This window comes from Bordetella tumulicola (assembly GCF_965138755.1).
Lineage (GTDB): Bacteria > Pseudomonadota > Gammaproteobacteria > Burkholderiales > Burkholderiaceae_B > Bordetella_A > Bordetella_A tumulicola.
In genome coordinates, this window is record NZ_CBCSFP010000001.1 from 907069 (window position 1) to 963308 (window position 56240).

Annotated in this window: 54 protein-coding genes and 1 pseudogene (1 of these 55 running past the window's edge); 35 read left to right on the forward strand and 20 right to left on the reverse strand. The window is 59.9% G+C overall.

Going from position 1 to position 56240, the window contains the following annotated elements; translation table 11 throughout:
* Positions 1 to 2: 2 nt before the first annotated feature.
* Positions 3 to 824, forward strand: a complete 822-nt coding sequence (locus ACNAZS_RS04185) for an NRDE family protein (RefSeq protein ID WP_415786438.1) — start codon at positions 3 to 5, stop codon at positions 822 to 824.
* Between the two features lie 47 nt (positions 825 to 871).
* Here the strand turns inward: ACNAZS_RS04185 and ACNAZS_RS04190 are convergent, their stop codons facing one another.
* The gene (locus tag ACNAZS_RS04190) at positions 872 to 1933 is read right to left on the reverse strand and encodes an ankyrin repeat domain-containing protein (protein WP_415786440.1); all 1062 of its coding nucleotides are present in this window, start codon (positions 1931 to 1933) and stop codon (positions 872 to 874) included.
* 162 nt (positions 1934 to 2095) lie between these two features.
* Positions 2096 to 2512 (reverse strand): alternative ribosome rescue aminoacyl-tRNA hydrolase ArfB, encoded by a 417-nt coding sequence (gene arfB / locus ACNAZS_RS04195; protein ID WP_415786442.1) that lies wholly within the window; start codon positions 2510 to 2512, stop codon positions 2096 to 2098.
* Positions 2513 to 2687: 175 nt separating this feature from the next.
* On the opposite strand from arfB, the gene queE reads away from it, so the two are divergent.
* Both queE and queD read left to right on the forward strand, forming a co-directional pair.
* Entirely contained in the window at positions 2688 to 3320 is a 633-nt protein-coding gene (gene queE / locus ACNAZS_RS04200) for a 7-carboxy-7-deazaguanine synthase (protein WP_415786444.1), read from the forward strand.
* Between the two features lie 31 nt (positions 3321 to 3351).
* Complete coding sequence (gene queD, locus ACNAZS_RS04205) at positions 3352 to 3795, forward strand: 6-carboxytetrahydropterin synthase QueD (RefSeq protein ID WP_415786446.1); 444 nt, start codon at positions 3352 to 3354, stop codon at positions 3793 to 3795.
* Between the two features lie 96 nt (positions 3796 to 3891).
* On the opposite strand, the gene ACNAZS_RS04210 is transcribed toward queD, so the two are convergent.
* A complete protein-coding gene (locus ACNAZS_RS04210; protein ID WP_415786448.1) occupies positions 3892 to 4977 on the reverse strand; it encodes a TRAP transporter substrate-binding protein in 1086 nt (361 codons plus the stop codon).
* Between the two features lie 13 nt (positions 4978 to 4990).
* Complete coding sequence (locus tag ACNAZS_RS04215) at positions 4991 to 5779, reverse strand: aldolase (RefSeq protein ID WP_415786450.1); 789 nt, start codon at positions 5777 to 5779, stop codon at positions 4991 to 4993.
* Between the two features lie 267 nt (positions 5780 to 6046).
* Here ACNAZS_RS04215 and ACNAZS_RS04220 point away from each other — a divergent pair, with 267 nt between their 5' ends.
* The 6 genes from ACNAZS_RS04220 (at position 6047) to ACNAZS_RS04245 (ending at position 11887) form a co-directional block, all read left to right on the forward strand.
* A complete protein-coding gene (locus ACNAZS_RS04220) occupies positions 6047 to 6643 on the forward strand; it encodes a helix-turn-helix domain-containing protein (protein ID WP_415786452.1) in 597 nt (198 codons plus the stop codon).
* A 140-nt stretch (positions 6644 to 6783) separates the two neighbouring features.
* Complete coding sequence (locus tag ACNAZS_RS04225) at positions 6784 to 7260, forward strand: MarR family winged helix-turn-helix transcriptional regulator (RefSeq protein ID WP_415786454.1); 477 nt, start codon at positions 6784 to 6786, stop codon at positions 7258 to 7260.
* Positions 7257 to 9311: an FUSC family protein gene (locus tag ACNAZS_RS04230; RefSeq protein ID WP_415786456.1), complete on the forward strand. Its 2055-nt coding sequence runs from the start codon at positions 7257 to 7259 to the stop codon at positions 9309 to 9311. Before ACNAZS_RS04225 ends, ACNAZS_RS04230 begins: the two co-directional genes overlap by 4 nt.
* Positions 9308 to 9520 (forward strand): DUF1656 domain-containing protein, encoded by a 213-nt coding sequence (locus ACNAZS_RS04235; protein ID WP_415786458.1) that lies wholly within the window; start codon positions 9308 to 9310, stop codon positions 9518 to 9520. Before ACNAZS_RS04230 ends, ACNAZS_RS04235 begins: the two co-directional genes overlap by 4 nt.
* Positions 9521 to 9524: 4 nt before the next feature.
* On the forward strand, positions 9525 to 10403 hold the full coding sequence (locus ACNAZS_RS04240) for an efflux RND transporter periplasmic adaptor subunit (protein ID WP_415786460.1): 879 nt from the start codon (positions 9525 to 9527) through the stop codon (positions 10401 to 10403).
* Positions 10403 to 11887: an efflux transporter outer membrane subunit gene (locus ACNAZS_RS04245; protein WP_415787067.1), complete on the forward strand. Its 1485-nt coding sequence runs from the start codon at positions 10403 to 10405 to the stop codon at positions 11885 to 11887. The genes ACNAZS_RS04240 and ACNAZS_RS04245 overlap by 1 nt, the downstream gene beginning before the upstream one ends.
* A gap of 35 nt (positions 11888 to 11922) precedes the next feature.
* On the opposite strand, the gene ACNAZS_RS04250 is transcribed toward ACNAZS_RS04245, so the two are convergent.
* The 3 genes from ACNAZS_RS04250 to ACNAZS_RS04260 are packed head-to-tail and all read right to left on the reverse strand — an operon-like array spanning position 11923 to position 14593.
* Positions 11923 to 12780 carry an amidohydrolase family protein gene (locus ACNAZS_RS04250; protein ID WP_415786462.1) on the reverse strand — a complete coding sequence of 286 codons (858 nt, stop codon included), beginning with the start codon at positions 12778 to 12780 and terminating at the stop codon, positions 11923 to 11925.
* A 23-nt stretch (positions 12781 to 12803) separates the two neighbouring features.
* Positions 12804 to 13628, reverse strand: a complete 825-nt coding sequence (locus ACNAZS_RS04255) for an alpha/beta fold hydrolase (RefSeq protein WP_415786464.1) — start codon at positions 13626 to 13628, stop codon at positions 12804 to 12806.
* Positions 13625 to 14593 carry a Bug family tripartite tricarboxylate transporter substrate binding protein gene (locus ACNAZS_RS04260; RefSeq protein ID WP_415786466.1) on the reverse strand — a complete coding sequence of 323 codons (969 nt, stop codon included), beginning with the start codon at positions 14591 to 14593 and terminating at the stop codon, positions 13625 to 13627. Before ACNAZS_RS04260 ends, ACNAZS_RS04255 begins: the two co-directional genes overlap by 4 nt.
* Positions 14594 to 14743: 150 nt before the next feature.
* Between ACNAZS_RS04260 and ACNAZS_RS04265 the strand changes: the two genes are divergently transcribed.
* A complete protein-coding gene (locus tag ACNAZS_RS04265) occupies positions 14744 to 15460 on the forward strand; it encodes a GntR family transcriptional regulator (protein WP_415786468.1) in 717 nt (238 codons plus the stop codon).
* Positions 15461 to 15533: 73 nt separating this feature from the next.
* Entirely contained in the window at positions 15534 to 16769 is a 1236-nt protein-coding gene (locus ACNAZS_RS04270) for a PrpF domain-containing protein (protein WP_415786470.1), read from the forward strand.
* A 15-nt stretch (positions 16770 to 16784) separates the two neighbouring features.
* On the opposite strand, the gene ypfH is transcribed toward ACNAZS_RS04270, so the two are convergent.
* Complete coding sequence (ypfH, locus tag ACNAZS_RS04275) at positions 16785 to 17489, reverse strand: esterase (protein ID WP_415786472.1); 705 nt, start codon at positions 17487 to 17489, stop codon at positions 16785 to 16787.
* Between the two features lie 100 nt (positions 17490 to 17589).
* Between ypfH and imuA the strand changes: the two genes are divergently transcribed.
* Genes imuA through ACNAZS_RS04290 form a run of 3 tightly spaced genes read left to right on the forward strand, consistent with a single transcriptional unit; the run spans position 17590 to position 22895 of the window.
* Complete coding sequence (gene imuA / locus ACNAZS_RS04280; protein WP_415786474.1) at positions 17590 to 18297, forward strand: translesion DNA synthesis-associated protein ImuA; 708 nt, start codon at positions 17590 to 17592, stop codon at positions 18295 to 18297.
* On the forward strand, positions 18227 to 19711 hold the full coding sequence (locus ACNAZS_RS04285; protein WP_415786476.1) for a Y-family DNA polymerase: 1485 nt from the start codon (positions 18227 to 18229) through the stop codon (positions 19709 to 19711). The genes imuA and ACNAZS_RS04285 overlap by 71 nt, the downstream gene beginning before the upstream one ends.
* Complete coding sequence (locus tag ACNAZS_RS04290) at positions 19704 to 22895, forward strand: error-prone DNA polymerase (RefSeq protein WP_415786478.1); 3192 nt, start codon at positions 19704 to 19706, stop codon at positions 22893 to 22895. Before ACNAZS_RS04285 ends, ACNAZS_RS04290 begins: the two co-directional genes overlap by 8 nt.
* A 49-nt stretch (positions 22896 to 22944) precedes the next feature.
* Here ACNAZS_RS04290 and ACNAZS_RS04295 read toward each other — a convergent pair whose 3' ends face one another.
* From ACNAZS_RS04295 to hmpA, 4 genes and pseudogenes are all read right to left on the reverse strand, one after another.
* Positions 22945 to 24192 (reverse strand): D-amino acid dehydrogenase, encoded by a 1248-nt coding sequence (locus ACNAZS_RS04295; protein ID WP_415786480.1) that lies wholly within the window; start codon positions 24190 to 24192, stop codon positions 22945 to 22947.
* 135 nt (positions 24193 to 24327) lie between these two features.
* A partial coding sequence (locus ACNAZS_RS04300) for an Rrf2 family transcriptional regulator (protein WP_415786482.1) occupies positions 24328 to 24562 on the reverse strand: 235 nt, incomplete at its 5' end.
* Between the two features lie 5 nt (positions 24563 to 24567).
* A pseudogene (locus tag ACNAZS_RS04305) lies at positions 24568 to 24765 on the reverse strand (RrF2 family transcriptional regulator); the annotation flags it as partial.
* A 19-nt stretch (positions 24766 to 24784) separates the two neighbouring features.
* Complete coding sequence (gene hmpA, locus ACNAZS_RS04310) at positions 24785 to 26005, reverse strand: NO-inducible flavohemoprotein (RefSeq protein ID WP_415786484.1); 1221 nt, start codon at positions 26003 to 26005, stop codon at positions 24785 to 24787.
* A 542-nt stretch (positions 26006 to 26547) separates the two neighbouring features.
* On the opposite strand from hmpA, the gene ACNAZS_RS04315 reads away from it, so the two are divergent.
* The gene (locus tag ACNAZS_RS04315) at positions 26548 to 27012 is read left to right on the forward strand and encodes a GatB/YqeY domain-containing protein (RefSeq protein WP_415786486.1); all 465 of its coding nucleotides are present in this window, start codon (positions 26548 to 26550) and stop codon (positions 27010 to 27012) included.
* On the opposite strand, the gene dinB is transcribed toward ACNAZS_RS04315, so the two are convergent.
* Positions 27002 to 28102: a DNA polymerase IV gene (dinB, locus tag ACNAZS_RS04320; RefSeq protein WP_415786488.1), complete on the reverse strand. Its 1101-nt coding sequence runs from the start codon at positions 28100 to 28102 to the stop codon at positions 27002 to 27004. The two genes, ACNAZS_RS04315 and dinB, sit on opposite strands and share 11 nt — an antisense overlap.
* A 94-nt stretch (positions 28103 to 28196) precedes the next feature.
* On the opposite strand from dinB, the gene ACNAZS_RS04325 reads away from it, so the two are divergent.
* Positions 28197 to 28610 carry a PaaI family thioesterase gene (locus ACNAZS_RS04325; RefSeq protein ID WP_415786490.1) on the forward strand — a complete coding sequence of 138 codons (414 nt, stop codon included), beginning with the start codon at positions 28197 to 28199 and terminating at the stop codon, positions 28608 to 28610.
* A 1-nt stretch (position 28611) separates the two neighbouring features.
* Here ACNAZS_RS04325 and ACNAZS_RS04330 read toward each other — a convergent pair whose 3' ends face one another.
* Entirely contained in the window at positions 28612 to 29040 is a 429-nt protein-coding gene (locus ACNAZS_RS04330; protein ID WP_415786492.1) for a BPTD_2524 family lipoprotein, read from the reverse strand.
* Between the two features lie 132 nt (positions 29041 to 29172).
* On the opposite strand from ACNAZS_RS04330, the gene ACNAZS_RS04335 reads away from it, so the two are divergent.
* The 4 genes from ACNAZS_RS04335 (at position 29173) to ACNAZS_RS04350 (ending at position 35328) form a co-directional block, all read left to right on the forward strand.
* Entirely contained in the window at positions 29173 to 31089 is a 1917-nt protein-coding gene (locus ACNAZS_RS04335; protein WP_415787069.1) for an alpha/beta hydrolase family protein, read from the forward strand.
* A 159-nt stretch (positions 31090 to 31248) separates the two neighbouring features.
* Positions 31249 to 33891 (forward strand): penicillin-binding protein 1A, encoded by a 2643-nt coding sequence (locus ACNAZS_RS04340; protein ID WP_415786494.1) that lies wholly within the window; start codon positions 31249 to 31251, stop codon positions 33889 to 33891.
* 64 nt (positions 33892 to 33955) lie between these two features.
* Positions 33956 to 35128: a PepSY-associated TM helix domain-containing protein gene (locus tag ACNAZS_RS04345; RefSeq protein WP_415786496.1), complete on the forward strand. Its 1173-nt coding sequence runs from the start codon at positions 33956 to 33958 to the stop codon at positions 35126 to 35128.
* A complete protein-coding gene (locus ACNAZS_RS04350; protein ID WP_415786498.1) occupies positions 35125 to 35328 on the forward strand; it encodes a hypothetical protein in 204 nt (67 codons plus the stop codon). Before ACNAZS_RS04345 ends, ACNAZS_RS04350 begins: the two co-directional genes overlap by 4 nt.
* 33 nt (positions 35329 to 35361) lie before the next feature.
* Here ACNAZS_RS04350 and ACNAZS_RS04355 read toward each other — a convergent pair whose 3' ends face one another.
* The 4 genes from ACNAZS_RS04355 to ACNAZS_RS04370 form a co-directional block, all read right to left on the reverse strand.
* Positions 35362 to 35577 (reverse strand): hypothetical protein, encoded by a 216-nt coding sequence (locus ACNAZS_RS04355; protein WP_415786500.1) that lies wholly within the window; start codon positions 35575 to 35577, stop codon positions 35362 to 35364.
* Positions 35578 to 35792: 215 nt separating this feature from the next.
* Complete coding sequence (locus tag ACNAZS_RS04360; protein WP_415786502.1) at positions 35793 to 36899, reverse strand: AGE family epimerase/isomerase; 1107 nt, start codon at positions 36897 to 36899, stop codon at positions 35793 to 35795.
* A 140-nt stretch (positions 36900 to 37039) separates the two neighbouring features.
* Entirely contained in the window at positions 37040 to 37252 is a 213-nt protein-coding gene (locus ACNAZS_RS04365) for a hypothetical protein (RefSeq protein ID WP_415786504.1), read from the reverse strand.
* A gap of 285 nt (positions 37253 to 37537) precedes the next feature.
* Positions 37538 to 37762, reverse strand: a complete 225-nt coding sequence (locus ACNAZS_RS04370; RefSeq protein ID WP_415786506.1) for a hypothetical protein — start codon at positions 37760 to 37762, stop codon at positions 37538 to 37540.
* Positions 37763 to 38444: 682 nt separating this feature from the next.
* On the opposite strand from ACNAZS_RS04370, the gene ACNAZS_RS04375 reads away from it, so the two are divergent.
* The 15 genes from ACNAZS_RS04375 to ACNAZS_RS04445 all read left to right on the forward strand — a co-directional run bounded on the left by ACNAZS_RS04375 (position 38445) and on the right by ACNAZS_RS04445 (position 54335).
* The gene (locus ACNAZS_RS04375) at positions 38445 to 39413 is read left to right on the forward strand and encodes a thiamine pyrophosphate-dependent dehydrogenase E1 component subunit alpha (RefSeq protein ID WP_415786508.1); all 969 of its coding nucleotides are present in this window, start codon (positions 38445 to 38447) and stop codon (positions 39411 to 39413) included.
* 10 nt (positions 39414 to 39423) lie between these two features.
* Positions 39424 to 40395: an alpha-ketoacid dehydrogenase subunit beta gene (locus ACNAZS_RS04380; protein WP_415786510.1), complete on the forward strand. Its 972-nt coding sequence runs from the start codon at positions 39424 to 39426 to the stop codon at positions 40393 to 40395.
* 15 nt (positions 40396 to 40410) lie between these two features.
* Positions 40411 to 41199: an enoyl-CoA hydratase/isomerase family protein gene (locus ACNAZS_RS04385; protein ID WP_415786512.1), complete on the forward strand. Its 789-nt coding sequence runs from the start codon at positions 40411 to 40413 to the stop codon at positions 41197 to 41199.
* A gap of 20 nt (positions 41200 to 41219) precedes the next feature.
* Entirely contained in the window at positions 41220 to 42509 is a 1290-nt protein-coding gene (locus ACNAZS_RS04390) for a dihydrolipoamide acetyltransferase family protein (protein WP_415786515.1), read from the forward strand.
* A gap of 19 nt (positions 42510 to 42528) precedes the next feature.
* Positions 42529 to 43890: an MmgE/PrpD family protein gene (locus ACNAZS_RS04395; RefSeq protein ID WP_415786517.1), complete on the forward strand. Its 1362-nt coding sequence runs from the start codon at positions 42529 to 42531 to the stop codon at positions 43888 to 43890.
* Positions 43887 to 45278, forward strand: coding sequence for a dihydrolipoyl dehydrogenase (lpdA, locus tag ACNAZS_RS04400; RefSeq protein WP_415786519.1), 1392 nt, complete (start codon positions 43887 to 43889; stop codon positions 45276 to 45278). Before ACNAZS_RS04395 ends, lpdA begins: the two co-directional genes overlap by 4 nt.
* 34 nt (positions 45279 to 45312) lie before the next feature.
* A complete protein-coding gene (locus tag ACNAZS_RS04405) occupies positions 45313 to 46485 on the forward strand; it encodes an acyl-CoA dehydrogenase family protein (RefSeq protein ID WP_415786521.1) in 1173 nt (390 codons plus the stop codon).
* A 27-nt stretch (positions 46486 to 46512) separates the two neighbouring features.
* A complete protein-coding gene (locus ACNAZS_RS04410) occupies positions 46513 to 48015 on the forward strand; it encodes an AMP-binding protein (RefSeq protein ID WP_415786523.1) in 1503 nt (500 codons plus the stop codon).
* Positions 48016 to 48071: 56 nt separating this feature from the next.
* Entirely contained in the window at positions 48072 to 49346 is a 1275-nt protein-coding gene (locus ACNAZS_RS04415; protein WP_415786525.1) for an ABC transporter substrate-binding protein, read from the forward strand.
* Between the two features lie 87 nt (positions 49347 to 49433).
* Complete coding sequence (locus ACNAZS_RS04420) at positions 49434 to 50339, forward strand: branched-chain amino acid ABC transporter permease (RefSeq protein ID WP_415786527.1); 906 nt, start codon at positions 49434 to 49436, stop codon at positions 50337 to 50339.
* Positions 50336 to 51307 (forward strand): branched-chain amino acid ABC transporter permease, encoded by a 972-nt coding sequence (locus ACNAZS_RS04425; protein WP_415786529.1) that lies wholly within the window; start codon positions 50336 to 50338, stop codon positions 51305 to 51307. The genes ACNAZS_RS04420 and ACNAZS_RS04425 overlap by 4 nt, the downstream gene beginning before the upstream one ends.
* On the forward strand, positions 51304 to 52098 hold the full coding sequence (locus ACNAZS_RS04430) for an SDR family NAD(P)-dependent oxidoreductase (protein ID WP_415786531.1): 795 nt from the start codon (positions 51304 to 51306) through the stop codon (positions 52096 to 52098). Before ACNAZS_RS04425 ends, ACNAZS_RS04430 begins: the two co-directional genes overlap by 4 nt.
* Entirely contained in the window at positions 52098 to 52850 is a 753-nt protein-coding gene (locus ACNAZS_RS04435; RefSeq protein WP_415786533.1) for an ABC transporter ATP-binding protein, read from the forward strand. Before ACNAZS_RS04430 ends, ACNAZS_RS04435 begins: the two co-directional genes overlap by 1 nt.
* Positions 52847 to 53557 (forward strand): ABC transporter ATP-binding protein, encoded by a 711-nt coding sequence (locus ACNAZS_RS04440; RefSeq protein ID WP_415786535.1) that lies wholly within the window; start codon positions 52847 to 52849, stop codon positions 53555 to 53557. Before ACNAZS_RS04435 ends, ACNAZS_RS04440 begins: the two co-directional genes overlap by 4 nt.
* 16 nt (positions 53558 to 53573) lie before the next feature.
* Entirely contained in the window at positions 53574 to 54335 is a 762-nt protein-coding gene (locus tag ACNAZS_RS04445) for an SDR family NAD(P)-dependent oxidoreductase (RefSeq protein ID WP_415786537.1), read from the forward strand.
* Positions 54336 to 54406: 71 nt separating this feature from the next.
* Here ACNAZS_RS04445 and ACNAZS_RS04450 read toward each other — a convergent pair whose 3' ends face one another.
* Positions 54407 to 55078, reverse strand: coding sequence for an EthD domain-containing protein (locus tag ACNAZS_RS04450; protein ID WP_415786539.1), 672 nt, complete (start codon positions 55076 to 55078; stop codon positions 54407 to 54409).
* A 27-nt stretch (positions 55079 to 55105) separates the two neighbouring features.
* Positions 55106 to 56240: the 3' portion of an NADH:flavin oxidoreductase/NADH oxidase gene (locus ACNAZS_RS04455; protein ID WP_415786541.1), read on the reverse strand. 17 nt of this gene lie beyond the right edge of the window; the window shows 1135 of its 1152 coding nt (coding positions 18-1152); the start codon falls outside the window, past its right edge; its stop codon occupies positions 55106 to 55108.

The window sequence follows — 56240 nt, forward strand, 5'->3', positions numbered from 1 at the left end:
CCATGTGCCTCGCCGTCCTCGCTTTACACCATCTTTCCGGTGTTCCCGTCCTGATTGCGGCCAACCGCGATGAGTTTCATGAGCGTCCCACCCAGGCGGCGGCCGTCTGGCCGGGCGGCAAGCCCCAACTCTATGCGGGGCGAGATCTTCGCGCCGGCGGCACCTGGATGGGCGTGGACGAGCGAGGCCGTTACGCCCTCGTCACCAATTTTCGTGATCCGCAAAATCTGCTGACCGATGCCCCGTCGCGGGGCGCACTGGTCGAGGCCTATCTGCGCGGCGACGCCCGTCCGGCGGACTATCTCGCAGACGTGCATACCCGCGCGGCGCGCTACAACGGTTTCAACCTGATCGTGGGCGACACGGCCAGCGCCGGCTACCTGAGCAATTACGATGGCGCGCCCCGCGCACTGCCGCCCGGCATCTACGCACTGTCGAATCACTTGCTGGATACGCCCTGGCCCAAGCTCATGCGCCTGAAGGCCGGATTCGAACGCGTCTTGCAAGCCTCGCCACAGCCCAATTTACCTGCCCTCTACGAGGCCCTGGCCGATAGCACGCCCGCGGCGGACGACGAGCTGCCCCACACCGGCATCCCGCTCGAACGAGAACGCCTGCTCAGCAGTCCCTTTATCGTCAGTCCCAACTACGGCACGCGCGCATCAAGCGTGCTGGCCCTGCACGCCGATGGCCGTGGCGAACTGCATGAACGCCGCTTTAGTCCCGAGGGTGTGGTGATAGGGGATAGTGACTTGGCGTTTGCATGGCAACGTGCCACGCTGGAGGCGTCCGAAAGAACGGCGGCGCATGATCGGCTGAAATGATGCGGTACCTGCGGCCCCCTGGCAGGGGCCGCGTCAGCGGGGATCAATTAGGTGTTCGACGCGTCGATACTCGGGGTTTTATCCCCCAGTCCGTTACCGTCCGTTGCGCGTTGGAGCCGACCTATTTCATCAGCGCCAACCCTCTTTCCCAATTCGCCGATCGCTTTCTCATCCATTGACAGGAGATCAGCGCCAGCGTGGACCAGTTGTTTCGCAATATCCGCGTTTCCGTCGACAGTCGCATAATACAGAGCGGTACGGCCCCGATTATCTTTCATATCGATATCGATACCTTCTTTTTGCATGTGCTCAATCAGGAAACGCACGGCTTCCGCGTTACCTGACCGGGATGCCAGCACTATCGGCGCGCGACCCTTATGGTTCTGCGCACTTAGGTCAGCCCCTTCCGTGTAAAGCGAGTAGGCAACACGTCTACTAAAAGCCGGCTGGCTCGCCATCAGACCCAAGGCCGTGTCTCCAGCTTTGTTGGCCAGCGTGACATTCACTTTTCCGCTGTCAAGCAGCGCCCTTGCCGTCATCTCGGCTTTCAAGAAATCGTCGCTGCCGCTCTCCTTCATATTCATAACGGCAAGCATCAGCGCGGTGTTCCCGTCTTTATTTTGTACATCCACACTCGAAATGGCCCCCGCACCCGCGCCCAACAGGGATCGGACCAGCTCCACAATGCCGCTCAAGACCGCCCACATGAGCGCGGTACATCCTGTGGCGTCTACCTTCTGCATATCCGCACCACCCGATAATAGTGCCCGGACGAGACTGTCGCTGCCTTGCTTGGCCGCAAGCATCGACGGCGTAAACCCCTCGCTATTTGGGGTATCGATCTCGGACGGGATTATTTTCAGTAACTCCGGCACCATGCGTACAAGGTTCTTCTTCACGGCTTCGCACAGTGGCGGAGTTTCTCGCTGTTTCAGCGCCGCGATCACCTCATCGGGGAACTTTTTAAACAACTCATTGAGGTCGCTCGCACTATTATTAAACAGCTCCGATATAGCGTCGTTTATTTTCTCCGCTATCTCCTGATTTTGCTGATCACTGAACCCTACAACATAGTTGTAGGCGGCTCGAACGGGATTGAAACTCGTCATGACGATCTCTATTTAAAGTGTGATAGTCATCGTAGGTAACACCGCATAGGGTTTCGTTCCCGTTCGCCCGCCGGGGCGCGGCGAACTGCTTGAACGCCGCTTTGATCACGAGGGTGTGGCGATATGTGACTTGGCGTTTGCCTGGCAAGCACGAGCGAACGCTCAGCCGTCCGTCACTTTTCCCCGCAAACGCTTGACCTCCCCATGCTGCACCTTTCCTTGCACGCGGCGGCGCTGCGACGCGCGGGTGGGCCGTGTCGGCCGCCGCAGCTTGACGGGTTGCGCTACCGTACGCACCATTTCCGCCAGTCGCTCCAGGGCCTCGGCGCGGTTTTTTTCCTGACTGCGAAACGCCTGCGCCTTGATCACGATAATGCCGTCTTTGGACACCCGTCTGTCGGCCAGCTCACACAACGCGTCTTTAATGTGATCGGGCAAGCTGGACGCGCGCACATCAAATCGCAGATGCACCGCGCTGGATACCTTGTTGACGTTCTGTCCGCCCGCGCCCTGCGCGCGAATCATGCCGAACTCGATATCGCGTTCGTCCAGATAGAGGTCGTCTTGAATGTGATACATAGCTGAATCGCCTGTTTACGCCAGGCCGCTAAAGCGCTTCAATGCCTGAAAACTTTGTGAATTATGCTTCACAATCCCTCGCCAAACCGGTTACCGAGGCTCATTTTTTCCCCTAACACCGCTAACCCGTAAAATGACGGGTTTACCTAGTCGATTCGACACTGTCGCCCCCCGCATGACCTATTCCGCCAAAGAAATCTTCAAAACCCTGCAAGGCGAAGGCGCCCAAGCAGGCCGCGCCGCTGTATTCTGCCGATTTGCGGGATGCAATTTATGGTCGGGCCGTGAGGCAGACCGAGCGAGCGCCGCCTGTACATTCTGTGATACCGATTTTATCGGGACGAATGGATCGGGTGGAGGCAAATTTGCCACGGCGACCCTGCTGGCGGACACCATCGCGGCGACCTGGGGACCCGGCACCCAGGACCGCTATGTCGTCTTCACGGGTGGCGAGCCGCTGCTGCAACTCGACACCGAATTACTGCAAGCGGTGCATGCGCACGGATTCACCGTCGCCATCGAAACCAATGGCACGCTGCCCCCGCCCCCGGGCATTGACTGGATCTGCGTCAGCCCCAAGGGTACGGCGCCGGTCGTCATCGAACACGGCCACGAGCTCAAGCTGGTCTATCCGCAAACCAATGCCCTGCCCGAGACCTACTCACACCTGGATTTTGAGCACTTTTTCCTGCAACCCATGGACGGGCCAGCGCGCGTGGCCAACACCGAACAAGCCGTACAGTACTGTCTGCAGCATCCGCAATGGCGGCTCAGTCTGCAAACGCATAAATACATAGGCATCCCCTGATGAAGACCCCTCACGCCCTGCGAGGTTTGCGATGATCTCCGTGACTCGCAAGCTGGAATTCGATGCCGGGCATCGCATCCCCGATCATCGCAGCCAATGCCGCAATCTGCACGGGCATCGTTATGTGCTCGAGCTCACCCTGACCGGCGATGTTGTCGATGCCCCCGGCGCATCGGATAACGGCATGGTGATGGATTTTTCCGAGATCAAATCGATCGCCAAGCAGCATATCGTCGACCCGTGGGATCACGCTTTTCTGGTGTATCGCGACGACACAGCCGTGCGCGGATTTCTGGATACGTTACCCAACCACAAAACCGTGGTGCTGGATTGCATCCCTACGGCAGAAAACCTGGCACGCGTTATTTTTCAGACACTGGCGCCACACTACCACGGCCATTACGGCACACAATTGCGCCTGGCGCGTGTGCGCTTGTATGAAACGCCCAATTGCTGGGCGGATTTTGAGAGCTAAAGCGACCCTTTTGAGCTGAGGCCGCGCGTCAGATCAGGCAAGGGCCGAGTCCGCCATTGGGTTGCAGGCTTATCAGCCCGCCCCATGGTGCTTCTCTCAGAGTCCGTTTTCGCGCGTAGCCATCAGATAGTTTTCGGCGGCGCCATCATTGACGCTGTTCCATAGCAGCTGATCCGCGCGAAAGGCTCGCCATGATGCGAGTATCTTGGCGAACGACGGGCTTTTTGCCGCGTAGTCCTCCAGCACTTGCTTGGTGGCGCTCTGCATCGCATGCATGACTTCGGGTGGCCAGGCTTTCAGTTTGACACCCTGCCCCACCAGGCGCTTGAGGGCCACGATATTGTTTGCATCGTATTTGGCCAGCAAATCATCTGCGGCGGTCGCGCACGCGGCACGTAATGCCTCTTGATAGCGCGGGGGCAATTTCGCCCAGCTATCTTGGTTGATCGTCAAACTCAGGCTTGCCCCGAGCTCTAAAACACCGGGGCCGTAGTAGTAGCTGGCCACCTTGGAGAACCCCAGTTTCTCGTCGTCATAGGGCCCGACAAACTCGACAGCATCCAGTGCGCCTTTTTCCAGCGAAGGGTAGATGTCGCTGCCCGCCACTTGCTGAGGGATGGCGCCGAGCTTTTCGTACACCATACTCAGCAGTCCGGGGGTGCGAATCCGTAGCCCTTTCAAATCGTCTATCGACTTGATCTCCTTGCGAAACCACCCGCCCATCTGTGCCCCGGTGTTACCGCAAGGAATCGACAGCGCATTAAATCGGGCATACAGATCGTCCATCAATGCCCCGCCGCCGCCATGCAGCAGCCATGCCGTATGCTGGCGCGGCGTCAACCCAAACGGCACGCCGGTATCAAAAACGAGTGCGGGTTCTTTACCCAAATAATAAAAACCCGCTGTATGCCCACACTCTGTCGTGCCGTTTTGCACCGCGTCCAGGACTTGCAGCGGCGGCACTAATTCTCCCGCGGAAAACGGTCGGATCGTAAACTTGCCGTCGGTCAATACCGACACGCGTTCAGTCAGGTACTCGGCCGCGCCCCATACCGTATCCAGGGACCGCGGAAAACTACTGGGCATGCGCCAATTAATGGTGGGCGCCTCTTGCGCGACGACGGGCGCGGATAGCAGGGCCCCACCCGCTCCTGCCAAAGTAAGGAAACGGCGGCGTTGCATGGCAAAGCTCCTTTCAATCGATACAGTCAGGCGCCTCGCGTAATGCGCGGCGGGCAAAGTAAGAGAACGTCAGTTCCAGAATCTTGGGCTTGACCAGGAAATCATGTGACTCGCGCGCTAATTCACTGGGGACGGGATTAACCGGCCCAATGGCTCGCGCACGCAACTGCAACGCCGCCACCTGCTCTAGCCATATCGCCATGACCGTGGCTTCCTCAACGGATTTACCCGCGGTCAGCATGCCGTGATTGGCCAGCAAAATGGCCCGCTTGTTGCCCAACGCGGCTGAAATGATTTCGCCTTCGTCATCGCCAATCGGCAAGCCGGGCCACTGCGCCAAATAGGCACAATCGTCAAAAAACGGTGTGGCATCCATATGCGCCACCACCAACGGCTCGCCCACCATCGACAAGGCCGACACGGCGGGAGGATGCGTATGCACAATGCACTGCACTTCGGGACGATGCCTGTAAATCCAGGCATGAAAACGATTTGCCGGATTGGGCAGCGATTTGCCATCCAGCGCATTGATGTCTTCGTCGATCAAAATCAGTTCGCTGGCACGCGCTTCGTCAGCGCCGATACCAAAAGGCAGCGTCCAGATCGTGCCCGGCTCGTCGCCTCGCGCGGTGATCTGGCCCGCCAGGCCGCCGTGCCAGTGCCCCTGTGCGGCCAGCATCCGGCAGGCTAGCGCCATTTTCTGCGCAGAGGTCCAGTTCGTGGTCGAAGCCGCCCGCTCATCGATCTCGCGATCGACACGGTTGCGCAGGGCTTCTTTATCTTGCGAAGCGTAATTTGACATCGTGATACCCATTTTCTATCGCTATATCTGCAGATTGCAGCCGTCCTGAAAATCGGCCCACACGCCTGCAGCGTAATACGTTTCGGCAAGCTGCTTCTCTTGCCTTGTTTTTGCCCATTGGACAACATGTTGCCCAAAGTACAAATAATTGCCCGCTTAGGCAACAGGGAAAAACCCTCAGGCGTGCCCTGTGGTCCCATTCAAACTGTGAGGCCCTTCAAAAAGTGGCATCATCCGGTTTTCGTCCGTGATATCCGCTGTCTGTCCATGCGATCCAAACAACCACCTTTAGCCCCCCAGACGCTCGATGCCCAACAAGTCGGCCTGCGCATACGGGCGACGCGCCGCAAACATAAATTGACGTTGACCGCGCTATCGGCGCAAACCGGCCTGGACAAGGGTTTTCTTTCACGGCTGGAGCGAGGCGAGAAATTCGGCTCAGTCGGTACGCTGCATACCGTGGCGGCTGCGCTCGGGACGCCACTTTCCGCCCTGCTGGGCGAAGCCGATCCAAAAGACGAAATCCATATCGTGCGCGCGGGCGAACGACACCGGCTCAGTTCATCAGACAACGAGCCAGGTGAACATGCCTATGAAGCCATCACGACGGGCGCAAACAACAGCGGTCTATCCGTCATGGTGGTCGAAGTCGGTACCCATGGCGAACGGACCGTGGCCCATCATGGCGGCGATGAGTTGATCTTCGTGCTCGAGGGCCGTGTGCGGGTGCATTTTGGCGAGCACACGGTATTGCTGGAGCGCGACGATAGCGTGCGCTTTCCGGGTTATCTGCCACATAGCCTATGTGCCGAGGGCCGCAAAAAGGCCCGTGCACTCATCATCATCGCCAGCGATCAAGCCTGAGCCGCTGTCTGATGATTGCGTAGTCGATGACCGCGATATCCACCCCGTACACCACGTTTCACTGACGGGTTGACGATGCCAATCCCTGAAAGTCGTTACCCATATTGATAGGATGCTATTAAATAGCTTACAATCGATCTATGCCTTCACATTCTGATTTCGATCTCATGGCCACCACAGCGAGCCTGATGGTGCTGTCTCGCGCTTACCGTAGCGCGGCCGATGATGCGCTGTCTGAATACGGCCTGTCGCAGGCGACGGCCTGGCCTGTCATCTTCGTCGGCCGTCTGGGCGATGGCGTACGCCAGGGCGCGCTGGCCGAGGCGCTCGGCGTCGAAGGCCCTTCACTGGTTCGCGTGCTGGATCACCTCGTTTCATCAGGCTTGATCGAACGCCGCGAGGCCCCCGGTGATCGCCGCGCTCGCACGATCCACTTGACGCCAGATGGACATGCCCTGCGCGAGACAGTCGAGGGGGTGCTGATCAAACTACGCCGCAAAATTTTCAAAGACATCAACCACGACGATCTGCAGGCTTGCATGCGGGTCTTCAACACCCTCAAAACATCGTTGGGCCGTCATGACGCAGTCCCTCTTCAAGAAGACCCACGGCCATGAAGTTTCCTGATGGCAACGAGATTCTTTTCTCGCTCAAGTGCTACATAGGCGCCATTACGGCGCTTTATCTTTCGTACTCCATCGGATTGTCCCGCCCATTCTGGGCGATGACGACAGCTTATGTCGTGGCTCAGCCGTGGGCCGGCGCCGTGCGGTCCAAGGCCGTTTTCCGGCTGGGCGGCACTTTTTTTGGCAGCGCCGTCGTGGTGTATCTGGTGCCGCGCCTCGCTAACCAGCCGGTATTAATGGTGCTGGCCATGTCGCTCTGGATCGGCGTGTGCCTGTATATCTCGGTGCTGGACCGTACGCCGCGCTCGTATCTGTTCATGTTGGCAGGCTATACCGCCGCCATGATCGGCTTTCCAAGCGTGACGTCTCCCATGACAGTGTTCGATACGGCTTTGGCCCGGGTCGAGGAAATTTCTTTAGGCATTGTGTGTGCCACGCTGGCACATAGTTTGATTTTCCCGCGCGGGATTGCCGGCCCCTTGATGGCACGTTTAGATGCCACCATGCGTGATGCGCGCAACTGGGTCCACGATATTCTGACCAATCGCGAGACCGTGTCGCGCGGCAAAGAGCGCCGCGTCCTGGCCGAGGATCTGTCCCAACTGCGTATGCTCGCCACTCATGTGCCATTCGATACGGGCAATATCCGTTGGACGTCGAGCGCGGTGCGCGCGATGCAAGACCAAATCGCCGCCTTGACGCCGCTAGTGTCGGCAGTCGATGACCGCTTGCACGCGCTGCAAAAGGACGGGCGCTCGTTGCCGGAGACCGTCGAGACTATTTTGCGAGATATCGCGGCGTGGATCGATGCCGGGCCCAAGGCCGAACGCACGCAAGCTCACACACTGCGCGAGGCGTTGACAGAGCTGGCCCCCGAGATCAACCCTGCCGCCGATTGGCATGGTGTGCTGATGGTCAGTCTGGTCAATCGTTTACGTGAGCTGGTCGACGGCTATGATCGCTGTCTGGCGCTGCGGCATGACATTCGTGATGGCCTGGCGGGTACGCCGCGCCAATCCGGCCGCCCTGCCCGCTTGAGGTTCGGCGCTGTCATGCACCGTGATCATGGTTTGGCATTATGGTCGGCGCTGGCCGCTGGCCTGGCCGTATCAATCTGCTGCGTTTTCTGGATTCAAACATCGTGGACGAACGGCTCGACGGCCGTCATGATGGCTGCGATTTTCAGCAGTTTTTTCGCCGCGCAGGACAACCCCCTGCCCGGCATCATGCAGTTTCTGACTTACACCGTTTACTCGATACCGATCTCAGCGCTGTATTTACTGGGAATCTTGCCAGCGGTGCACTCATTTGAAATGCTGGTGCTGACCATGGCGCCTGTTTCTCTGGTGCTTGGCGTATTGATTGCCCGTCCGGCTTATACCCTTAAGGCCATGGCATTGCTATTTGGCTTTCTGGGCACGCTCGCGCTGCACGATACGAACACGGCTGATCTGGTGTCGTTTATCGACACGATGACTGCGCAAATCATAGGTGTGACAACGGCGGCCATCACTGCCGCGATCTTTCGCACGATGAGTGCGGACCACAGCGCGCGCCGAATCCAAGCCGCCAACTGGAAAGAGCTGGCGGCGCTGGCGGGTGCCAGCCAAGTCCCGTCACGCTCGGACTATGCGTCCCGGATGTTGGACCGTATCGGCATGCTGCAGCCTCGCTTGTCTCTCGCCAAACGAGCCGATGATCATTTGGCCGATGACGCATTGAAAGACTTGCGCGTGGGCAACGATATTGCCGAGCTGCAACGCGCGCGCCGTATTTTTCCCGCCATCGACGCCACGGTACGCCCGGTATTGAAAGGCTTGGCGGATTTTTTCCGGCAACGCGCGACACAGCAACGCAAGCCCTCCGATTTTCCTAACTTGCTCGAGAACATTGACCGAGCCTTGGCCCGCGCCACAGCATCGCCCGGCACCTTGGTGGCACGTGAACGCGCCGTCGTGGCGCTGGTCGGAATCCGGCGTGCCTTGTTCCCCGAAGCCCCTGACTATCAATCCGGTATTTTGCTGCCGGTCCATGCATCATGATCGGCGAATTTAATCTTTACGGCATTTATTTCCCTTGGCCATTGGTGCTGGGGATGATCACGCTAGGTGTGGCCTGGGCCGTACGGCGTGTGTTGGCGCGCATCGGTTTTTATCGAATCGTCTGGCACCCGGCCCTGTTCGATGTGGCGCTCTATGTCGTCCTGTTGTACGGCGTGTATCTGATTTCACCTTATATCTTTAAGAAGTAGCATCATGAAAATCCTCAATTCACCGCGCCTTCGTCGTATCGGCAAGTTTGCCGTGACGGTGCTGGCCGTGTGCGCGGCCATCTATGCAGGCTGGCAGTTATGGGTCCACTACGAAATCGACCCGTGGACACGTGATGGCCGCGTCAAGGCATACGTTGTGCAGGTCGCGCCCGATGTGTCCGGCCTGGTCACCGCCGTCCCTGTTCATGATAATCAAGACATCAAAAAAGGCGATGTTCTGTTTCAAATCGATCGCGCCCGTTTCCAATTAGCGTTGGATCAGGGCAAGGCCGCCGTACGCGCACAGCAGGTGGCCCGGGATCAGGCCGCGCGAGACGTCAAGCGTAATCGCTCGCTCGGCAAATTGGTCGCGACCGAGGACGTCGAACAAAGTCAGGCGCGTCTGCAACAATCTGAAGCCGCATTGGCCGAGGCCGAGGTCCAACTCAATACGGCCAAGCTGAATCTGGAGCGTAGCCGCGTGGTGGCCATGGTCGACGGGCGTGTCACCAATTTGGATTTGCGCGCGGGATCTTATGCGACCGCCGGCCGTGGCGTCATGGCGCTCGTGGATGCCAACTCGTTTTACATCGAAGGCTATTTCGAGGAAAACAAACTGGTGCACATCCACGAAGGCGACTCCGCCACCGTCACGCTGATGGGGGAATCCCGTCAGATCAACGGCCACGTGGAAAGCATCTCAATGGGTATTGCGGACCGCGATCGCAGCTTGGGGGAAAACTTGCTGCCCAACGTGAATCCCAATTTTAATTGGGTACGTCTCGCGCAGCGCATCCCCGTGCGCATCCGTATTGACAAGGTGCCTGATGGCGTCCGTTTGGTGGCGGGCCAAACCGCAACCGTGGAGGTTCATTCGAAATGATTGCCTCTCGCGTTTTAAGCCCGCTAGCGCTAGCCATCACCCTCGTGGTGGCGGGCTGCGCGGCGGTCGGCCCGGATTACAAAGCCCCCGCGGACGCCGCGGTGAATCGCCCTGACGCCGCGGGCGATTTTCAACAGTCTCATGAAGCGGTTTTCCAGCAAAACAGCGTGCCCGGTACATGGTGGCAGCTGTACCAAGACCCGACACTGGACGCGTTGATCGGTCAGGCCCTGCAGGCCAATACCAGTTTACGCATGGCGACGGCCAATCTGGAACGCGCGCAGGCCGTGACCCAAGAAGCCCGTGGCGCACAACAGCCCACTATCGGGGTGAACGCCTCGCCGACCTATGGGCATACGTCGGGAGTGTCGGTATTGTCGCCAGACACCCGGCCGATGAACCGTTGGTCGTATTCGGGTGGCATCAGCATTGGTTATCAACTCGATTTGTTTGGCCAGATCCGCCGTGCTATCGAGGCCGCCGAGGGAGATGAGCAATCCGCTCAGGCCGCCTATGATGCCACGCGCGTCACTGTCGCGGCGGAAACGGCGCGTGCGTATGCCGATATCTGCTCGGCTGGTATGCAGTTGGCCTCGGCGCGTCATTCGGTGAATGTGCAGCGCGATTCGCTGGATGCGGTGGAACGCCTGCAGCAAGCCGGCCGTGGCACCGCGCTGGATGTCACGCGCGCGCGCAGCCAGCTGCAACAGTTGCAGGCGAATCTGCCACCCTTTGAGGCAAGTCAACGCACCGCGCTGTATCGCCTGGCCGCGTTGACCGGCCGCACACCGGCGGAAATGCCGACGACGCTGTTGTCATGTGACAAGCCACCTCGGTTGACCGAAACGATCCCGGTCGGAGATGGCGCCGCGCTGTTGCGCCGCCGTCCCGATATTCGCCAGGCGGAACGCACGCTGGCGGCCTCGACGGCGCGTATCGGTGTGGCCACGGCGTCGTTGTATCCCACGATTTCGTTGGGACTGTCTGGGGCATCGGGCGGGCCTGCGACGATTTTTGGGGAACGCGGCACGTATAGCTGGAGCGTCGGCCCGCTGATTTCCTGGACCGTGCCCAACACGGGTGTGGCACAGGCGCAGATTGCTCAGGCCAAGGCCGTGGCGAGTTCCGCCCTGGCCAGCTTTGATCAAACGGTGTTGAACGCCTTGCGTGAAACCGAGAGTGCGCTGGTATCGTATGCACGGCAGCTCGACAGGAATGCGGCACTGGAAGAGGCGCGCAACCAAAGCGCGATCGCGGCCAAGCAGGCCGAGCAGTTATTCCATGCGGGTAAAACGGATTATCTGAACGTGCTGGATGCGCAGCGTACGCTCGCCACGGATGAAAGCGCGCTGGCCGCCTCGCAGGCGGCGTTGAGCGGTAACCAGATCGATTTGTTCCTGGCGTTGGGTGGTGGGTGGCAGGATCAGCCGGAGACCGGCCAAGCGATAGGCAAAATGCCTATCGCCCAGCCAGCACACCGCTAAACGAAAGAGGCTTAGGCACTTGCATTTGACGGATGTTATGCCAGTCTCGTTCCTGGTCGATATAGTTCGTAAGCGTTATCCCATAGCGCCTTGCGGGCATTTTCTTTCCCCAAGACACGACGGACCAGATCGAGATCCGTGGAGTGGAAAGGTCGCTTCGCTCTGGTCGACGGCAGGTCTGTACCAAACATCAATGCATTGGGATTCCGCTGTGCAATGCGTTCAAGAGCCATCGGCACATTCATGCTAACGCGGCCGAATCCCGTTGCTTTGATCTTGGCGCCCGCATCGACCAGATCTAGCAAGACCGGCACTCCCTCCTCTGTCATCCCCAAATGATCGATGACGATCTGAGGCAGTTTTGCCAATTGTGGTAAATGGGATCGCATTTTGGCTGCGTCCAGATAGAGCTCGGCGTGCCATCCAGCAATGTCGTAGACGCGCTGTGCGAAGGTGACCACTTCACTCATGCTATCGACTTTTCCCCGATACAAATTAAATCGTACAGCACGTACCCCAGCGCCCCTCAGGTGTCGAATTTCTGCATCGGAAATATCCGACGGTACTTGTGCAACACCGACCCAATCGGGCCCTAGCTGCTTCAAAGTGGAAACCAGATAAGTCTGATCGAATCCCTGAAACGAGCCCGACACCACAGCGCCTGCTGCGACATTCAGCGAAGCCACATCAGCGCGATACTGAGGGATTGTGTAATGCGGCGGAACGTAGCCCTGATTGGGTACGAGCGGAAACCGAGGATCGATGATGTGGCAGTGCGCATCAAAAACCCGTTGTTTTTCATTTGATACGTGCGCACATCCAAGCAACGTACCGCCAGCCGCTACCGCACCAAGGCCAGCAACGGTAGTCAAGAACCCCCGACGATCAATCATGTGGTCTCCTCCTGGTTTATTTCTTAGCCACGCAGTATGGTGGCGTGTATTGCCAAAGCCACTTCTTCTGGGCATTCAATGGGTGTGTAATGCCGCCGCTTTGGCAGGATGGTCAATTTGGCTTGCGTTAATAGACTGACCAGCTCCCTCGCCATGGCCACTGGAGTGGCATAGTCTTCCTCTCCTACGACTACCGAAACAGGCCCTGTGTACTGTGATAAGCGATGCCGCTCATCAGCGCGGCCTAACATCCGACACGTCTCGGCATAGGCATCGGCGTCGTTCACCAGAAAGACTCTCACGGCTTCCTGGACGAGGTCTGGTTCTTGTTCGGCAAACGCCTCCGAAAACCAGCGGCTGACCTGAAATGGCACCATGGCCTGAAAGCCCTCTTGTCGAGGCCGCAACGCTCTCTCATCCCAGACAAGATGCGCGTTTTCGCCATAACATGCCGTCGAATCGATAATCGTCATGCTGGCGACCCGCTCGGGATGCCGTCCCGCAAATGCCAATGCGACCGTCCCCCCCATCGAACATCCGATCAGATGCACTTTTTGCGCATGCAGATGGTCCAACACGTCACCAATGTCTTTCGCAAAGCGCTCAGTGGTATAGGGCCCCGCCGCGCGGTCTGATTCCCCATGGCCTCGACAATCGATCGCATAAAGCGACGCATCCACGTTCAATTGCTGTGCAACACGACGCCACATTTCTCCGGTCATGGCAAGCGCGTGTATAAAAAGTATGGGAATCGTCGCACCACCGGTGCGCAGGGTATGTACGGCAATCCGACAACCGTCCTCCACAACGACCCGATCACACTCTCCGCCGACAATGGGGTGAATCATTCTGCGCGCGCCCCCGACTTCGTGACCTGCTCCTTCCAGAAGGCCAGGTCTTCGACCATCTTCTGTTCCAACTCGGTCGGTGTACTTGTCCGGACCAGGAAGCCTCCTTCCGCGAGTTGCTTCTTCAATTGCGGTGAAGCGAGTATCTGTTTGATGTCCGATGCGATCTTTGTACGAATCTCTAGAGGCGTGCCTTGCGGCGCCATCATGCCAAACCACGTGTCGACCTCATAGCCTTTGATCGTCTCGCCTACAGTTGAAACATCGGGCAGGATCTCAAGCCGTTCTTTCGATGTCACGGCAATAGGATGCACTCTGCCGCTGCGTATGAACGGCAGCGTCGCAGGAAGGCCAGTCGACACCAACTGTATTTGGCCACCCAATAGATCCGTCAACGCAGGGCTACCGCCGCGATACGGAATATGCGACAGTTGATTAGCCCCCTCTCGCCGCATCAACTCCGCCGCCAGATGGCCAGGTGTTCCGTTGCCGGCCGTGCCGTAGTTCAACGGTTGCGTCGACTTGACCACATCAGACATGGTTTTGATTGACGACTGGGAGTTACTCACCAATACCTGTGGTGTTGTGGCCACCAAGGCTACGCCAGCAATATCGCGAATCGCATCGAATGGGGGGTCAGAATAGAGCAAGGGATTGGTCAATACACCATCGCCCCAGAACAATAGCGTGTAGCCATCAGGTTTCGCCTTGATCACGGCCTGCGCCCCAAGGTTGCCGCCAGCACCCGAGCGATTGTCGATCACGACCGGCTGCTTCCAGACTTTCCCGAGCCCGACAGCGAGCTGACGCGCAATGACATCGAAGCTACCTCCGGGTGCAAAGGGGACGACTACCGTTACCGTCTTTTCCGGAAATCCGGACTGAGCATGCGCCGGGAGCGCCGTAAAGAATGAGGCGCAAGCCAATGTCCCGAGCATGGCCCGTCGTTTAACACAGTCAATCATTGTTATTCCTGTATGGGTAGTAATGGATAAATCGTCTCGCCAATTCAACTTCTATACAGGAGTATAGATATACACAAGTATTTAGGCATAGGTGTGTTACACTTTTTTGAGACACACCGACTGCAGCATGCTCTGCACTGAGAAAGGCCCATGATCGATCCTCGCCTGCCCCTGCATATCCAAATTCGTGACAAGCTGATGGGCCGTATCGCCGATCGCGTATGGAAATCAGGAGAAGCGCTACCCGGCGAAGACCGGCTCGCAGAGGAGTTTTCCGTTTCGGTCGGCACCATGCGCAAAGTCATTCAAGGATTGGTGCATGAGGGTGTGCTTGAACGAAAGCAAGGCAAAGGGACCTTCATCACCAGCGCCTATGAACGCAATTCAATGTTGCGCTTTGTTCGATTCACGAATCCAAGCCAGAGCCGAATACCCCGCGCCAAAATCCTGACGTTGACGGTGCAAGAGGCTGATGCGCAGATTGCCGAAAAACTTGATATCAAAACCGGAGCAAAGACTATTTATATGCACCGGATACGGCTGGATGAGGACGAGGTGATTCTGGCGGAACATATATGGCTTTCCCATAAGCTGTTTTCCAAGCTCATCGCCCACCTTCAGAAAGAGTCGCCTCCCCTGCTCTATCCCGTCTATGACGAAATCTGCGGCGTTCGCGCAGTCCGCGCACTAGATGAGCTCGCAATGGACCACATGCCCGACACTGACGCAGCGTTGTTCAATATTCCTGCCGGGTCGGCATGCATGCGCATTCAACGTGCCATGCGTGACCTCAACGGCGACGTGATTGAATGGCGCATCTCTTATGTGCCAAGTGACCGGTTTCACTATACGGTCGAGATCCGTTGACCCGTCCATACTCGAGAGCTTCTGCAAAACGTCTTCCGCTCGAGCAACGCCCCATTAGGTGCAGGCCATTCAAATGACAACTGACCCGATCCTGTTACTCGATAGACCTCGACTCCAGACTGCTACCGGCATCGTTGAATTTCCGGTACATCACATGCGAGGTGGAACCTCCACTGGCCTGGTCATTTGGAACGCCTTTGCGCCAAAAGATGAAGCGCTGCGCGAGGAACTGCTCAGGCATCTCATGGGGGTTCCCTTATCTGGGTCCCTATCCGCCAATCGGCAGATTACGGGCCTGGGACGAGGCCCCGCGACCAGCAACAAAGTCTTCTTCGTCAGCCTGGAGCAGTCCAACGGCCGTCAACGGCTAGTCAGCACATTGGCGCAGTTGGCAGCCACACATTCGCGGATCGACTGGAGCGTCAATTGCGGCAACATGAGTTCTGCACTGCCATTATGGCTGCTGGACAGTGGCCTTGTCGCGCTTGCCGATGTCGATGACGAACTGGAGATCCGCAATACGAATACCGGCGTGATCTCCACGGGGCGGCTCTTAAGAGATGAAAGTGGAGCACTCGTCCATACCGAAATTCCTGGGGTATATGGGCAATATCCGTCTGTTGACTTGTTCTTGCATGAGCCCGTCGGATCGAAAACAGGCAGACTATTGCCGACTGGCAGCCCTGTCAATGTCATAGATGGTATTCCAGTCTCGTGCGTCGATGTTGCGGTACCCATGGTCATCATCAAGGCAAGCGGCCTAGGAAAAACCGCACACGAATCCATTGACGAGTTGGAGAGCGATCCCACTTTCATGGCGCGATTGCGGCATGTCTGGATTCAAGCTGGCATGCTGATGCAGTTGCGTCGCCGCGACGGCACTCTGATGAGTGAGACAGACATCGCGGCTAGCGAAACCATTCCCAAAGTATGCATCGTCGGATCACCAGCGAATGGCGGCACCTTGTCGACGAGGTACTTCACTCCTCAGACGGGGCATGCTTCGATGGCCGTATCAGGAGGCTGTTGCTTGGCCGCAGCCTGCTTGATTAAAGGCAGCGTGGCCGCCGAAGTCGCAACAGGCTTACCAACGGTAGCGGATCAAACTTGCAATGCCGTGATCAGCATCGAAAATCCGGCTGGCACGCTCGATGCCACCGTTGTCGCACAACGTGATGGTAAAACGCTAAAAATCTCGAAAGTCGCATACAGAAGGTCAGCACAAGTCCTGCTTAAGGGCCATGTCCCCCTCTATCGGGCCACCGACGCATTGCGCGATGCGCTTCTTCAACTCGCATTAGACGCCTGACTCAAGCATGACGAATCAATGCAGCGTCTCGCCTTTTGACGGCGCCTGATTCAACCCCAGCGCGGCTTCCCAACTGCGCAGCGGGACACAGGTTTGCAGGCGTTCGATCGCACACTGCACCAAGGCCGGATGCAACTCGTGCCCGACGTGATTCGCTACGTCGATGGTGCAATCGCCATGCAGAGAGTCAAGCCAGGCCTGTGCGGTTTGCGCATACGTCACATTCATCACCGTATCATTCGCCCCGTGCAACAGGTGGATGGTGGTGTATTGCGGCGGTACTTTGGGTAACCGCGCATAGCGGCCCGAAAATGCCAGAACACGCCCGGCCAGACCATCATGCGCTTGTACCGCCTCGAGCGCCATGATCGCGCCCTGGGAAAAACCGGCTAATGCGGTGTCGGACTGTAATAGGCCAAACCTGGCCTGTGCCGCCCGCACGTAATCGACTAGCGGCGGCAATGCCTGGGCCACCCGCTCGGCGCGGTTGTCTTCGTCGACGCCGCGCACCGAGAACCATTGACGCCCATTTCCTCCGCCGTCATAGCGTTCAAAACCCGCCGGCGCCAGAATCGCGGAGGCCGGAAACGCTGTACGCAATGCCTGAATCAGCGACGCCAGCGTGTGCGGTGTGCCGCCCACGCCGTGCAGCAGGATAAAGAGTTGCTTGATCTCGGTGCCCTCGTCGGGCAGAAATTCAAGGGTGGCAAGGTCTGTCATCGGGGACTCCGGCATATCGGGGCGCAATCGTACCCCCAAATCGTCATTGTAAATCCCCATCCAAAATACTGTATATTTGTACAGTAAATAGAGATTAATCATGCTGTCCCCAGAACTCATCCACCCCGCCCTATGGCGTGCCACCCAATTGGCGCGCAGTGCCCGCCGTGGCATTCCTACAGGCTATGCGGCGCTGTCCGCCCAGTTACCGGATGGCGGTTGGCCCGCGGGCGCCTTGATTGAATTACTGATGCCACACGCCGGCATTGGGGAAATCCGCCTGCTGCAACCCGCGCTGGCCCAGCTCGACAGCCGTCACCCCATCGCCCTGGTGCAACCGCCCCACGTCCCGCACCTGGCCTGCTGGCAAGGCTGGCGCCTGAATCCAGGTCAATTGCTCTGGGTAGCGCCCGAACGTCCGCTTGATGCCTTGTGGGCCACCGAGCAAATCCTGAAACACGGTAGTTGCGGGGCGCTGCTGTGCTGGTTGCCTCACGTACGCCCGGAATCCCTGCGCCGCCTGCATCTGGCGGCCCAGATGGCCGACACGCTGTGCTTTGTGCTACGGCCCGCGACGGTCGCGCAGCAGGCGTCTCCGGCCCCACTGCGGCTGGCGCTCTCTCCCGCGTCCGGCGGCTTGTCTGTGCACATCCTGAAACGGCGTGGCCCGGCCTGTACGCAACCCTTATTTCTAGATTTCGAGCCCGCCCGTACGCGCGAGACTGTTTCTCCTGATCATGCCCCTCTGGATCGCCGCCTTCCTGCGCTGTCTGCCACTCGACGCCGCACGCCCGCATTGGTCTCGTGATGCGGCCTTTGCCGTCCTGGATCAGGCGCGTATTGCCGCGCTGACCCCAGCGGCGGCAAAGGCAGGCATCCAGGCGGGCATGCGTCGTGCCGGGGCCGCCGCGATCGCGCCCGACGTTCCTTTGCTCGCACGGGATCTCGTGGCCGAACAACATCTCCTGCACGAAACCGCGCTGGCCTTGCTGCAATACACGCCGGACATCGCGATCGCCGAGCCCGACACGCTGTTACTACAGGTCGGCGCCAGTCTGGCGTATTTTGGGGGGCCTCGTCAGTTGCATCGACGCATCACTGCCACGTTACAGGCCATGGGCCTGCATATTGGGTCAGGCATGGCGCCCACCGCTCAGGGAGCCTGGCTGCTCGCGCATCAATCTTGCGCTCGATCACGACGCCGTGTCTTGCAGATCGACACGATGACCACTGTGCTTGATGCAATACCTTGCGCCCTGCTGCCCAGCGCCCAGGCTCGCCTGGACTGGTTGCACGGCATTGGATGCCGCACCCTGAGCGACCTGCGCCATCTGCCGCGCGCAGGCCTGCAACGCCGCTGCGGCACCGAGCTCCCCCGCTCGCTCGACGCGGCCTATGGCATCGCGCCGGAATGTCATGCCTGGCTCCAGCCGCCGGCGCGTTTTCAGCAACGCCTGGAGTTGCCCGATTACATCGCGCATGCCGAAGCCATCCTGGCCTGGGCGCAACGCCTGCTCGAACCCCTATGCGGCTGGCTGACCGCCCGACGCCTGGCGGTTCAACATTTCACGCTGGTACTCGAGCACGAACGAGGCCGGCACGCGCGCGCACCGACCCGCCTGCCCATCCATCTGGCCCAACCAGCCTGGCAGCCCTCGCACCTCCTGAGTTTGCTGCGTGAAAAACTCGGCCGCCTGCCGCTCGAGGCCCCCGCGATTGCACTGGCCCTGCACGTCGACGACACCGTCGAACAGCCTGCGGCCAGCACCAGCCTGTTTCCCGAGCCAGGTGGCTCGCCCACCGAGCACGCCCGCTTGCTGGATCTGCTTAGCGCCCGCCTGGGGCGCGAACGCGTCTTGCAAGCCCAACCCATCGCCGATCACCGCCCCGAGGTAGCCAACCACTGGGGCGCTGCGCAGGACGTCCCGTCCCGGCCCCCCCGCGATCTCAGCCATCATGACCCGTTCACGCTGATGGATCGCCCCTTTTGGTTGCTGGATCCCCCCGTTCCGCTGCAAGTCCAGCAGCATCGTCCCGTCTATGCAGGCCAGCCCCTGCGCCTGATACGCGGCCCCGAACGCATCGAAAGCGGATGGTGGGATGCCGCGCTGACGGTGCGCGACTACTTTGTCGCCGAGGACGCGGCAGCCGCCCGCTACTGGATCTATCGCGAACGCGATACCGAACACGCCCGTTGGTTTTTGCACGGACGCTATGCCTGATATCCCGCTCACCGCCATGACACGGCCCGCATCCCTGCCTGGCTTGCCCGCCTATGCAGAGCTGCAATGCCTGTCGAATTTTTCGTTTCTACAAGGCGCCTCGCATCCCGAAGAGCTCGTCGTACAGGCCGCGCAACTCGGTTATGCGGCGATCGCCATCACCGATGAGTGTTCGCTGGCGGGCGTCGTGCGAGCACTCGCCGAAGCCGAAAAACAAAAGCTCCCGCTCATCGTCGGCAGCACGCTGTGTTTACACACAGCGCCATCCTCTGCCGATGCTCCGCCCCTGTCGCTCGTACTCCTGGCCCAAACCCGCGAAGGCTACGGCAATTTATCCGAGCTGATTACGCTAGGCCGCTCACGCGCCCCAAAGGGCGATTACCGGCTGTATCTCGATGACATCACCACTCCCGATCCGACTTATGCACATCTACGCAACCTGCCCGATTGCCTGGCAATCCTGGCTCCTCCTCATGGGATGTCCGCTACGACGCTCGCGGAACACGCTCATTGGCTGGCGCGGACTTTTCCGGGCCGCGCCTGGATCGGGCTGACCCTACTGCATCATGCTCGCGATGACCTGCACCGCACTGCCGTACAACAGGCGGCACAACTCACGGGACTGCCCGTCACCGCGCTGGGTCATGTGCAGATGCATCGACGTTCGCGCAAACCGCTGCACGATACGCTGACGGCCATCCGCAGCAAACGCGCCGTCTCGCAATGCGGCTACGACCTGCAGGTCAATGCCGAGCAACATCTGCGCAGTCGCTTGCGCCTTGCGTCGCTCTATCCCCCCGAGGCGCTGGCGCAAACCCTGGCCATCGCACAGCGCTGTTCTTTTTCACTACGCACTCTGCGCTACGAATACCCCGACGAAATCATCCCGGCCGGCGAAACCCCCACCACCTATCTGCGGCGCGAGGTTTATGCTGGCGCGGCGCATCGCTTTCGCGACGGTATTCCACCGGCGATTCATCAACAAATCGAAAAAGAACTCGCACTGATCGCCGAGCTGGAATACGAAGCTTATTTCCTGACCGTCTACGACATCGTGCAATATGCGCGCCGTGAAAACATCCTGTGTCAGGGACGCGGATCGGCCGCCAATTCCGTCGTGTGCTATTGCCTGGGCATTACCGCCGTCGACCCGCAACGCAGCCAGTCCTTGTTCGAGCGCTTTATCAGCAAAGAACGCAACGAGCCTCCGGACATTGATGTCGATTTCGAACATCAACGCCGTGAAGAAGTCATCCAGTACATCTACCGTAAATACGGACGCCGCCGCGCCGCCCTGACGGGCGTCGTCATCTCTTATCGACCCCGCAGCGTCCTGCGCGACACCGGCCGCGCATTGGGCATCGATCAAAGCATCATCGATGCCGTGGCCCGCGCGCATCAATGGTGGGATGGAAAAAAAACCATGTTGCGCACCTTGGGCGCCTGCGGCCTGGATCCCGAGTCAACCGTCGCACGGCACTGGGCCATCCTCGCCGAAACCTTGATCAACTTTCCTCGCCACCTTTCCCAACACCCTGGTGGCTTTGTGATTTCACGCGGCAATCTGGCTCGTCTGGTCCCCATCGAGAATGCCGCGATGCCAGATCGCAGTGTCGTGCAATGGGACAAGGACGATCTCGATACGCTGGGCCTTTTAAAAGTCGATGTATTGGCGCTTGGCATGCTATCCGTCTTGCGTCGTGCGCTGGATTTTGTCAGTCAGCGCCGAAGGCAGCCCTGGTCTTTGCTCGACATCCCTAAAGAAGACCCCGCCACTTATGACATGATTTGCGCGGCCGATACCATCGGCGTTTTTCAGATCGAATCGCGCGCACAAATGAGCATGTTGCCGCGACTCAGGCCACGCGAATACTATGATCTGGTGGTACAGGTCGCCATTGTGCGGCCCGGCCCGATTCAGGGTGGCATGGTGCATCCGTATCTCAGGCGGCGCCAAAAAAAAGAGGCTGAAACCTATCCCAGCGAGGCCGTGCGCGGGGTATTGAAGCGCACGAAGGGCGTACCTATTTTTCAGGAACAGGTCATGCAGATCGCGATGGTCGCGGCCGACTTTACCGCTGGCGAGGCCGATCAGTTGCGGCGCTCCATGGCCTCCTGGAAACGCAAGGGCGGTATCGACAAGTTCAATGAAAAACTCGTCACGGGTCTGCTGAAAAATGGCTACACCGAGGCATTCGCCACGGCCATCATTCGTCAGATCGAAGGTTTCGGAGAATATGGTTTTCCCGAAAGCCACGCCGCCAGTTTCGCGCTGCTTGCTTATGACAGCGCCTGGCTGAAATACCACGAGCCCGAGGCTTTTCTGGCGGCTTTGCTGAACTCCCAGCCTATGGGTTTTTATGCCCCTGCGCAGTTAATCCAGGATGCGCGCCGCCATGGGGTGCACGTGCTGCCCACTGATGTCACGGTCAGCCACTGGGAAGCCTCGCTCGAGACGCTACCGGCCTGTCCTCGCCCCGCTGTACGCCTGGGTCTGAACCAGATCCAGGGCCTATCAGAAGCCGCCGCACTACGTATCGAACAGGCTCGCGCGACACATCCTTTCACGCACACCCGGGACCTGGCCCGTCGCGCTGAACTCAATCGCCATGAACTCGACGCCCTGGCGGCCGCCGATGCGTTGCATCGCCTCGCGGGCCATCGCAGACTCGCCAGATGGGAGGCCAGCGCCAGCGTGGCCAGTCGGGATCTGCTGCGCCATGCGGATCCTGCTGATCCCGAATCACCCACTTTGTCCGCCCCTACCGAAGGCGAATCGATTATTGAGGATTACCGCAGCTTGCGCTTGACCTTGCGCAGCCATCCCGTTGCGTTATTGCGACCTCGTCTGCAAACGATGCGATTTCAGCCTGCGGAGGTGCTCAATCGTTATCCGGACCGACGCCTGGCACGTGCCTGCGGACTCGTCACCATGCGACAACGCCCGCAAACCGCCAAAGGCACCGTGTTCATCACGTTGGAAGACGAAACCGGGTCCGTTAATGTCGTCGTCCGCAGCGAGCTCATGGAACGTCAACGCCGGGAATTGCTCGGAGCGACCCTGCTAGGGGTATACGGCACTTGGCAAAACATCGAAGGAATACGCCACCTGATCGCGCAACGGTTGGTAGACCTCTCGCCCTTGTTGGGTGGGCTGGCCGCGCGCAGTCGGGATTTTCATTAAATCGGCGGCCCGAGTGCTTACTCCGCACCCGTCGCGCACCGATCACGCTTTAAGGCCGAAACGGCGTCGCATCGATAGGCAGTTCCAGGCCCGACATCTGGGCCGTCAGCAAGGCGGCGCTGCCGCAGGCCAGGGTAAAGCCCAAGGCACCCTGCCCCACGTTCAACCACAAGTTGTCCGCGACGCGGCTCTCGCCAATCAGAGGTTTGCCCGTCGGCGTCGCCGGGCGCAATCCGGCCCATGGCACGGCCTGCCCCAGATCCAGGCGTGGGAAAGCCTCGCGCACCTGCTGCTTGAGCAACGCGATGCGGGCGGGATCGATATCGGCGTTCGGGCTGCCGATATCCACCATGGCGGCGATACGCAGGATCCGTCCGATACGCGCATACACAATGCGTCGCTCGTAATCCGTCACGCTGATTGCGGGGGCCGTCTCATCACCATCGGCCAGGGGCACGCTCAGGCTGTAGCCTTTTAGCGGATACAGGGGCAGGTCTCGTCCCAGAGGCTTGATCAAATTGCGCGATGCCATCCCCGCAGCCAGTACGACCGCATCCACAGGGATATCGCCATTGGCCGTTTCTACGGCCACGATCTTGCGGCCCTCGCGTCGCAAGCGCCGCACGGGACTGGCCATCCGGCATTGCACACCCTCCGACTCCTGCAGTCGCCGGAACAGGCTTTCGGTGAACTGGCGACAATCGCCCGCCTCTTCACTGGGGGTATAGACAGCACCGGCCAGATTGCGACCCAGTCCCGCCAACGCGGGCTCCAGGGCAAGAGTTTCTGCGGCGTCCAGGACGCGTTGCTCTGCCCCCAGGGCAGCCTGATAGGCCACCAGACGTCGTGCTTTCTCAAGTAACTCAGGGCTGCGATACGCAATGAGTTTGCCATTGCGCACATGGCCAAAATCGATGTTTTCTTCTTCGAGCAGGCGATTCAATACGTCGCGGCTCAGGTACGACAAGGACTGCAACTGGGCAGTGGAGGCCTTGGCGACCGAGGCGCGGCATGCCAGCGCAAATTGCAGGCACCATTGCCATTGATGAGGATCCAGGCGAGGCTGAAAGCGCAGTGGCGAGTCGGCCCGCAACAGCCAGCCCGGCACGCTGGGCAAGACGCCCGGGCCGGCCAGCGGCGCGACGTAGCTATAGCTCAGTTGCCCGCCATTGGCGTAACTGGACACCGTTGCCGGACGCGCCCGGCTATCGATCAAGACGACCTCGTGTCCCTGCCGAGCCAGAAAATAGGCCGACGTCACACCGATCACGCCGGCGCCAATGACGCATACCTTCATGGTAAACCCTAAATATCAGAACCAGCCTTCATTCTGAAACGTGACGGTCGTCAGGGCAAATGCCAATCTGGCGGGTGGCCATAACCTAAGGTTTAGTGTGATCGTTTTGGGTGGTCGTTAGTGCCACATACCGCTCTACGCGATGCGCTGCAGCCGTATGATGGCCTGCCCAGTGGGAGCAAGCACCAGATCGGCCAACGTATGGCGATTGAGTTCGTCGTAAAACGACTGCAGGCTGTTGGCCAGTACGCCGGAGAGCAAGCAAAGCCCTTGCAGCGCGCAGACGGGTTCCCCGCAATTGACCAGGGTGTGCTGGTTTTCCAGCGCGTACACCAGATCCCCCAGACGATAGGCGGCTGGCGCGCGCGCCNGCCNCAGGCCCCCGCCTTTGCCGCGGGTGGTCGCAATCCAACCCTGCTGACTCAGAAAATGCACGACCTTGACCAGATGGTTGCGCGACACCTCAAACCGCTCGGCGATCTCGGGGACCGTCACGGGTGTCGAGCGACCATCGCTCTGCGTCAGGTACATCAAGACGCGCAGGCCAAAGTCTGTGTATTTAGTGAGTTGCATGGCGTTGCACTATAACGCCTTATGCACCGGGTCCGCCGGTGCCAAACAACTCGGCATGGATGCGTTCCGGGGCGACGCCCAATGCGGTCAATGCCTGACGCTGCGCACTCATGAAGGGCAAGGGACCGCACATGTAGTAATCGGCATCGGGCAAGACGGCAATGTCACGAATGGCTTGGAGATCCATCCGGCCGGCGTAGTCGTAGTCCTGGCCAGGTTGATCGTCAGAGGCGACCGTTTCGTAGTAGACGACTTTGCGGACGTTAGGACGCGATTGAACGATGTCGTTGACGTGCGATTTCATGGCATGCACGGAACGATCGCGGCATGCATGCACGAAGCGAATCTGGCGACCGTCGTCGCGGGCGACGAGGTGGTTCAGCATGGAGACCATGGGAGTCAGGCCAACGCCGCCACTGAGCAGGACGACCGGCGCAGTACCGTCTGCATTGAGGGTGAATTCGCCTTGCGGGGGAGCAAGGTCGAGGACGTCGCCTTCGTTTAAGTTGGCGTGCAGGACATTGGATACGCTGCCCGCGGGCGAGCCGTTAACGCCGCTTTCGCGTTTGACGGAGATGCGCAAGCGACCTTGGCCCGGGGCGTCGGACAGGCTGTATTGGCGCGGCTGCATGATGCCGAGTTGGGGGACGAAGACGCGTAGCGAAATGTATTGTCCCGGCAGGTAGTCGGGCACGGGGCCGCCGTCGGCGGGAACGAGGTAGAAGGACGTGATTTCTGCGCTTTCGGGGATTTTTTTGTCGACGCGGAATCCGCGCCAGCCGGTCCAGCCGCCTTCTTTGCGTACGGCCTGTGCGTAGAGTTTGGCTTCTTCGGCGATAAGCAGATCAGCGAGCTGGCCATAGGCGGCGGCCCAGGCGGCGATGAGTTCGTCGGTGGCGGCTTCTTCGCCGAGGACTTCGCGGATGGAGGCCAGCAGGTGCTTGCCGACGATCGCGTAGTGTTCGGGGCGAATGCCAAGGCTGACGTGTTTGTGGACGATGCGAGTGATGACGGGCATCAGTACGGAGGGGTCGTCGATGTGTTCGGCGTAGGCGGCGACGGCGGCGGCCAAGGCTTGCTGTTGTTGCCCCCCGTCTTGGTGTCCTTGATTAAAGACCTGTTTGAGTTCCGGATTGTGGCGGAACATACGGGCGTAAAAGTGACAGGTGAGTGTTTCACCATGCACCTTCAGTACGGGTGCTGTGGCTTTGACTAAATCGCGAACTTCCTGGCTCAGCATTTTGACGGTTCCTTCGGGTTGCTTTTTTACTTACGGGGATTCTTTAAGATGTATTTATTATACATATTTATGCGTTGTGGATGCCGCGGGGTCTTCGTAGGAAGGGCTTTCTCTGGATGTTTGGTTCGTGTCGCTGTGTGGTGATGCCGGCCAAATCGCGCCGACTCGGCCCGTGATCAGAGGCCTCGGTCTCGCTGCGCGAGACTGAATCGGCGCTCAACAGGCCGGCATCACCACACAGCGACACGAACCAAACACGCACATTGAGGAAACTGCCGTCGTTGAGGGCTGATGTCGTGGTCAAACTGGTGTTTTGATGGGCCTAATGTCATGGTGAAGCTGATGCTGTTGGTACGGCCGATGTCGTGGCGAAACTGCTGCTGTTGAAACTGTGGTCGTGTAAAGACTGTGGTCATTGTTGAAACTGTCACGGGTGGACTGCTTGGGTGTACTTGTGGGATTAAACTGGGGAATTGTTCTTGTTTGGTGTGCTTGGTGCTGGGTGTACCAGGTGCATTTTTCTTCTTTTAAGGGTGTCAGCTATGAGCAGTGCTTCGCTCAGGGGTCGGTTGTCCGACGCAGTTAAGGATGCTATGCGTGCGCGGGAAACGGAGCGGTTGTCGACGCTGCGGTTTTTGCTGGCGGCGGTTAAGCAGAAAGAGGTTGATGATCGCCGGGAGTTGAGTGATGAGGAAGTGACGGCGATCATTGAGAAGCAGGTTAAGCAGCGTCGCGAATCGATTGCGGCTTTTGAGCAGGCGGGTCGTCTGGAAACGGCGGCTCAGGAGACGGCTGAGTTGGATGTGTTGCGGGAGTTCTTGCCGCAGCCGGCGTCCCCCGAGGAGATAGATGCGGCGGTGAATGCTGCGTTGGCTGAGGTGGCCGCGCTGGGTCTGAGCGGTGGTGCTGCGATGGGCAAGGTGATGGCGATTTTGAAGCCGGCGCTGGCGGGCAAGGCGGATATGTCCGAGGTGTCGCGACAGGTGAAGCAACGTCTTAATGGTTAGTGTCGGGCTCGTCGTCGAATAGGCCCAGGTCGGGCTGGCGGGCTTGTGTGGCAGGGTCTTCGAAGTTGCTCATCCCGATGCCGGCCAGGCGGTATCGGGTGCTGGCGGGCAGGTCCACGCGTGCGCAGAGTTGCTGGGCAACGAGGGTAAGGTCCTGGGCACTGGCGGGTGCACGGGCCAGCGTCAGGGTGCGCGTGAGGATGCGAAAGCGGTCGGTTTTGAGTTTGAGGACGACGGTGCGGCCGATGGCGCCCTTTTTTATGCCCTGGTCCCAGATTTTGATGGCGAGGCGTCCGAGGATATCGTCCAGGGCTTGCAGGGGCTGGTCTACGGACAGAGTGGTTTCGGCGGATATTTGTTGCAGGGGCGCGTCGGGCTGGACTTCGCGGTTGTCGATGCCTTGTGACAGTTCGTGCAGCCGTATGCCGTAGCGGCCGAAGTGGTGTTCGAGTTCTGCGGCGCTATGGCGTGACAGGTCGCCGACGGTGTGGATACCGAGGGCATCGAGTTTGCCTTGCATGACTTTGCCTACGCCGGGGACTTTGCGCACAGGCAAGGGCTGCAGGAAGGCCAGGATTTGTGAGGGTTTGATGACGAACAGGCCGTTGGGCTTGTTCCAGTCGGAGGCGATTTTGGCCAGGAATTTGTTGGGTGCGACGCCAGCCGAGGCGGTGAGGCGAGTTTCCTCGAGGATTTCACTGCGTATGGCCTGCGCGACTGCGGTTGCCGAGGCAAGGCCGGTTTTGTTGAGGGTGACGTCCAGGTAGGCTTCGTCCAGCGATAGGGGCTCGATCAGGTCGGTGTGGCGCGCAAAGACGTGCCGGACTTGGCGCGAGACCTCGCGATAGCGGTTGAAATCGGGGGGCACGTAGATCGCGTCGGGGCAAAGGCGCTGCGCGCGCGCGACGGACATGGCGGAATAGACGCCGAAGCGCCGCGCCTCGTATGAGGCGGCGCAGACGACAGAGCGGGACCCTTCCCAAGCGACGACGACGGGCAGTCCGCGTAGCGAAGGATTGTCGCGCTGCTCGACGGATGCGTAAAACGCATCCATGTCGACATGTACGATCTTGCGCGAAAACGAGGACATGACAAGTACGATACGGGAAGCTGTGGGCAAAAAAGAATATTATGACGCGCTCTCGCGTTAAATTTTTCGACGCTTTTCAGATTAGCCTGATCTCATGACGACACCTGCCCAGACCGACTATTTTGGCCTGACCATCCCTTTGATGCACTTGATGGGCGTGATTCCCGAAAGCATTGGTCCGGGCCATGCACGCACGCGCTTGCCCTGGCGCGAGGATCTGACCAATAGCCGTGGCGATGTGCACGGTGGCACGCTGATGAGCGTGCTGGATTTCACGCTCAGTGCCGCCGCGCGCGGCAATGACCTCCAGACCGGCATGGCGACCATCGACATGACCACCAGCTTTATTTCCCCCGGAAACAGCGATTTGACGATCGAGGCCCGCTGCCTGCGCATGGGCGCATCGATTGCGTTCTGTGAGGGTGAAATCCGCAACGTCAAGGGCGAGCTAGTTGCCAAGGCTTCGGGTTCGTTCAAGATTTTCAAGCGCCGCCCCGGCGGCGATTGAGCTATTTTTTGGGTTTGGGAACCTCTGTGGGCATGTAGGTGGTGCACGACGGCACTTCGTAAATCACGGCCGCGCGCATGGCGCGAACGGCGTTTTCGTTCCAGATGCCGCGGCCCCACATCACGATGTCGACTTGCGACTGACGCTCACCCTGGCCCGTGATGGTCACGCGTGCTACGTCGTCCCCCGTAAACGGCGCCTCAACCCGCACGAGGGCGGTGCGCGCGGCATCGTCCACTGTGCCATGTACCTTGTACGCGCCCTCGCCACGCAGGCAACGCTCGGCCTGGGCCGTCGCCGCCTCGTAGGTGGCTCGATAACTGGACTGCACTGTCAAACTGGCTGTCGGCGTATTGCCACCTGAAGAAATCCCAGTCGAGCAGGCCGCCAGGCCTGCGACGGCCAATGCCGCTCCTACCGCTTTGATCATGTTGACTCCCATAACGTGGCTGCGATTATCCCGCAATCTTTGCCCTCGCCGCCAGTTGTCGCATTTCTGGTCGTGACGGGCGGCGATCTGTCCCCGGCGAGACGCGTTCGACTCGGCCCCCTCGCCTATGGCATGATCAATAGGTCAACCGTCGGCCTCACCCGACCCAGGAGATTTGCTTTGCCTCACCGTACCGCCGCCACGCACCTGCCGCAACAATACCCGTTAAAAGATTTCTTCCGTAATCCTGAGCGCGGCTATTTCCGCCTTGCCGACGACGGCAAGACGCTCGGATTCATGCAGCCTGCCGCGCTGGATGATCAGCCCGCCCGGATGAACATCTACGTGCAAGCGTTGCAAAACGCCCTGCCCGTGGGCGAGGCGCGCAGGCTGACGAACGAAACGGCACGCGATATCAGCAATTTTTTCTGGAAAGGCAACGATATTGTGCTGTACCAGAAAGATTTCGGTGGTGACGAAAATTTCCACGTCCTGGCCGTGAACGCCCATACCGGCGTGGCCCACGACTTGACGCCGTATGACAGCGTGCGCGCGGGTATCGAGGACGATCTGCCGGATGATCCCGATCACGTCCTGATCAGCCATAACCAGCGTGACCCCCAGGTCTTTGATGTCTATCGCGTCAATGTCCACACCGGCACGGCCGTGCTGGTCGCGCAAAACCCGGGCAATGTCGTGGGCTGGCAGACCGACCACGCGGGTCAGGTTCGCGCCGCGATTACCAGCGATGGGCTGGACACCACCCTGCTCTATCGCGACGACGAGGCCGCGCCGTTCCAGGCCTTGATCACCACCGACTACCGCACCACCGTCAGTCCGGCGTTTTTTACCTTTGATGATCGCAAGTTCTACGCGCTGAGCAATCGTGGCCGCGACAAGCTGGCGTTGGTCGTCATTGACCCCGCCTCGCCCGACCACGAAGAACTGGTATTTGCCACAGACGAAGTCGATCTTGACGCTGCCGGCTATTCCCGCAAACGTCGTGTCCTGACGGAGGCCGCCTACCAGACTGACAAGCCGCGCCGCCATTATTTTGATGCGCAGACCGAGGCGCTGTATCAGCAACTCGAGAACCTGCTTCCCGGTTACGACCTGGCCATTCAGGGCCTGAACCGCAACGAAGACACATTCATTGTGGCCGCCTACAACGACCGTACGCCCGGCTCCCGATACCTATTCCAGTCCGACTCCGGCACGCTGCACAAGCTGGCCGATATCAACCCGGCTATCCCAGAGACGGACATGTCGCCGGTGCAGCCCGTGTCTTACACCAGTCGTGATGGTCTCGAGATCCATGGCTATCTGACACTGCCCGCTGGCCGCGACCCACGCGGCTTGCCGTGCATCATTAATCCGCACGGTGGCCCGTGGGCGCGCGATGGCTGGGGCTATAACCCGGAAATCCAGTTCCTGGCCAACCGTGGCTTCTGCGTCCTGCAGATGAACTTCCGCGGATCCACCGGCTATGGCAGGGCGTTCTGGGAGGCCAGCTTCGGCCAATGGGGGCTGGCCATGCAGGACGATATCACCGATGGGGTACGCTGGCTCATCGAGCAAGGCATTGCCGACCCGGCCCGCATCGGGATCTACGGGGGCAGTTACGGGGGTTACGCCACACTCGCGGGCATTACCTTCACCCCGGATCTGTATGCCGCGGCGGTCGATTACGTGGGCGTATCGAATCTGTTCACCTTTATGAACACCATTCCGCCCTATTGGAAGCCCTTGCTGGCCAAAATGTACGACATGGTGGGTCATCCCGAGCACGACCACGATCGCCTCGCGGCGACCTCGCCTGCCCTGCACGTCGACCGCATCCGCACGCCCCTCTTGATTGCCCAGGGCGCACAAGACCCGCGCGTCAACAAAGCAGAAAGCGACCAAGTGGTGCAGGCGCTACAAGCGCGCGGCGTCGAGGTCCAATACTTGGTCAAAGACAACGAGGGGCACGGTTTTCACAACGATGAAAACAAGTTCGAGTTCTATGAAGCCATGGAAGCGTTTTTCGTCTCCCATTTAAAGCCCTGAGCCTGATGCGCCACGTCTCCCAAAATGGGGGACGATCCCCCGTCAAGACAGCCGACAGACCCGCCATTGGGATGATGGGACACCCTTTGCCATGTTTGGTTACGGAAACCTAATGGGCAAAGAGAGTGTCTATCTGGTTCTGGCCTAGAATCAGCAGCAATGAATACCCCTGAAAAATCGCGTTCCTCCGCCCTCCGCCCGAGCATCAAACAGTTTTTGCGCAAGCGCATTGTGGCCCAGTTGGCTATCGGCCTGGCCGGTCTGGCCGTGTGCGGCGCTGTGCTTATTGGCCTGGCCGTCGCACTGACCTGGCCCAACCTGCCTGCCCTGCACGCCATGACCGACTACCGGCCCAGTGTGCCGCTGCGCGTTTATACGGCAGATCGCGTGCTGATCGGCGAGTTCGGCCAGGAACACCGCAATGTGGTGCGCTTTGAAGACATTCCGCTCGTCATGAAACAGGCCATGCTGGCCGCCGAAGACGATGAATTTTATGAGCATGGCGGGATTGACTGGATGGGCGTGGCACGCGCCGCAGTGACCAACGTGATCAATCGCTCGAAATCTCAGGGCGCCAGCACGATCACCATGCAGCTCGCGCGCAATTTCTACCTGTCGTCCGATAAAACGTATTTACGCAAGTTCTACGAGCTGCTGCTGACCTTCAAGATCGAAGCCGAACTCACCAAGGACCAGATATTGGAGCTCTACATGAACCAGATTTATCTGGGTCATCGCAGCTATGGTTTCGAGGCCGCCGCGCGTACGTATCTGGGTAAGCCCCTGGCCGAGGTCACCGCCGCCGAGGCTGCGCTGTTGGCCGGCGTCCCCAAGGCTCCCTCGCGCTCGAACCCCATCACCAATCTGGATCGCGCCGTCGTCCGCCAGCACTATGTCTTGGGCCGTATGGAGGCGCTGGGATTTCTCACCCCCGAGCAAGCCCAGGCCGCGCGCGAACAACCGCTGCAGATTCGCGGCACCGAAGGCATGCAAAGCGACGGTTTTCCTGTACACGGCGAGTACCCCGCGGAACTGGCGCGCCAAATCCTGTACGGCCTGTTCCAGGATGACACCTACACGCGCGGCATCGACGTCTACACCACGATCAACTCGAAAGACCAGGAGGCCGCCTACCAGGCCGTGCGCAGTGGCGTGCTGGACTATACCCGCCGCACCGCCTATCTCGGGCCGGAAGACCTGATCAACCTGCCTCCCGACATCGAACAAGACACGCAGGCCTTCGAGGAAATCCTCGACACCGTCCAGGAGGAGACGCCCGACAGCAGCGACCTGTTGACAGGCATCGTGCTCTCGGCCAGCCCGACCGAAGTCAAAGTCGCGCGCAGCGCCAGCGAGATCGTCACCGTCTCCGACAAAAAAGCCCTCGCCATCGTGGCGCGAGCATTGAGTCCGAAAGCCAGTGACACCCTGCGTATCCAGCGTGGATCTGTCGTGCGCCTGCATAAAAACGGCGACTACTGGGAAATCCTGAATCTGCCGACCGTGCAGGCCGCGCTGGTCTCCCTGTCGCCCAAAGACGGCGCCATGCGTGCCGTCATCGGCGGCTTTGATTTTTACAGCGGCTCGTTCAACCGTGCCACGCAAGCCTGGCGCCAACCCGGCTCGACGATCAAGCCGTTCATCTACGCCTCCGCGCTGGAGCGCGGCATGACACCGGCCACGCAAATATCGGATCAGCCCTTTGTGCTGACGGTTGAGCAAACCGGATCTCGCCCTTGGACCCCGAAGAACGACAACAACAAGTACGAGACCATGCAGACGCTGCGACAAGGCCTGTACCGCTCTAAAAACATGGTGTCCATCCGCATCCTGCAAGCTGTCACACCGCAGTACGCCCAGGACTATCTGACACGCTTTGGTTTTCAGAAAGACCGCTGGCCCGCCGTGCTACCCATGGCCCTGGGTGCTGGTGGCGCGACGCCGCTGCAACTCGCCAGCGCATACACCGTCTTTGCCAATGGCGGCTACCGGGTGCCCCCCTATCTGATCGACCGCGTCACCGACCGCTCGGGTAACGTGCTGATGCAAGCTCAGCCGGTCATCGCGGGCGACGAGGCCGCCCGGGCCATCGACCCGCGCACCGCCTGGGTGACAGACGACATGCTGCTGGACGTCGCCAGCCGTGGCACGGGGGCCCGCGCCAAACGGGAGCTCAAGCGCGATGACATCCGGGGCAAAACCGGTACGACCAACGACGCCATCGATGTCTGGTTCGCGGGCTACACCCCGACATTGGCCACCACCGTCTGGATGGGTTTCGACCAACCCAAATCTCTCGGCAGCAACGCATTTGGCAGCGGCCTGGCGCTCTCCACCTGGCTGGACTACATGCGGCCCGTCCTGAAGGACATCCCCGAGCAGCCACAACGGCCGCATCCCGACGGGTTGCTCGTACACAACGGTGAATACTATTTCTCGGAATTTCCCCCCGGCCGTGCGATCGCCTCGCTGGATCTCCCCACGGGCGACGAGCTGACCGACTTCCTCGAAAACATGCGCCCCAGTGACGGTTCGCCCACGCAGGTGCGGCAGCCCAATGCCCCCAGCGGCGTTCTGCCGTCCAACGTTCGGCCCGCCTCGCCGATCGGCCAAGCGGATCAACCCGCCGCGGCGCCCATCACCGCCCCCTCTCCCGTAACGCCGGCCCCGTCGGCCAACCGCGTCGCGCCATCCGTCCCGGCCACCTCGCCTCACCCCGCCGGCAATGCCAACACAACGCTGGCGATTCCGATTCCGCTGGCGCCACCGTCCACAACTTCACGACAACAAGGCGGATACTGATAAGAATCAGTATTATTCATGATATCGTGTGGGACTCGACCCAACCTGCACGACGACATCCATCATGACTGCCGCCGCCACCATCAAAACCTGGTATCTCGTCCATAAATGGACCAGCCTGGTCTGCACCCTGTTCCTGCTGATCATCTGTCTGACCGGGTTGCCCCTGATTTTTCATCACGAAATCGAGCATCTGTTCGACGAAGGCAAACCGATCGCCGAACTGCCCGAAGGCACGCCCTCCGCTAGCCTGGACCAGATTGTCGCGGCCGGCAAAGCCCTATATCCCAACGAGTACGTGGACTACGTCTACCTGGACGACCACGAGCCCCAAGCCTATGTGGGCTTTGTGCCCGAATTCGGCACTGCCGTCGAAAAAGGCCATGCCGTACGCGTCGACATGCGTACCGCCGAAGTCCTGCACGATGCGCCACCCTATTCCGAAGACCGGTTCTCGTTCATGGGTATCATGCTCGCCCTGCACGTCGATCTGTTCGCCGGCCTGCCTGGCGAGCTCTTCCTGGGATTCATGGGGCTGTTGTTTGTCGTGGCCATCGTCTCGGGCGTCGTTCTGTATGGCCCGTTCATGAAAAAGCTGGACTTCGGCACCGTGCGCGCAACACGCTCGACCCGCCTGAAATGGCTGGATCTGCATAATCTCCTGGGTGTCGTCACCCTGGTCTGGGCCCTTGTGGTGGGCCTGACGGGCGTGATCAACGAACTGTCGACACCGATGTTCCGGCTCTGGCAGAGCACGGAGCTACCCCGCATTCTGGCCCCCTACCAAGGCCGCAGCGTGCCAACGGATCTGGCATCCCTCCAGGGCGCCGCGGATACGGCCATCAAGGCTCTGCCCGGACGCGAAGTATCGTTCATTGCCTACCCGGGTAACGCCTACGGCAGCCCGCACCACTATCTGGTGTGGCTCAAAGGCGATACGCCTTTGACCTCCAAGCTCAATACCCCCGTGCTCGTCGACGGCGTCACCGGCGAACTCAGCGCCGTGGCCCGTATGCCCTGGTACCTGACGGCCCTGGAAGTCTCTCGCCCCTTGCACTTTGGGGACTATGGTGGCCTGCCCCTGAAAATCCTGTGGACGTTGCTCGACCTGATCACCATCGTCGTACTAGGCAGTGGCCTCTATCTGTGGATCGCACGCCGCAAAGCCACAGATGCCCGCATCGCGGAGCTCATACGGCGACATCAACAAGCCACGCCGCAACAGAGCCCCGCATGAGTTCACGTCACCGTTTTTGGTTCGTCTGGGGTGCACCGATTGTGCTGGGCGTGCTCAGCGTTTTTGGATTGCTGGCAGCCCTGCTGGGCACCGGCCTATGGCACTGGGCATCCTGGATATCGCTGACCGTATTGCTGGTGGTCATCCTCAAATATTGGTGTTTTCCGGCGAAAACCGAGCCACCTACTTCACGCACTTGAAGCGATTGATTCGCGGCCTTAGGCGGCGCCAACTTACGGCGCCAGCTTGAATCCTAAATCCGTTCCCCATTTGTCCGTCTCGCGCAGCCACTTGGAGCCACATGCCAGGCAACGGAAATGATCTTCTCTGCAGCCCTCGCGACCGCGTTGATTGGGATGAATAAAGCCCTGATGCCCCAGCTCTGCATGCGGCTCAATTCCGGTCAAGCCCGGCATAATCGCCTGGCACGCTGGACACATGATGCTCATGGCAATCCTCTCGTCAACAATTAGCAAATTGTAATCTAGATAACTAATTGTTGGGACGAGGTTCAGCCGCACGTTCGGCCTTAAGGGTAAAAATGCCCCCACGCTGCGCCTTCGGCTTGCTGCCCCCCAAGGGGGCGCTTTTTACCTTGGGGCGGCCCGGCGGTAAAAATGCCCCCACGCTGCGCCGTCCGTAAGCAAATTTAGTCTGCGAAGCGTCACGTCGCCGGCAACGCGGCGTAACATGTTGCCAAGTGGTAAGGCGTCGTCGAAGGCATGTCCACACGCGCCAATTCCCCCTTGGCGTTCAGGCATTCGCGCCAGCCCCTCGGGTGCAGAAACCGATCATGAAACTGTCGCAACTGCTGCAACAGCGCCGACAAGTCGCCCGACGCCGCCAGGTAACGCGCGTATTCGGCCTGCGCCCAAATACGTTGCGTGGCGTCGCTCATCCGGCCATCCTCGTGCAAAGCCGCACAGACGCCCGCCGTCTCGCTGGCGACCCCGTGCTCGCGCGCCCAGGCACAACCGCGCGGCAGGGCCAGCGCCAACTCCAGATCCGAAAACACCGCTGGCGCACTATTGAGCAGGACAAACCATTCAAACTGATGCCCCGGTTCGATGACGAGATCAGTGCGGGCCACCGGTGCTTCGGTGATACACAGGGTCGGCGCATGCAAAAAGGTCTCGGCTACACCTTGCGCCATATTGCGCAGGATATGCGCAAACCAGGCCGGCTCCGCGACGCGGGACGCCGCTAGGTAGGCCTCGGTCAAATGCATGACGGGGTTCTGTGCCGGCCCTGCCGTCGCGTGCATCCAGTCGGGCGACATAGCCGCGTGATAGCGTCCGTCCGCACGCCGAAAATGCAACTCGATCTGCTGTGCCGTTTGCAGCATCGTCTGACGCGCCTCGGCTCGTCGAGAGCGCTCAAAATACGCCGCGCAAGCGAACACGACAAACGCATGCGTGTACAGATCCTGCGTGTCGTCCAACGGCAGGCCCTCGGCATCAATGCTATAGCGCCATCCGCCGTGCTGCGCATCACGAAAATGTCGGACCAGGGCATCAAACAAACGATCCGCATGGCTCGCATGTTCCGCCTTCGGCGCGGTGGCATAGACATACAACTGACGTGCGCACGCCATCGCGCGATAGCGTTGCACAGGCAACGGTAATCCGGTGTCTCCGGCCAACGCCTCATACGGCAAAGCCATGCGCTCGTTAAAACCTGGCCCTACCCACAAGGGTAAAACCACGTCGCTGAAATGCTGGCGCAAGGCCCGAATCGTGTGGGAAAGCTCGGAAGAAATAGAAGTGGCCATCGAAATATGGCGCACGGGTGGCGCGCGCCGCAAATGACGAAGTAGCGACGATAACCCGGATTTATCCTGCCTTCCGGACGGGCGTCGTGTCGAGGTCATGGGCGCGCGCGGCCTGCAAGAAACGTCCTCCTAGTGCGATGTCAGCGGAAGATGTTTTCTTCTACCCAATTCTGGGCGAAGATTTCTGCGCGGTCACGCGCTTCGTGCATTGAAGAACAACTACCCAAATAAGAAAAGGCGGCATCAACTTCGGTGCCTCCTTCGGCCGTTACCGTCAGCAGTACACCGTATCCGCCGGTATCCATGGCCGCTGTGGATACGTCGATCAGCACTTCCTGGTCATGATGCTGCATGGCTTCCTCCCAGTCGGTTATCCAAACGCGTGAATCCACGCGTGACAAACAGCGGGATCCCATGCATCTTCAAGTTGGACCCGTGTCAGTCACGCAAGTTCATCTTACCGACTAGTTGCCGGCCGCGATACTCCCACCATAAGCGAATCTCATGGGAGATTCCCTAGGTGAAGCAAGAACAATGCAAAGCATTGCAAAGTGCGATGCAAAATGTAGAAAGGATCTCGAAAGGACCCGTTTCGGACGCGGCGCGGGCCAGATGCCGGTTAACGACTCGCCACGAAACTAGCCGAGATGGAGTGCGCCGGGCGACTCCATCCGCAGGGCCAGGCGCCCCTTGTCGGTCAATATCAGCCTGCCCTCGTCGGTACGCTGCACGCATAGCAAAATCAACAGGCCCTCGACCACATGGGCCGGCATCTGATCTTGTGGCGCGCCCGCTTCTCCACCCTCAGAGACAAATTGTAACCAGTGCGCCAATTCGCCTTGTTGAACGTTGATACGCGGCATAGCGGGAGTCCGTAGAAAAATTTCAAAATCGACAGTTACGATAGCACGCCGCACGCGGGAAACTTTTGCCGGAGCACCACAGCCTCCACAGGTCGCGTAGCCCCAAGGGGGGGGAATTGCCCCCACGCTGCGCCTTTGGCTTGCTGCCCCCCAAGGGGGCGCTTTTTACCTTGGGGCGGCCCGGCGGTAAAAATGCCCCCACGCTGCGCCTTTGGCTTGCTGCCCCCCAAGGGGGCGCTTTTTACCTTGGGGCGGCCCGGCGGTAAAATGCCCCCACGCTGCGCCTTTGGCTTGCTGNNCCCCCCAAGGGGGCGCTTTTTACCTTGGGGCGGCCCGGCGGTAAAAATGCCCCCATGTTGAAACGATTTAGTGCTTGCAATGGCCAAAACGTAGCGCTACATTGAATTCACCAAGTGTTCTGACACCCAATGCGTGCGAAGCTTGGTAAGAGCGCCCCATCTCATCTCGAGTTGGGGCGCTCTTCGTTTGGGTTGCTCTGCTATTACGCTGCCCTCGCGCTTTTATTGAATTCGGCACGCCCTCCTCTCGACCATCCACTCGCCCGGCGCGATCTCCTCACCCAAGGGTTTTCCTTAATCCTCTGAACGTTGACAGCAGTAAACACGGATCCTAAGATGACTGACGATTCATCAATCAGAATCAATACAACGGAGACGAGGATATGCCGGCCAAAACCGACGCCACTAAGCTGGTGTCGCTGTATCGCGTGATCAAGACGATACGCACGGTGGAAAACAGCCTGACCCGGCTGTTTGCCGACAGCGAGGTGCCCGGCTTCATTCACCTGAGTGTGGGTCAGGAAGCTATCGCCGCCGGGGTGTGCGCAGCCCTCTCCTCGCAGGACACCCTGGCCACGACGCACCGGGGTCACGGCCATGTGCTGGCTCGCGGTTTGTCGCTGGAACATTTCTTCAAAGAAGTCATGGGCAAAGCCGGCGGTGTGTGTGGCGGCCGCGGCGGCTCCATGCACGTGGCCGATATGGATATCGGCATTCTGGGCGCCAATGGCATTGTTGGCGCAGGCATTCCCATCGCACTAGGTAGCGCCATTGCCCACCAGGTTCGTGAAACCGGTGGCATTGCCGTCGCCTTCTTTGGTGATGGCGCCATGGCCGAGGGCGTACTGCACGAAACGCTGAATATGGCGGCACTATGGAAGCTGCCCTTGCTACTGGTCTGCGAAAACAATGGCTGGTCGGAGTTTTCCCCCACCAGCAAGCAATTTGCCGCGGCACTGCAAGACCTGGCCGCCGCGTTCAAGATCCGCTATGCCAAGGTCGACGGCAATGACGTGCAGGCCGTAACCGAGGCGGCCGACGCCACCGTCGCCCTGCTACGCCAAGGCGACGGGCCAGCGGTACTCGAATGTATTACCCAACGCGTGCGGGGTCACTACGAAGGTGATCCCCAAAAATACCGGGCGGCAGATGAGATCGCATCGTTGAGCGCCGACGATCCGGTGACCCGCACAGAAGCTCTGTTGCGCAAGCACGGTGTCAAGGCCGACGAGATAGAACGCATTGGCGCCGAGATCGATACGCAAATCGAAGCGGCGATTTCCGCTGCGCGCGCAGACACCGAACCCACCTACGAAGCCGCACAGCGCGACGTCTACACCGTCGCCGCCTGAAGGACCCGCAATGACTGAGATGAAGTACGCCCAGGCCATCAACACGGCCCTGTCTGATGCGATGAGCGCCGACCCGAAGGTGATCTTGCTAGGAGAAGACATCGCCGAAGCCGGGGGTTCTTTCAAGGCCACCCGCGGCCTCTTGGACACATTCGGCCCCCTGCGCGTGCGCGATACGCCGATTTCCGAAGCGAGCTTAGCCTCGCTGGCGGTCGGCGCCGCAATGACGGGCGTCAAACCTGTGATCGAAATCATGTTCATGGATTTCATCACACTATCCATGGATGCCCTGGTCAACCAGGCCGCCAAGGCGCGCTTCATGTTCGGTGGCCGCTCCAGTGTCCCCATGGTGCTGCGCACACCGCATGGCGGTGGCCTGAACGCCGGCCCGCAGCATTCGCAGTGCCTGGAAGCGTGGCTGGCTCACGTCCCCGGCCTGAAAGTCGTTTGCCCCAGCAACCCCGGCGATGCCTATGGTTTGCTGCGCACGGCCATTGCGGATCCGGATCCGGTGATCTTCATCGAGCACAAGGCCATGTATGGCCGCAAAGGCGATGTAGACACCTCGGCGCAAATCCCGATCGGTCAGGCCCGCATCGCGCGCGCCGGGCGCGATGTCACGCTCGTCACCTATGGCGCAACGGTGCACACCTGCCTGCAGGCCGCCGAGCAACTCGCGACCACCGGTATCGAAACCGAAGTCATCGACTTGCGCAGCGTGCAACCCTGGGATCAGCAGACCGTGCTGGCCTCGTTGCAACGCACGCATCGCCTCGTCATTGCGCATGAAGCCGTACAAGCCTTCGGCGTCGGCGCCGAAATCGCCGCCTGGGCGGCGGACACCGCCTTTGACGAACTGGACGCGCCGATCGTACGCGTGGCGGCGCCCTTCATGCCGGTGCCGTTCGCACGCGCACTCGAAGCCCAGTATGCCGTCAGTGCCGAACGCGTATGCGACGCCGTACGCAAATCGATTTCCTGAATCCAAGGACACGCCATGAACTACGACACCGCAGTCCGCGTCGAACGCCAGGGGCCCGTCGGGCTATTGACGATCGATCGCCCAAAAACCCTGAACGCGCTTGATATTCCTACGCTGCTTTCGTTAGAAGCAGGCCTGGATCAGCTTGAGAAAGACGAGACGATTCGCGTCATCGTCGTCACCGGCAGCGGGGAAAAGGCCTTTGTGGCTGGCGGTGATATTGCCGATCTGGACAGTCGCCAAGGGCTTGCCCATTACCAGGAATTTGCCGACGTCATTCATCGCGTTTTTCGTCGTTTCGAAGACAGCGACAAGCCCACCATCGCGGCCGTCAATGGGTGGGCCCTGGGTGGCGGCACCGAACTCATTTTGACGTTAGACATTCGCCTGGTCTCGGAAAAGGCACGCCTCGGTCTTCCTGAAATCAATCTGGGCCTGTTTCCGGGCGCGGGTGGCTCGCAGCGCCTGATCCGCCAGGTTCCGCTCTGCCGCGCCAAAGAACTGATGTTCACGGGCAATCAGATCACCGCACAAGAGGCAGTCGACCTGGGTCTGTGCAATCGCACCGTGGCCCCCGAGTCCTTGCTGAGCGAGGCCATGGCGCTGGCCAATCAGATCGCGGGGAAATCACCGCTGGTCCTCAAGCTGCTCAAGCGCAACCTGCGCCAAGGCCAGGAAATGCCACTGGGGGCCGCGCTGGCCCACGAGCAGGCCATGATCGGTCTCGTCCTCGATACGCGCGACGCACACGAAGGCTGCCAGGCCTTTCTCGAAAAACGGCCTGCCGATTTCAAGGGGCAATAATCGTGCGGCATGAACTGCTAATGCCCAAACTCGGCCTGACCATGACAGAAGGCATGGTGGCTGACTGGATGGTGCAACCTGGCCAGACGATGAAGCCCGGCAGCGGCGTCTTTGTCGTCGAAACCGACAAGGTGGCCAACGAAATTCCGGCCGAACAGGACGGCACGCTGGTGGAAATCGTCGTGCCGACCGGCACAATGGTCCCCGTCGGCACGGTTATCGGTTACTGGGAAGATGGCAACGCGCCAGTCGCCACAGCGATTTCGACGAGTTCGGATCAGCAAGCCGGCAACGCGCCGGCGACACCCACCGCCGCGACAACAGCGTCGGATACCGAGTCATCCAGACCGTCGCACTCATTACCCACCACGGCATCCCGCCACGACAGCGTCGCCGCGTCTGGGCACGGAGGCTCGGTCGCGTCTCACGACCATGGCTCGACCGAACGTATTATCGCGACACCCTTGGCGCGCCGACTGGCAAAAGAGCGCGGGCTATCGCTCGCGCCCATCCAGGGCAGCGGACCCAAAGGCCGCATCGTTGCGCGAGACGTGCACGATCATGTTCCCGCGCCGCAAGCATCCTCCCCACCGGCCACCAACAATACCGCTACCGTGAACAGCGGCTATACCGTCATCGCGCCGACCACATTGCAGTCGACGATCGCACGTCGACTGACCAAAGGCAAACAAGACACGCCGCATTTCTATTTGGCACTGGACGCCGAGGTGTCGCGTCTCGTTGCCCTGCGCAAAGAGATCAACCAGGCTCAGCAATCCGTGCGCCTGACGCTGAATCACTTCATCGTGATGGCCGTCGTCCGTGCACTGCAACTCACCCCCGACGCCAATCGCGTCTGGAGCGACGAGGGCATTGTGGCGTTCAACCAGATCGACGTCGGCGTCGCGGTCAACACTGATCAAGGCTTGATGGCCCCCGCCGTGCGCGATGTAGGCAACGTATCTATCGGCGAACTGGCACGGCGACTGGATGCGGTTGCCGCATCCGCTCGCAACGCCACCTTGAGCAGCCAAGACATGGGCACGCCCGCTATCACCGTTTCAAACGCCGGCATGCACAACGTGACCTACATGAGCTCCATCATCAATCCGGGTCAGGCCATGATCCTCGGCGTGGGCAGCATCAAGGGAGTTTTTCGTCCGGACGATGATGGGCAACCCGTCCTGTGCCAGGAGATGGGGCTCGTGCTGTCGGCCGACCACCGCATCATGGATGGCGTCAGCGCCTTGAAGTTTCTGAACACCGTCGCGCAGTTACTCGCGCAGCCTAGCCAACTGCTTGTGAATTGATACGCCAGAGAGGAACATCATGACCGTTACCCAGACACTCGCCGCCTTTATCGTCGGACTCAAACAAACGGACCGCATTCCCGCTGAGGTCATGGAGAAGGCCCGCGTTTCTCTGCTGAACGGCTATGGCATCGGGCTGGCCAGCTTTGACACGCCCTATGGGCCGATTGCCGCGCGCGCCGCCCTGGCCATCGATGGCGAGCAAGCCCACGGCGCGACGCTGCTGGTCGATGGCCGCAAAACGTCGTTTCTGGGCGCGGCGCTGGCCAACTCCGCACTATTTCATGGGCGCGCCCAAGAAGACGCCAGTGGGGCCGCGCACCTCGGCGCGATTCTGATTCCCCTGCTGACCGCCGCTGCCGAGGCGGGCCACATGCCGCTGGATCGACTGCTGGTGTCGCTCATCGCCGGCTATGAGATTGGCGGTCTGTTCGAAAGCACCTATGCATCGCACACCACCCCGGTCGGGCTGCGTGCATCGCCGTTGTATGGTTCCCTCGCCGCCGCGGCCGCCGCCGCCTACGCACTGAATCTGGACGAGACGCAAACGGCCGCCGCCCTCGCCAATGCAGCCTCGTTCGCCGGCGGCATCTTGCAATCGTTCGCCGATGGCACCGACGAATGGCGTTATCAACTAGGCATTACAGGTCGCAACGGCTGGATCGCCGCCGAACTCGCCAAAGCCGGCTCCGTCTCGGCGCCCCACGCCATTGAGGGCAAGAGCGGTTTTGTGCGTGCCTATGCGCGCACCGATTGCGATGTCGATGCCCTGCTGAAACAGGTCGGCAAGACCTGGTACATCCACCGCGTCGTCTTCAAACCCTACCCCGTTTGCGCATTCAATCAGACGCCCGTCAATACGGCATTGAGACTGCGAGAACGCCTGGGCGGCAAACTGCCCGCGCAAATCCGCGTCCGCATGAATCCCTACGAAACCGGCTATGCGGGCATGGACAGCCGCGGTCCATTTCACTCGGTGTCCGGCACACTGATGAGCATTCCCTTTTGCATCGCCCAGACGCTGTTACATGGCGCCCCGACGCTACGCGACATGATGGTGTACGACAACCCCGAGGTTGCCACGTTAATCCAGCGCACGGAACTCATCAGCGATGCCGAGGTACCCAGTCTCAGTTGCGTCATCGAAGCCCATTTTGATGACAACACGCCGCCGCTGATCGAATCCCTGAAACTGACTGTGGACGATTACAACTATGACCGCGCCCAGCTACGCGAGTTGATTCTGCGTGTGTGCGCCGAAGTCGGTGTGGACACGGCCTCGTGCCAGGCCATGGAGCGCTTTGTCGACGACCCGCAGGCCGCAGGATTGCAAAGCGTGCTGGATCAGTTCGCCAGTCTGCGCGCCAAGGCCGCGGCATGAGCTCCGCCAACAGCCTGATCGTCATTGGAGGCGGCCCGGCCGGCTACGTCGCGGCCATACGCGCCAGCCAATTGGGAATCAAAACCCGTCTGGTCGAACGTGAAGACCTGGGCGGCATTTGCCTGAATTGGGGCTGCATTCCGACCAAAACGCTGCTACACGCGGGCGACGTTCTGGCACAACTGCGCACAGCCAACGACCTGGGCATCATCGTGCCAGAGGGGATACGCGCCGATCTGCCTCGCGTCGTGCAACGCTCGCGCGAGGTGGCCACACGCTTGAGACAAGGAGTGCAGCACCTGCTAAAGAAGCACGGCGTCGAGGTCATCAAGGGACAGGCCCGTTTACAGGGCGCCGGCACGCTTGAAGTCGAGGGCAAGAATGCCCAAACCCTGCAAGCCGACGCTATCCTGATCGCGACAGGCGCACGGCCTCGCGCCCTCGACAGCCTGCCCGTCGATGGAGACCGACTCTGGAACTATCGCCACGCCCTGACACCCCCTGCCCAACCCGACTCTTTGCTCGTCGTGGGTGCAGGCGCGATTGGCATGGAGTTCGCCAGTTTCTACGCCGAACTCGGCAGCCAAGTTACCGTGGTCGAGACACAAGCACGCGTCCTGCCTGTCGAGGACGAAGAAACCTCGCAATGGGTCGCCCGCGCCTTTGAAGCGCGCGGCATCGAGATACACACCCATACCTCGGCCCACCTGCAAACACTTGATGCTCAGGCTGCGCACATCACCCTGCGCACCGAAAACAAAAAAGAAGCCATCAGGGCCTTCGATCGAGTACTCGTCTGCGCCGGTGTCGTTGGCAACTCTGAAGACCTGGGGCTGGAGACCACCCGCGTCATCACGCGCCATGGCTGCATTCAGGTTCACGACTACGGGCAAACGGACGAGCCTGGCGTCTACGCCGCGGGCGACATCTGCGGGGCGCCCATGCTGGCGCACAAAGCCAGCCATGAGGCGATTCGCTGCGTTGAGCACTTAGCGGGACTGACGGTCCCGCAGCAGGCCGATCACATTCCCAGTTGCACTTACTGCCATCCGCAAGTCGCCAGCGTCGGCCTCACCGAGGCCCGGGCACGCGAACGCGGCCGCCCGATTTCGGTTGGCCGCTTTCCCTTTCATGGCAACGGCAAAGCCCTCGCCATCAATCGGCCCGAAGGTTTCGTCAAGACGATTTTCGATACCCAAAGCGGCGAACTCCTGGGTGCGCACTTGGTAGGCCCCGACGTGACAGAGCTGCTCCATGGCATTTCGCTGGCGCAGCGTCTGGAGGCGACCGAAGAAGATCTGATGAACCATATTTTTGCGCACCCGACCTTGTCGGAAGCCATCGGTGAATCGGTCCTGCAGGCCTACGGCCGAGCCATTCACATCTGACATCGACAACAAATATCACGAGACAACACACACTATGGACTTTGAGCTGACAGAAGAACAACGGATGATCGCCACCTCGGCACGCCAACTCGGCGAGCGCTTCGGGACGGAATACTGGCGCAAAATCGACGCGCAGAAGGCATTCCCCACCGAATGCTGGAAAGCCATCTGTGAAGCCGGCTTGTGTGGTGTCGCCCTGCCCTCGGAATACGGCGGCTCGGATCTGGGCGTGGTCGAAATGGCGCTCATTATCGAAAACCTGGCGGCGGCTGGGGCAGGAAGCACGGTCGGTCAATTGTTCATGATCAATCCGATCTTCGGCGGCGTCTCTATCAGCAAATTTGGCACGCCCGAAATGAAGCAAGAGCTGCTGCCCAAGCTGATCGCTGGCGAAATGAATTTCTGCATGGCACTGACCGAACCCGATGCCGGCACCAACACGCTTGAAATTCGCAGCTTTGCCGAGCAAGAGGGCGACGGCTGGAGACTGAACGGCCGCAAGATCTGGATTACCGCGGTCGACAGCGCGCAGAAAATGCTGGTCGTGGCGCGGACCAAGAAAATAGAGGATTCCAAATCGCGCAGCGATGGATTATCCATGTTCATGATCGACGTCGACCGGGCGGGCCTGACCCACAGCGCCATCGACAAGGTCGGCACCAACACGTTGGCGGCCAGCTCCATCTTTTTCGATGACGTCGAGATCTACCCACACGAACTCGTCGGCACACTGCACGGCGGTTGGCGCGAATTGCTGGACGTACTCAATACCGAGCGCATCATCACCACGGCCGGCCTGATCGGCACCAGTGAATTGGCCCTGAAGCTCGCTGTGGACTACGCGAATGACCGCAAGGTCTTTGGGGACCGATCGATCAGCAGCTATCAGGGGCTACAGTTCCCGCTGGCGCAGTGCTACGCTGAAAACGAAGCCGTGCGATTGCTCAATTACAAGGCCGCCGCCAACTTTGACCGGGGTCTGCCTTATGGCAGCGAAGCCAACGCAGCCAAACTACTGGCCGCGCAGGTCACCGCACGTGCCACGGAACGCGCGATGCAAACCATGGGCGGTATGGGGTACTCCAAGGAATACTACGTCGAGCGGCTCTGGCGTGACTGCCGCTTGTTCCGTTTTGCCCCCATCTCGGAAGAGATGATTCTGAACTACATCGCCATGCACGACTTGGGCATGCCCAAGTCGTACTGATCTTGATTAGCACGGGATGGCAATCAAATGATTAGTCTAAGTTCCTCTGTTCTGCACTGGGCCCAATCCGACCCCGACCGATTGGCCATCGTCTATGGCCAGCAGCGCATCGGCTACGCGGAACTGGCACAACGGACCCGTACCGTTGCCGGGATGCTGCGGGCACGCGGCATCGGCCCCGGCGATGTCGTCGCGCTCTTGATGAAAAACAGCGCCGCATTCATCGATCTCACGCTGGCGATCAGCCACCTGGGCGCCATTGTGTTGCCCATCAACTATCGGCTGGGCGCTGAAGAGGTCGATTACATCCTGCGGCACGGGCAGGCCAAGCTCGTCTGCGTCGATACAGAGCTGGCGGCCAATGTCGGCAATACCGACGCGCTCGAGATCACGGAATCCGCTCAGTACGACGTACGTCAATTGGATCCGCAGGCCACGCCGGTGGAGCTATCGCACCCTAGTGGGCCGGGCGACATGTTCCGTCTGATGTATACCTCCGGCACCACGGCCAGACCCAAGGGCGTCATCCATACCTACGAGAATTTTTACTGGAAGACGCTCGACCACATTTGTGAGCTCGGCCTGACTCGTGACGATAGGCTGCTGGTCGTCGGCCCGCTCTATCACGTGGGCGCATTTGATTTGCCTGGAATGGCCTTGTTGTTGGTCGGCGGATCGCTGACCATTTTGCGTGACTTCGATGCCGAACCGGTGCTGGCCGCCATTCAGTCGGAGAAACTGACGGGCGCCTGGCTGGCGCCCATCATGCTCAACCGCCTTTTAGCGCTGAAAAACCGCGACGACTATGACGTCAGCAGTCTGAAATGGGTCATCGGCGGCGGAGAACGTACCCCCGTCGAACGCATACAGAGTTTCAAGAGCCTGTTTACACAAGGGCGCTATATCGACGCCTATGGGCTGACTGAAACCTGCTCGGGCGACACCATGATGCAGGTTGGCCAGGAGATCGCCAAGATCGGCTCTGCGGGACGCGCGCTCGCCCACGTCGAAATTGATATCCGCGACCACGACGGCAAGCGCCTGCCCGCCGGTCAGGTCGGCGAGATCTGCCTGCGCGGGCCCAAGGTGACCGGCGGGTATTGGCGTGATGCGGAACGCACCGAAGCCAGTTTCTTTGGCGACCGGTTTCGATCCGGCGACATGGGATACCTGGATGAAGACGGTTTTCTCTTTCTGGTGGACCGCAAAAAAGACATGGTCATCAGTGGCGGAGAAAACATCGCCTCATCGGAGGTCGAACGCGTCATCTATCAGCTCGACATTGTCGAGGAAGCCGCCGTCATCGGCCTGCCTGACGAGCGCTGGGGCGAACGTGTCGTGGCCGTCGTCGTGCTGCGCGAAGGCGCGACCCTGACGCTGGAAACCCTGCAGGCCCATTGCCGCGGGAAGATCGGGGGATTCAAGATACCCAAGCAACTCATTCTGACTGATGCCCTTGCACGCAACCCGTCCGGCAAAGTGCTCAAACGGGTGCTACGAGACCAACTGACAGATTCAGCACAGCCGTAAAAAAGAGTGCCCGCGGCGTCCGGGGGTCGACGCCTCTTAGAAAATCGGAGACAAACATGAGCATTAAACGCAAAGAAGCACTCGCGCAACCTCAACGCCGAAAATTGATGCAAGGCGCCGCTGCCATGGCGGGGATGTCCGCCATCGGCCTGCCCGCCATGTCTTTCGCCCAAAACAAGCCCATTCGGGTCGGCATGCCCACCATTCTGTCGGGACGCGTCGCCCAGCTGGGCTTGTCCTCACGCAACGCGGTCGAACTCGAAGTCGCGAAATTCAATGCGGCGGGTGGCCTCGGCGGTCGGAAGATCGAAATGGTGATCCGCGACTCCAAGGGCCAGCCGCAAGAAGCTGCGCGCGTCGCCCGCGAACTCATCAATAGCGAGGGTTGCGAACTGCTGTTCGACGGCGAAGCCTCGTCGGGCGCTTTCGCGGTGCACGAAGTCGCTCGCGATCTGGGAGTATTCTGCATTCATACCAACTCAGAAACGTCAGCGCTGACGGCTGACCCGAAACTGCGTATTCCCAACGCTTTCCGTTGTGCCCGTCAAGGTATTCACGACGCCATCGTCGGCGGCGCCTATGCCGGCCAGGTCGCCAAAGAAAAAGGCCTGACACGTTGGATGAGTTGTTCGCCCGACTACGCCTATGGGCGCGACACCACGGCAGAGTTCTTTCAGTATGCCAAGCACTTCAACAAAGACATTGAAGTCACCGGCGACATTTGGGTCAAGCTGTTTCAGGCCGACTACAGCGAGGCCATTACACGCCTCATACAAGGCCGTCCGCAAGCGATGTACTCATGCCTATGGGGCGGCGATCTGAGCTCGTTTATCGAACAAGGCAATATTTATGCGTTGTTCAAAGAGCGTCAGTTCTTTGCCGTAAACATGGCCGACTACACCGTGCTGACTGTCGTCAAAAATGTGCCACCAGGCCTGCATTCCGGTAACCGTTATTTGCGCAGCGTACCCAAGACCGAAGCCAACAATGCATGGGCCGAGGCCTACCAGGCCAAGAACAAAGAACTGCCCACAAACTGGGCGTGGCAGAACGCCGCAGGCATCAACTTCATGACCGCCGCCATGAAGAAAGCCAATAGCGCTGACGGCGCCAAACTGGCTGACGCGTTACGCGGGCTGACCATTGACTCACCCTTTGGGGCCAAGGGCAAGATCACCATGCGCGCCGAAGATCAAACCATCATCGATTACGCGGTGGCTTGGGGCGTGCTCCAGAACAAAGAACCCTACATGCCCGATCCATTGATTGGCGAGTGGCAGCAAATCGTAGAACTCGAAACCGAGTGGAAAAAAAGCAAAGGCTGGGCGTAAAGCGCTAACGCGGCCTGGCGTGACGACGGGTGCCGTATCCGTGGCCACGCCAGGTCCTCGCCTCAAAAGCCTATCCAGGAGACAAGCTTGAACCCCAATGAACTCTTTGAGTGTGTGACGTCGCTCTCTTGCGTGGTCACGCAGACCAGTACTGGACTGATTGTCGGCGCCTTGCTCTTCCTGGTTGCCGCCGGTCTCACCCTCATCTTCGGCGTGCTGCGCATCATTAACTTTGCCCACGGCTCGCTATATATGCTGGGGGCCTATCTGGGCCTGACCGGCTACCGCATGACCGACAGCTTCGTGCTCGCGACCCTGATTGCGGGCGTCGGGGTAGGCATATTCGCGCTGCTTTTTGAGCGATTCTTCATGCGGCGCGTCTACAACGCTGACGTGCTCATGCAATTGCTCGTCTGCTATGCCTTTATTCTGATCATGGACGATATGGTCAAGGTTATCTGGGGCGCCGAATTTCAATCCATGGGGATGCCAGAGGCATTCCAGGCGCCTCCCCTATTTGTGGGGGGTGGCATCACACCGGTGTTCTATCTGGTACTGATGGCGGCGGCGGCCTTGATCGCCATCGTGTTGTGGTATGTCTTATCCAAAACACGCACCGGAAAGATCGTACGGGCGGCCGCGCACAATCCGACCATGACTTCCGCGCTGGGGCTCAATACCAATCTGATTTACGCCGGGGTCTTTGCCTGCGGCGGCATGCTGGCTGGTTTGGCGGGCGCGCTGGCGGCTCCCGTGCGCTCGATGTCTCCGGGCATGGGTTTTTCGATATTGATTGAATCGTTCATCGTCACGGTGATCGGAGGCATGGGCTCTGTCAGCGGCGCACTGGTTGGCGCGCTGTTGATCGGACTGGTGCGCTCGTTCGGTTCGATCGGATTTCCGTCATTTGTCGAAGGCATCATGTTCATCGCGATGGCGTTGATTCTCGTGCTGAAACCGAGTGGCCTGATGGGCCGGGAGCCGCGCGCATGAATACGAAAACGACATACGGCAAAGAGATCCTGTGGGCGCTGTTGGCCCTGGCTGTCCTGGCGGCGATTCCCTTTCTGACTCCTTCACGTGTCGTGCTGGATTTCGTCATCCGTCTGGCGGCGTTCGGCATCTTTGCGACATCACTGAACATTCTCATTGGATATGGCGGCCTGGTGTCTTTTGGACACGCCATGTTTTTTGGCGGAGGTGCCTATGCCTTCGGGTTGCTCATGCAAAAAGCGGGTACCTCGATTCCCGTTGCCATGCTGGGAGCGATTTTGTTCTGCGCGCTGCTGGGACTGGTCATCGGTGCGATTTGCGTGCGACTCAAGGAAATCTATTTCTCGTTTTTGACTCTGGCGTTTGCGATGCTGCTGCATAGTGTCATCTTGACCTGGATGTCGCTCACTGGCGGCGACCAGGGACTGATGGGCGGTATCCCTCGTCCCATTTTTCTAGGTATCGATCTCTCCAAACCCATTAGCCTGTACGGGTTTGCCTGCGTAGTCGGCATCGTGAGCCTGCTGTTGATGCGCGGCCTGATGCAGTCGCCCTTCGGCTATACCCTGAGAATGGTTCGCGACAATGCGGAACGCGCGCGGTTCCTGGGTATTGATGTCTGGCGCGTCAAGCTCTATGCCTTCATCATTGCCAGCAGTTTTGCGGGTATCGCGGGCTCGATCATGGCGTTGTTTGTCTCGGGCGCCTATCCCGAGTTCGCCTATTGGACCATGTCCGGAGAAGCCATATTCATGATCATGATGGGCGGGCTGCATGTGTTCATCGGTCCGGTGGTCGGCGCCGCCCTGCTACTGATCTTTAACGACCTGGTGACCCGCTTCACCGAGCTGCACGGATTGGCGCTCGGCATCATCGTCCTTGTCTTCGCGCTGGGCTTCAAACGCGGCATCAGCGATTTCGTCGTTCAGTTTCTGCGCACCCTGAAAAACAAGCGAGCCACGCCATGACACATCGCCCAATCAGCATCGTTACCGGAGGCGCCAGCGGCATTGGCCTGGCGTGCGTACACAACCTGCTCGCGCGCGGCGATCAAGTCATCGTGCTGGATCTACCTAACATCTGGAACACTGAGACGGCGCCCAACGCCTTGTTTTACGAGTGCGACGTCACTGACGAGGCCGCCTTGCGAGCGCTTGCCGAACGCATTGAGCAGCAACATGGCCCGGTCTGCACACTGGTCAACAGCGCGGGCATCATCCAGCCCAAATTACCCCCCGAACGCCTCGACATGTCTCTCTGGGACAAGGTGATCGCCGTCGACCAACGCGGCACCTATCTATGCTGCGCCCTCTTTGGCGCGCGCATGGCAGCGCACGGGTCCGGCGCCATCGTGAATATCGCGTCCATCACCGGATCACGATCCGTGCCGCTGCACGCCTACGCGCCCGCCAAGGCCGCCGTCATTTCCATCACGCAATGCCTGGCCGTCGAATGGGGCCGATCCGGCGTCCGGGTCAACTCGGTATCGCCCGGCTACACCTTGACACCCGCGCTGCAGGCCGCCATTGATCGTGGCGATCGCAACGTCGATGAACTGGCCAATCCCACCGCGCTAGGCCGACTCATCGATCCCAAAGAAGTGGCCGACGCGGTCGCCTTTTTGACCTCGCCCCAGGCAACGGCCATTACCGGTATCGATCTGCCTGTCGACGCGGGCTGGCTGGTCGGCGCGCCCTGGCAGACGTACGGCGGCGTTCCGTCCGCCAGACCACAAGCCGCCCATTCGGGAGACCGCTGATGTTGAAAATCGAACATCTGAAGAAATCGTTCGGCGGCGTCGTCGCCACGTCGGACGTCTCGGCCCATTTTCCACAGGACTCGCTCACCGCGGTGATCGGCCCCAACGGCGCGGGGAAAACCACATTCTTCAACCTCATTTCCGGCGCCATCCCCCCCGACTCGGGGCGTATTCTGCTCGAAGGCCAGGACATCAGTGGCCTGCCCAGCCGGGAAATCGTCCGTCGCGGTATAGGACGGGCTTTTCAGGTATCCAAACTCTTTAAAACCCTGACCGTCGAGGAATCCTTGCGTGGCGCGCTGATGTCGCCGCTCGGAAAATCCGCGCAATTGACGGGCCGGTTTCCCTTGGCCGAAACACGCGATCGGGCCTACGAAGTCATGGAGCAACTCGGCCTGGAAAAAAAGGCCGGCGTCATCAGCGGCAATTTGTCGCACGGCGACCAGAAGCTATTGGATATGGCGCTGGCGCTAATCCTCAAGCCCAAAGTGCTGCTGCTCGACGAGCCCGTCGCAGGCATGGGACCCGAAGAGCGCGAGCAAATGATCGAGACCGTCTACGCCTTGTGGAAAAAGGGTGGACTGACCGTCGTGTTGATCGAACACGATATGGAGATTGTGTTCCGCATTTCACAGAACATTTATGTCCTGTCGTATGGAAAAGTGCTTGCCGAAGGTAATGCGGAACAAATTCGCAACAACCCCGCCGTCATTGAAGCCTATCTCGGAACGCCACAGGAGACGCACGCATGAGTACCGTGCTAGAGGTTCAAGGCATTGACGCCTGCTATGGCAGCAGCCAAGTCCTGTTCAAGATGTCGTTGGGCGTGCGCAAAGGCGAGACCCTGGCACTACTAGGGCGTAACGGTGCGGGTAAAAGCACCACCATGAAATCCATTGCCGGGATCGTCACGGCCCGGCAAGGCAGCATTCGCCTGCTGGGCAACGAGGTACGTGGCCGCAGCCCCCACACCATCGCCCGCGCGGGGATCGGGTTCGTTCCCGAAGACCGACAAATATTCCCCGACCTGACCGTCGAAGACAACCTGACCATCGCCGTCAAACGCGGCGTCGATGGGCAATCCGACTGGACCCTCGAGCGCGTCTACGACATGTTGCCGTTGCTCGCCCCGCTGAAAACGCGGCTCGGCGGCCAGCTATCGGGCGGCGAACAGCAGATGCTAACCGTGGGCCGCGCCCTGATGGGCAACCCCAGCGTCCTGCTGCTCGATGAACCCAGCGAGGGCCTTGCGCCCATCATGGTTCAAAAAATCGGCGAACTGATCAATACGCTACGCAAACTGGGCACGACCATTGTGCTGGCAGAGCAAAATCTGCAATTCTGCCTCGGTCTGGCTGATCTGGCGGTCGTCATCGACAAAGGCAGGGACGTCTTCTGTGGCACGATTGCCGAGCTCAACCAGAATGACGACATCAAACATCGTTATCTATCTGTTTAACCGGAGTTGATTAACCATGCCCGCGTCGTCCCCAGACCAACCTCACGCCACGCCGTTCAATCTTGAACAAACGCGTATTCTCATCACGGGCGCCGCCGGCGGTATTGGTGCGGCCACAGCGAGACTGTGCGGGCAATTAGGCGCCCGCATGGTGTTGAGCGACTGGGTAGAGACAGCTCAGCTGGAATCGCTCGCTCACGAGATCCCTGGCGTGGACGCGGTGCATCGCTGCGACGTGAGCCAGCGCGCGGATGTCCAAGCCATGACAAACCGGCTGGGGCCCTTTTCGGCGTTGGCCGATGCCGCGGGGATTTGTCCCTATGACGAGGACTGGATGGCGCCGGATTGGAACGAAGTCGAGTTCCTTCGCGTGATCCGGATCAACATGCTCGGGCCCATCAATCTGGTACGGGCCGTCATGCCCGGCATGATCGAGCGCCAGTATGGACGCATCGCGCTATGCGGATCCATTGCGGGGTGGACAGGAGGACTGCGAGCAGGCCCTCATTACGCGGCGTCAAAGGGCGGTGTACACGCCTTGGTGCGGTGGTTTTCCCAACGTGCCGTGCCGCATGGCGTCACCGTCAACGGCGTAGCGCCCGGCCCCGTTATATCGGGCATGACCGAAGGACATGGTTATCAGCCCGACGCCTATCCCATGAAGCGCATGGGGCAACCCGAAGAGATCGCTAGCGTGCTGGCGTTTCTGTGCTCTCCCGCCGCATCGTATGTGACCGGTACGATTATCGATGCGAACGGAGGCACATATCTTCGCTAATCCGTCATCACACGTACCCGCCATCAACGCCGGGCAGGCAGCACATCCGTACCGCTGCCCGTTATCTCCTGTCAGCCCACGATCACGTGCTCGCGCGTCACGATAAATGGCAAATGCCCATCCGGCAGAAAATTCGCCTCGTCGGCGCGCGTACGGGCATAGACGTCGGTGGTCGCCCCCTGCTTCATATCGGCAGTGGAGTCGAACCAGGTGATGGCCAGGCCATCGTAGCGCGGCGCTTGGGCAGCCGAGTACTCGTCCAGGCAAAGATGGTTCTGCTCGTAGCGGCGTATCACGTCGATGCCCGCCGCCAAGGGGCCGTGCTTGTCTTGCCAGTATCGACGAAACGCATGTAGTCCCATGCCTGGGCGACAGTTCACAAACTCGATATTCTTGACCCCGCCGTCAGGAATCAGACCGTCGACAATGACGTGCACGTCGACAGGCATCACTACCGACTTTGCTTCATCGACGAACCCGGACAGATCGCGGGTGATGCTCCGCGCGGACTCGGACTCCTGTGCGGCCTGATAGCCGGCTTGCGAGTCGAACCACATTTCGCTGATACCGTCATAGATCAGTTCGCCCTTGGCGTAGCCTTGCGCGAGCGCATGCGACTGCACATAGCGCCTCAGCCCGGGCATCAGAGACGCCATCGACGCGTGCGAGTCTTGCCAGTGCCGTTGAAAATCTTCGACGCTCATATCCGAACGCCGCTTGAGTAACGTAATGACTTTATACATGGTTCTCCGCCCTCTCCTCGCGACGCGTTAACTGCGTGGCGCCAACTGACGTGCGCGTCGCTCAAGCCACCAGCGAAACTGCTCGGGCCACCACTTCCAGCCCGGGGTACCTTGCAGCTCGAGTGCGGCCTGCGCCGCCCAGTTGGGGTTGAACAGCATCTCGCGTCCCAGCGCAATCAAATCCGCTTGACCGTTCTGCAAAATGTCTTCGGCTTGCCGCGCCGACAAAATCATGCCGACCGCAATGCTGGGGACCTTCGCCTGTTTGCGCACTTGTTCCGCAAAAGGCACCTGAAAACCGGGCGCTCTCGACACTAACACTTGATCTTTCTTGAGTTTGACGCCGCCGCTCGAACACGCAATCGCGTCCACCCCAAGACTGGCTAGCGCCCGACTGAATACGACGGAGTCGTCGATCGACCAGCCGACGTTGACGCCGTCCACCGCCGACAGGCGGACAAAGATCGGACGCTCATCGGGAAACTCCTGACGTACGACTTCAAAGATCCGCAAAGGCAAACGCATACGGTTTTCAAGACTGCCGCCATAGGCATCGCTGCGATGATTAAGCAAGGGGGACAAGAACGAATGCAGCAAATAGCCATGGGCACAATGCAATTCGATCACGTCAAAGCCGGCATCCCGCGCGCGCCGGGCCGCCGACCGATAATCATCGACCAAGGCTTCGATCTCGGCTTCGCTCAACATATGTGGCGTGGGCCAGTGCTCGTCCACGGGCACGGCAGACGACGAGACCGTGTCCCATGGCATCTCGCGGCGGGCGGCGGCGTCATCCACCGTTAACGTACCAGCACCATGCCACGGACGCTGTGTCGAGCCTTTCGGCCCGGCATGTCCCAGTTGGATGCCCGCCATGCACTGCTGCGCATGCAGAAAATCGACGATCCGACGCAGCGGCGGGACGTGGGCGTCAAGCCACAAGCCATTGCAACCATCAGTGCCTCTGCCCTGACGCGTCGTTGCCGTGGCCTCCATCATCACCAGTCCGGCCCCACCGAGGGCAAAGCGCCCGAGGTGCACGAGATGAAAATCGTCAACAAAACCTTCGTTCGAACTATAGAGCGACATCGGCGAGACCATCACCCGATTTTTCAGCGTGATGCCTCGCAGCGGCCAGGGCTCAAATAGTTTCACGGGCTCG

Coding starts and splice junctions, on each gene's coding strand:
- ACNAZS_RS04445 (WP_415786537.1), top strand. CDS start 53,574: ATGCCCGCGTCGTCCCCAGACCAACCTCACGCCACGCCGTTCAATCTT.
- ACNAZS_RS04435 (WP_415786533.1), top strand. CDS start 52,098: ATGTTGAAAATCGAACATCTGAAGAAATCGTTCGGCGGCGTCGTCGCC.
- ACNAZS_RS04235 (WP_415786458.1), top strand. CDS start 9,308: ATGATCGGCGAATTTAATCTTTACGGCATTTATTTCCCTTGGCCATTG.
- hmpA (WP_415786484.1), bottom strand. CDS start 26,005: ATGCTGAGCCAGGAAGTTCGCGATTTAGTCAAAGCCACAGCACCCGTA.
- ACNAZS_RS04285 (WP_415786476.1), top strand. CDS start 18,227: ATGCCCCTCTGGATCGCCGCCTTCCTGCGCTGTCTGCCACTCGACGCC.
- ACNAZS_RS04225 (WP_415786454.1), top strand. CDS start 6,784: ATGCCTTCACATTCTGATTTCGATCTCATGGCCACCACAGCGAGCCTG.
- ACNAZS_RS04215 (WP_415786450.1), bottom strand. CDS start 5,779: ATGTCAAATTACGCTTCGCAAGATAAAGAAGCCCTGCGCAACCGTGTC.
- ACNAZS_RS04255 (WP_415786464.1), bottom strand. CDS start 13,628: ATGATTCACCCCATTGTCGGCGGAGAGTGTGATCGGGTCGTTGTGGAG.
- ACNAZS_RS04265 (WP_415786468.1), top strand. CDS start 14,744: ATGATCGATCCTCGCCTGCCCCTGCATATCCAAATTCGTGACAAGCTG.
- ACNAZS_RS04410 (WP_415786523.1), top strand. CDS start 46,513: ATGATTAGTCTAAGTTCCTCTGTTCTGCACTGGGCCCAATCCGACCCC.
- lpdA (WP_415786519.1), top strand. CDS start 43,887: ATGAGCTCCGCCAACAGCCTGATCGTCATTGGAGGCGGCCCGGCCGGC.
- ACNAZS_RS04450 (WP_415786539.1), bottom strand. CDS start 55,078: ATGTATAAAGTCATTACGTTACTCAAGCGGCGTTCGGATATGAGCGTC.
- queE (WP_415786444.1), top strand. CDS start 2,688: ATGACCTATTCCGCCAAAGAAATCTTCAAAACCCTGCAAGGCGAAGGC.
- ACNAZS_RS04375 (WP_415786508.1), top strand. CDS start 38,445: ATGCCGGCCAAAACCGACGCCACTAAGCTGGTGTCGCTGTATCGCGTG.
- dinB (WP_415786488.1), bottom strand. CDS start 28,102: ATGTCCTCGTTTTCGCGCAAGATCGTACATGTCGACATGGATGCGTTT.
- ACNAZS_RS04325 (WP_415786490.1), top strand. CDS start 28,197: ATGACGACACCTGCCCAGACCGACTATTTTGGCCTGACCATCCCTTTG.
- ACNAZS_RS04220 (WP_415786452.1), top strand. CDS start 6,047: ATGCGATCCAAACAACCACCTTTAGCCCCCCAGACGCTCGATGCCCAA.
- ypfH (WP_415786472.1), bottom strand. CDS start 17,489: ATGACAGACCTTGCCACCCTTGAATTTCTGCCCGACGAGGGCACCGAG.
- ACNAZS_RS04335 (WP_415787069.1), top strand. CDS start 29,173: ATGATCAATAGGTCAACCGTCGGCCTCACCCGACCCAGGAGATTTGCT.
- ACNAZS_RS04355 (WP_415786500.1), bottom strand. CDS start 35,577: ATGAGCATCATGTGTCCAGCGTGCCAGGCGATTATGCCGGGCTTGACC.
- ACNAZS_RS04405 (WP_415786521.1), top strand. CDS start 45,313: ATGGACTTTGAGCTGACAGAAGAACAACGGATGATCGCCACCTCGGCA.
- ACNAZS_RS04260 (WP_415786466.1), bottom strand. CDS start 14,593: ATGATTGACTGTGTTAAACGACGGGCCATGCTCGGGACATTGGCTTGC.
- ACNAZS_RS04390 (WP_415786515.1), top strand. CDS start 41,220: ATGCCCAAACTCGGCCTGACCATGACAGAAGGCATGGTGGCTGACTGG.
- ACNAZS_RS04210 (WP_415786448.1), bottom strand. CDS start 4,977: ATGCAACGCCGCCGTTTCCTTACTTTGGCAGGAGCGGGTGGGGCCCTG.
- ACNAZS_RS04315 (WP_415786486.1), top strand. CDS start 26,548: ATGAGCAGTGCTTCGCTCAGGGGTCGGTTGTCCGACGCAGTTAAGGAT.
- ACNAZS_RS04360 (WP_415786502.1), bottom strand. CDS start 36,899: ATGGCCACTTCTATTTCTTCCGAGCTTTCCCACACGATTCGGGCCTTG.
- ACNAZS_RS04380 (WP_415786510.1), top strand. CDS start 39,424: ATGACTGAGATGAAGTACGCCCAGGCCATCAACACGGCCCTGTCTGAT.
- ACNAZS_RS04250 (WP_415786462.1), bottom strand. CDS start 12,780: ATGATTGATCGTCGGGGGTTCTTGACTACCGTTGCTGGCCTTGGTGCG.
- arfB (WP_415786442.1), bottom strand. CDS start 2,512: ATGTATCACATTCAAGACGACCTCTATCTGGACGAACGCGATATCGAG.
- ACNAZS_RS04345 (WP_415786496.1), top strand. CDS start 33,956: ATGACTGCCGCCGCCACCATCAAAACCTGGTATCTCGTCCATAAATGG.
- ACNAZS_RS04340 (WP_415786494.1), top strand. CDS start 31,249: ATGAATACCCCTGAAAAATCGCGTTCCTCCGCCCTCCGCCCGAGCATC.
- ACNAZS_RS04330 (WP_415786492.1), bottom strand. CDS start 29,040: ATGATCAAAGCGGTAGGAGCGGCATTGGCCGTCGCAGGCCTGGCGGCC.
- ACNAZS_RS04190 (WP_415786440.1), bottom strand. CDS start 1,933: ATGACGAGTTTCAATCCCGTTCGAGCCGCCTACAACTATGTTGTAGGG.
- imuA (WP_415786474.1), top strand. CDS start 17,590: ATGCTGTCCCCAGAACTCATCCACCCCGCCCTATGGCGTGCCACCCAA.
- ACNAZS_RS04350 (WP_415786498.1), top strand. CDS start 35,125: ATGAGTTCACGTCACCGTTTTTGGTTCGTCTGGGGTGCACCGATTGTG.
- ACNAZS_RS04425 (WP_415786529.1), top strand. CDS start 50,336: ATGAATACGAAAACGACATACGGCAAAGAGATCCTGTGGGCGCTGTTG.
- ACNAZS_RS04185 (WP_415786438.1), top strand. CDS start 3: ATGTGCCTCGCCGTCCTCGCTTTACACCATCTTTCCGGTGTTCCCGTC.
- ACNAZS_RS04415 (WP_415786525.1), top strand. CDS start 48,072: ATGAGCATTAAACGCAAAGAAGCACTCGCGCAACCTCAACGCCGAAAA.
- ACNAZS_RS04230 (WP_415786456.1), top strand. CDS start 7,257: ATGAAGTTTCCTGATGGCAACGAGATTCTTTTCTCGCTCAAGTGCTAC.
- ACNAZS_RS04440 (WP_415786535.1), top strand. CDS start 52,847: ATGAGTACCGTGCTAGAGGTTCAAGGCATTGACGCCTGCTATGGCAGC.
- queD (WP_415786446.1), top strand. CDS start 3,352: ATGATCTCCGTGACTCGCAAGCTGGAATTCGATGCCGGGCATCGCATC.
- ACNAZS_RS04290 (WP_415786478.1), top strand. CDS start 19,704: ATGCCTGATATCCCGCTCACCGCCATGACACGGCCCGCATCCCTGCCT.
- ACNAZS_RS04430 (WP_415786531.1), top strand. CDS start 51,304: ATGACACATCGCCCAATCAGCATCGTTACCGGAGGCGCCAGCGGCATT.
- ACNAZS_RS04365 (WP_415786504.1), bottom strand. CDS start 37,252: ATGCAGCATCATGACCAGGAAGTGCTGATCGACGTATCCACAGCGGCC.
- ACNAZS_RS04395 (WP_415786517.1), top strand. CDS start 42,529: ATGACCGTTACCCAGACACTCGCCGCCTTTATCGTCGGACTCAAACAA.
- ACNAZS_RS04295 (WP_415786480.1), bottom strand. CDS start 24,192: ATGAAGGTATGCGTCATTGGCGCCGGCGTGATCGGTGTGACGTCGGCC.
- ACNAZS_RS04240 (WP_415786460.1), top strand. CDS start 9,525: ATGAAAATCCTCAATTCACCGCGCCTTCGTCGTATCGGCAAGTTTGCC.
- ACNAZS_RS04385 (WP_415786512.1), top strand. CDS start 40,411: ATGAACTACGACACCGCAGTCCGCGTCGAACGCCAGGGGCCCGTCGGG.
- ACNAZS_RS04370 (WP_415786506.1), bottom strand. CDS start 37,762: ATGCCGCGTATCAACGTTCAACAAGGCGAATTGGCGCACTGGTTACAA.
- ACNAZS_RS04270 (WP_415786470.1), top strand. CDS start 15,534: ATGACAACTGACCCGATCCTGTTACTCGATAGACCTCGACTCCAGACT.